Raw genomic sequence first — 55,010 nt, 5'->3', positions numbered from 1 at the left:
ATCGTCGCACCGCCGCTCCCACAGGGGAATGGAGCCAGATTGCCGGGCTGGCTCCATTCTCATCAGCCTTCGAGCTTGCTTTTCAGCAGTTCGTTGACCTGTTGCGGGTTGGCCTTGCCTTTGGAAGCTTTCATGGCCTGACCGACGAAGAAGCCGAACATCTTGCCGCGCTTGGCTTCGTCTGCCGCGCGGTATTGTTCGGCCTGCTCGGCGTTGGCCGCGAGCATTTCGTCCAGCACCGCCGAGATCGCGCCAGTGTCGGTCACTTGCTTGAGGCCGCGCTTGTCGATGATCTCGTCCGCGCTGCCTTCGCCGTTGGCCATCGCTTCGAACACCACCTTGGCGATTTTGCCGGAGATGGTGTTGTCCTTGATGCGCAGCAGCATGCCGCCCAGAAGCTCGGCGCAAACCGGCGACTGTTCGATGTCCAGGCCTTGCTTGTTGAGCAGGCTGCCCAACTCGACCATCACCCAGTTCGCCGCCAGCTTGGCGTCGCCGCTGATGCTTGCGACCTTCTCGAAGTAGTCCGCCTGCTCGCGACTGGTGGCCAGCACGTTGGCGTCGTACGCCGACAGGCCGAACTGCGCCTGGAAGCGCTCGCGCTTCTGCGGCGGCAATTCCGGCAGGGTGGCGCGCACGTCGTCGAGGAAGGTGTTTTCGATCACGACTGGCAGCAGGTCCGGATCAGGGAAGTAACGGTAGTCGTTGGCTTCCTCTTTGCTGCGCATCGGACGGGTTTCGTCCTTGTTCGGATCGTACAGGCGGGTCTGCTGGATCACCTTGCCGCCGTCTTCGATCAGCTCGATCTGACGCTGGATTTCGCTGTTGATCGCTTTTTCGATGAAGCGGAACGAGTTGACGTTCTTGATCTCGCAGCGGGTGCCGAACTCGACCTGGCCTTTCGGACGGATCGATACGTTGCAGTCGCAACGCAGCGAGCCTTCGGCCATGTTGCCGTCGCAAATCCCCAGGTAACGCACCAGCGCGTGGATTGCCTTGACGTAAGCCACGGCTTCCTTGGCGCTGCGCATGTCCGGTTCGGAAACGATTTCCAGCAACGGCGTGCCGGCACGGTTCAGGTCGATGCCGCTGGCGCCGCTGAATTCTTCGTGCAGGCTTTTGCCGGCGTCTTCTTCCAGGTGCGCGCGGGTGATGCCGACACGTTTGACCGTGCCGTCTTCCAGGGCGATGTCCAGGTGGCCCTTGCCGACGATCGGCAATTCCATCTGGCTGATCTGGTAGCCCTTGGGCAGGTCCGGGTAGAAGTAGTTTTTACGGGCGAACACGTTGTGCTGGCCGATCTCGGCGTCAATCGCCAGACCGAACATCACCGCCATGCGCACCGCTTCCTGGTTCAGCACCGGCAGCACGCCGGGCATGCCCAGGTCTATCAGGCTGGCCTGGGTGTTCGGCTCCGAGCCGAACGTGGTGGAACTACCGGAAAAGATTTTCGACCGGGTGGTGAGCTGGGTGTGAATCTCCAGCCCGATCACGACTTCCCATTGCATGTGTGTCTCCTCAGAAGCCGGTTGGGGTGCGGGTGTGCCAGTCAGTGTTGAGCTGATACTGGTGGGCAACGTTCAACAGGCGACCTTCCTGGAAATACGGGGCCAGCAGTTGCACGCCGACCGGCAGACCGTCGACAAAACCGGCCGGCATCGACAGGCCCGGCAGACCGGCGAGGTTGGCGGTGATGGTGTAGACGTCTTCCAGGTACGCAGCGACCGGGTCGCTGTTCTTGGCGCCGAGCTTCCAGGCCGGGTTCGGCGTGGTTGGGCCGAGGATGATGTCGACTTCATTAAAGGCCGCCATGAAGTCGTTCTTGATCAGGCGCCGGATCTTCTGCGCCTTGAGGTAGTAGGCATCGTAGTAACCGGCGGACAGCGCGTAGGCACCGACCATGATCCGGCGCTGTACTTCCACGCCGAAGCCTTCGCCACGGGAGCGCTTGTACAGGTCTTCCAGGTTTTTCGGGTCTTCGCAGCGATAGCCGAAGCGCACGCCGTCGAAACGCGACAGGTTGGAAGAGGCTTCCGCCGGGGCGATCACGTAGTACGCCGGAATCGCGTGCTGCATGTTCGGCAGGCTGATTTCCTTGATCACGGCACCGAGCTTTTCCAGCTCCTTGATGCTGTTGTGGATCAGCTCGGCGATGCGCGGGTCGAGACCGGCGCTGAAATATTCCTTCGGCACACCGATGCGCAGGCCTTGCAGCGAGCCGTTGAGGCTGGCGCTGTAGTCCGGCACGGGCTCATCGATGCTGGTGGAGTCGTTCGGATCGAACCCGGCCATGCCTTGCAACAAAATCGCGCAGTCTTCGGCCGTACGGGCCAATGGGCCGCCCTGATCGAGGCTGGAGGCGTAGGCGATCATGCCCCAGCGCGAAACTCGACCGTATGTCGGTTTCAGGCCGGTGAGGTTGGTCAGGGCCGCCGGCTGACGGATCGAACCGCCGGTGTCGGTGCCGGTGGCTGCCGGCAACAGACGAGCGGCCACCGCCGCCGCCGAACCACCGGACGAACCGCCCGGCACGTGTTCCAGATTCCACGGGTTTTTCACCGCGCCGTAGTAGCTCGACTCGTTGGCCGAACCCATGGCGAATTCGTCCATGTTGGTCTTGCCCAGGGTCACGGCCCCGGCGGCGGCCAGCTTGGCGACGACGGTGGCGTCGTACGGTGCTTTAAAGTTGTCGAGCATCTTCGAGCCGCAACTGGTGCGAATGCCCTGGGTGCAGAACAGGTCTTTGTGGGCGATCGGCGCGCCGAGCAGGGCGCCGCTCTCACCATTGGCCCGGCGGGCGTCAGCGGCTTTCGCCTGCGTCAGCGCCAGGTCTTCGGTGAGGCTGATGAAACTGTTGAGCTGTGGGTCGAGCTGGGCGATGCGCGCCAGCAGGACTTTGGTCAGTTCTTCGGAGGAAAACTTTTTATCGGCGAGTCCGCGGGCGATCTCGGCCAGAGTCAATTGATGCATTGCAGGCTCTTTCCCTTTAGTCGATGACTTTCGGAACCAGGTACAGGCCGTTTTCGACCGCTGGTGCGATGGACTGGTAGGCCTCGCGGTTATTGGTCTCGGTCACGACGTCCGCGCGCAGGCGCTGGCTTGCTTCCAGCGGGTGGGCCAGCGGTTCGATACCGTCGGTATTGACCGCCTGCATTTCGTCGACCAGCCCGAGAATGCTGTTGAGGGCCGAAGTGATGTGTGGAAGATCGGCATCATTGAGGCCCAGACAGGCCAGATGAGCGATTTTTTCCACGTCGGAGCGTTCTAGCGCCATTGGGATTCTCCAGTGGAAAACAAAACGGACTGCGTCCGTGTGTTAGATTGTCGGAACACTACCGCACTTCTACGGTCATAAGGCCGCGATTGTGGGGCTTGGTGCACAGAAAAGCGTCCAATTTAACATATTGGCGCCTTGCCCAAAATCCCTGTCGTTGTTAGAGTTTGCCGCACTTTTTTACCCACGCGTTGCCTAGGGTCCCTTTCCCATGTTCAAGAAACTGCGTGGCATGTTTTCCAGCGATCTTTCCATTGACCTGGGCACTGCCAACACCCTTATTTACGTGCGCGAGCGCGGTATCGTCCTGAATGAGCCCTCCGTTGTGGCCATTCGGACACACGGTAACCAGAAAAGTGTCGTTGCTGTCGGCACCGAAGCCAAGCGCATGCTCGGCCGTACTCCGGGCAACATTGCTGCCATTCGTCCGATGAAGGACGGCGTAATCGCCGACTTCAGCGTGTGCGAAAAAATGCTGCAGTATTTTATCAACAAGGTTCACGAAAACAGCTTTCTGCAGCCTAGCCCGCGTGTGTTGATCTGCGTTCCATGCAAATCCACCCAGGTTGAGCGTCGCGCCATCCGCGAATCGGCCCTTGGCGCCGGTGCCCGTGAAGTGTTCCTGATCGAAGAGCCAATGGCCGCTGCGATCGGTGCCGGCCTGCCGGTTGAAGAAGCCCGCGGTTCGATGGTCGTGGATATCGGTGGCGGTACCACCGAAATCGCGCTGATCTCCCTGAACGGTGTGGTTTACGCCGAATCCGTCCGCGTTGGCGGCGACCGCTTCGACGAAGCGATCATCACCTATGTGCGTCGCAACTACGGCAGCCTGATCGGTGAATCCACCGCCGAGCGCATCAAACAGGAAATCGGCACGGCCTACCCGGGCGGCGAAGTTCGCGAAGTCGACGTTCGTGGCCGTAACCTGGCCGAAGGCGTTCCACGCGCATTCACCCTGAACTCCAACGAAGTGCTGGAAGCTTTGCAAGAGTCCCTGGCAACCATCGTTCAGGCCGTGAAAAGCGCCCTGGAGCAATCGCCTCCGGAACTGGCTTCCGACATCGCCGAGCGCGGTCTGGTACTGACCGGTGGTGGCGCCTTGCTGCGTGACCTGGACAAGTTGCTGGCCCAGGAAACCGGTCTGCCGGTGATCGTTGCCGAAGACCCGCTGACCTGCGTTGCTCGCGGCGGTGGCCGTGCATTGGAAATGATGGATAAACACACCATGGACCTGCTTTCCAGCGAATAAGTCGCCGGATCGCTTCTATGCTGTTGAGCGCGCAGGCGGCACTTTGCAGTGCTGCCTGTTCGCGTTTATCTTCTGTCAGTCTGCATCCAGGCCGGATTGCTGCCGTATGAATAAACAGAACATTTGCCTGGGAGGAGCGGCTTATTAAACCGCTTTTCACCAAGGGCCCTTCACTGGGCGTGCGCCTGTTGGTGCTGGTCGTGCTATCGGTCGCGCTGATGGTGGTCGATGCCCGTTTCAGTCTGCTCAAGCCTGCACGCAGCCAGATGTCGCTGGTGCTGATGGACGCCTACTGGATCACCGACCTGCCCGGACGACTCTGGGACGGCGTTGCCAGTCAGTTTGGCAGCCGGACCGAACTCGTCGCCGAAAACGAAAAACTCAAGACCGAGAACCTGCTGTTGCAGGGGCGCATGCAGAAGCTTGCCGCCCTGACCGAGCAGAACGTGCGGCTGCGCGAGTTGCTCAACTCTTCGGCACTGGTCAACGAGAAGGTCGAAGTGGCCGAGTTGATCGGCATGGACCCCAACCCCTTCACCCATCGCATCATCATCAATAAAGGTGAGCGCGACGGCGTGGTACTCGGTCAGCCGGTACTCGACGCTCGTGGCCTGATGGGCCAGGTGGTCGAGTTGATGCCCTACACCTCTCGCGTCCTGCTGCTGACCGACACCACCCACAGCATTCCGGTGCAGGTGAACCGTAACGGTTTGCGGGCGATCGCCAGTGGCACCGGCAACCCGGAGCGCCTCGAGTTGCGGCATGTGGCCGATACCGCCGACATCAAGGAAGGCGACTTGCTGGTCAGCTCCGGCCTCGGCCAACGTTTTCCGGCCGGGTACCCGGTGGCGACGGTCAAGGAAGTGGTTCACGATTCCGGCCAGCCGTTTGCCATTGTCCGAGCCGTTCCCACCGCCGCCTTGAACCGCAGCCGCTACTTGCTGCTGGTATTCAGCGACAACCGGACTGCCGAAGAGCGCGTCAACGCTGCCGCTCAGGCCCAGGAAAGCCTGGATGCACAGGGCGGTGGGCCGACCATTCCGACGACGGTTCCGAAACTGGTCAGCCCCGCGGTCCCCGCTGCACCGGCTGCCGCACCGGCGATACCTGCCACGGCGGCGCCTGCAGCGACTGCCCCCGTCAAGCCAGCCACCACGCCAGTCAAGCCTGCGGCCACGCATCCTGCGGCGGCTAAACCGCCGGCGGCGCAACCCGCTGCCGCGAAGCCTGCCGCCAAACCGCCAGTCTCCGCGCCGGCCACTCCAGTGGGGAGAGAATAATGGGCGGTGTAAAAGCATCCCGAAACGGCTGGATAGTCTGGCTGACGTTCGCCGTCGGTCTGCTGCTGAGCGTTTCACCTCTGCCGCAATTCATGGAAATCCTGCGCCCGCTGTGGCTGGCCTTGTTGCTGGCATTCTGGGCGCTGAACCTGCCGCAGACCGTCGGGATGGTGACGGCGTTCTGCCTGGGGCTGGCTGAAGACGTGCTCTACGGTACCTTGCTGGGTCAGAATGCCTTGATCCTGACGCTCATTACCTATCTGGTGCTGGCGCTGCAACAACGCTTGCGGATGTTCCCGATGTGGCAGCAGAGTCTGGTGATCCTGGTGATCTTCGGCCTCGCCCAGCTTGTACAGCTCTGGCTCAGTGCCTTGACCGGCAATCGTCAGCCGACGCTGGCGCTGGTGCTGCCGGCACTGGTCAGTGCATTGCTCTGGCCCTGGATCAGTTTCGGTTTGCGCGGATTGCGTCGACGCTACAAAATCAATTAATTCGCTCAGGCATTAGACAGGGAGAGGTCTTGATGAAACGGTTGTACCTCGCCTCTGGCTCGCCACGCCGGCGTGAATTGCTCACGCAGATCGGCGTTCCGTTCTGCGCTGTCAGTGCGGACATCGATGAAACTCCTATAGATCAAGAATCCCCGTCGACCTATGTCGAGCGTCTGGCGCGCGGCAAGGCCGAGGCCGGGCGCGGCAGCGTCGTGTCTGACGAACCGTTCTGCGTGCTCGGTGCCGATACCGCCGTGGTGCTTGATGGAAAAATTCTCGGCAAACCGGTTGATCAAGCGGATGCCTGCGCCATGCTGATGATGTTGTCAGGGTGTGAGCATGAAGTCCTGACCGCGATTGCGGTACTTGATGGCGAGCGTTGCGAATCCCGGGTTGTCACCAGTCGCGTGCGTTTTCGGGATATCAGTCGTGATGAAGCCGTGGCCTACTGGGCCAGCGGTGAACCACAGGACAAGGCGGGCGGTTATGGCATTCAAGGACTGGGTGCGGTGTTTGTCGCCGGGCTCAATGGAAGTTATTCAGCGGTGGTTGGACTGCCGCTTTGCGAAACCGCGGAACTGCTCGGCCATTTCGGCATACCCTGTTGGCAAACCCGGAACGCACACTAAGCAACGTTCTGAACAGATGCGGCCATTATCGTGAACATGCCTGAACGAGACCCTGCCATGAGTGAAGAGATCCTGATCAACATCACGCCGATGGAGTCGCGCGTGGCGGTGGTCGAAAACGGTGTCCTGCAAGAGGTCCACGTCGAGCGTACGCAAAAGCGCGGGATCGTCGGCAACATCTATAAAGGCAAAGTCGTGCGGGTATTGCCGGGGATGCAGGCGGCATTCGTCGATATCGGCCTGGACCGTGCGGCGTTCATTCATGCGTCGGAAATTTCCCTGCGCGAAGGCCCGGCGGTCGAGAGCATCAGCGCACTGGTGCACGAAGGCCAGAGCCTGGTGGTGCAAGTGACCAAGGACCCGATCGGTTCCAAAGGCGCACGCCTGACCACTCAGCTGTCGATCCCTTCGCGCTACCTGGTGTACATGCCGCGCACGGCCCATGTCGGGATTTCCCTGAAGATCGAAGACGAAGCCGAGCGCGAACGCCTCAAGCAAGTGGTCACCGATTGCGTGGCCAAAGAAGGTATCAAGGAGGCCGGCGGTTTCATCCTGCGTACGGCAGCCGAAGGCGCCGGCGCCGATGAAATCCTCATGGACATCCGCTACCTGCGAAGGCTCTGGGATCAGATCAGCGCCCAGATCAAAACCATCAGCGCGCCCAGCGTGATCTACGAAGACCTCGGTCTGGCGCTGCGCACCCTGCGTGACCTGGTGAGCCCGAAAATCGAGAAGATCCGCATCGACTCCCGGGAAACTTTCCAGAAGACCACGCAATTCGTCGCCGAATTGATGCCGGAGATTGCCGACCGTCTGGAGCATTACCCGGGCGAGCGGCCGATTTTCGACCTGTATGGCGTCGAAGACGAAATCCAGAAGGCCCTCGAACGCAAGGTTCCGCTCAAGTCCGGCGGATATCTGGTGGTTGACCCGGCGGAAGCCATGAGCACCATCGACGTCAATACCGGGGCGTTCGTCGGCCATCGCAACCTCGAAGAAACCATCTTCAAGACCAACCTCGAAGCCGCGACGGCCATTGCCCGTCAATTGCGCCTGCGCAACCTCGGCGGAATCATCATCATCGACTTCATCGACATGGAAGATGAAGAGCACCAGCGCCAGGTGCTGCGCACGCTCGAGAAGCAACTGGAGCGCGATCACGCCAAGACCAACATCATCGGTATCACCGAGTTGGGCCTGGTGCAGATGACCCGCAAGCGCACCCGCGAAAGCCTTGAACAGGTCTTGTGCGAGCCGTGCAACGCCTGTCAGGGCCGCGGCAAGCTCAAGACGCCGGAAACCGTGTGCTACGAAATCTTTCGTGAAATCCTGCGTGAGGCTCGCGCCTATCAGGCGGAGGGCTATCGTGTATTGGCAAACCAGAAAGTTGTCGACCGCCTGCTCGACGAAGAGTCAGGCAACGTCGCCGAGCTGGAAGGGTTTATCGGGCGCACTATCCGATTCCAGGTCGAAACCATGTATTCCCAGGAACAATACGACGTGGTGCTGCTCTGAAGCGTTTCGTTGTGATTTTTCGAGAATGGCTGGCCTCAGCTTTTTGCAAGACTTTTGCCATGGGGGCCATCTGACATGGACCGTCTGACACGCATTTTGGCCGCACTGACCCGCTGGGGTCTGGGCCTGTGCGCGTTGGTTTTGGTGCTGATGGCGCTCTACGTCAGCCTTGGCCGGGAGCTGACTCCGCTAGTCGCCGAGTACCGTGCCGAAATCGAAACCAAAGCCAGCGATGCCTTGGGCATGCCGCTGCAAATCGGCGAACTGGAAGGCAACTGGCGTGGATTCGCCCCCATATTGATGGCGCACGACGTGACCGTCGGCGAAGGCGCCAATGCCCTGCACCTGGATCAGGTGCGCGCGGTGCCGGACCTTTGGGCCAGTCTGCTGGCACGTGAGGTGCGCATCGCTCATCTGGAACTCAGCGGCCTGAAGATCAGCGTCAAGGAGGGCGACGACGGTCAATGGGCGCTCGAAGGTTTGCCGGTGCAACAGGATCAACCGATCGATCCGCAACAGTTGCTCGATCGCATGCAGATGATCCAGCAACTGTCGGTACTCGACAGCCAGGTGACCTTGCAGCCGTTTGCACAGTCGCCGCTGACCCTGACCTATGTCGGCCTGAATCTGAAAACCGGTGCGTCACGGCAGCGGCTCGACGCCCGCCTGACCCTGCCCGACGGCCAGCCTGTGGCCATGAGCCTGCGTACCCGCATTCGAGCCAGCCAATGGCAGGACGGTGAAGCCGAGTTCTACCTGAGCCTGCCGCAAAGCGACTGGTCGAAGTGGCTTCCCGAGCGCGTCAGCCAGCAATGGAATTTCTCCGAGATCAAGGCCGGCGGCGAGCTTTGGCTGACCTGGGGCAAAGGCGTCTTGCAAAGCGCTGCAGTGCGCTTGAACGCGCCACAACTCAAGGGCGCCTACGCCGAGCGCAAGCCGATCCAGATCAACAACCTGGCGCTCAATGGTTACTTCCAGCGCAGTGCCGAAGGCATGCAGGTGACCCTGGATTCCCTGGCAATGAACCTCGGCGACGTCCGCTGGGAAACGCATTTGCAGCTCAAGCAAAGCGCCGCCACCGACAAGACCGAAGAACTCTGGCATCTACAGGCCGACCGGGTCGACCTGACCCCGCTCACGCCGCTGCTCAATGCCCTGGCGCCGTTTCCGCAAGGCTTTGCCACCGTTGTCGAGCGGCTCAAGGTGAAGGGCGGACTGCGCAATGTATTGATCGACGTGCGACCCAATGCCACCGACGACAGCAAGTTCAGCTTTGCCGCCAACCTCGACCAGGTGGGTTTCGATGCCTATCACGGTGCGCCGGCGGCGCGAAATGTCAGCGGCAGCATCAGCGGTGACCTGGGGCACGGCGAACTGCGTATGGACAGCAAGGATTTCATGCTGCACCTGGACCCGATTTTCGCCAAGCCATGGCAGTACATTCAGGCCAATGCGCAGCTGACCTGGAAACTCGACAAAGAAGGCTTCACTCTGATTGCGCCGTATCTGAAGGTGCTGGGTGAGGAGGGCAAGATTGCCGGTGACTTCCTGATTCGCCTGCATTTCGATGACACCCAGGAAGACTACATGGACCTGCGGGTTGGCCTGGTGGACGGCGACGGTCGCTACACCGCCAAGTACCTGCCGGCAGTCCTCAGCCCGGCGCTGGATGAATGGCTGCGCACGGCGATTCTCAAGGGTGCGGTGGATCAAGGCTTCTTCCAGTATCAAGGGTCGCTCAGCCACGGTGCCGCAGACGTCGATCGCAGCATCAGCCTGTACTTCAAGGTTCACGATGCCGAGCTGGCCTTCCAGCCGGGCTGGCCCCATGTCAGCAAGGTCAGCGGCGATGTGTTTGTCGAAGACAGCGGCGTGCGGATCCTGGCCAGCAAAGGCCAGTTGCTCGACACCCAGGTCAGCGATATTTACGTCAACATTCCCCATGCGCCTGCCGGGCAGAACGTTCATTTGTTCCTCGATGGCGGATTTGCCGGTGGTTTGGGCGATGGCCTGAAAATCCTTCAGGAAGCGCCGATAGGCACCGGGGCGACTTTTGCCGGCTGGGAAGGCGAGGGTGATCTGACAGGCAAGTTGAAGCTGGATATTCCGCTGGCAAAAGGCGAGGAACCGAAGATCCTCGTCGACTTCAAGACCGCCAAGGCACGCTTGAAACTGGTCGAACCGGTGCTGGAGTTGACCCAGCTCAAAGGTGACTTCCGTTTCGACAGCGCCAAAGGCCTGAGCGGGCATAACATCAGCGCCCGGGCATTCGACAAGCCGGTCACTGCACAGATTTTTGCCGATGGCAGCCCGGGTAAGCTCAATACCCGGGTGACTGCGTCGGGCCAGGTCGAGGTCAAGAAACTGACCGACTGGCTGAAGGTGACCCAGCCTCTGCCGGTGAGTGGCGTGATCCCTTATCACCTGCAACTGACCCTCGATGGCCCCGACAGCCAATTGCAGGTCAACTCCAACCTCAAGGGCGTGGCGGTCGATTTGCCTGCGCCCTTCGGCATGGCCGCCGATGCCGGGCGCGACACGACGTTTCGCATGACGTTGCAGGGCGACGAGCGGCGCTATTGGGTCAACTACGGAGATCTGGCGAGTTTCACGTTTGCGGCCCCGGCCAGCAATTTCGCCGAGGGTCGCGGGGACTTGTTCCTCGGCGGCGGCGAGGCCGTATTGCCGGGTACCAAAGGCCTGCGGGTACGGGGCGTGTTGTCTGAGCTGGACGTAGGCCCGTGGAAGGATCTGGTGGATAAATACGCCGGGCAGGACCCCGGCGGCAGCGCCAAGCAATTGCTCAGCGGTGCGGATTTCAAGGTGGGCAAGCTCAGCGGTATCGGCACCACGCTTGATCAGGCTTCGATCCAGCTGGCGCGCAAACCTTCCGCCTGGGCGCTGCAACTCGACAGCGAGCAGATCAAGGGCAGCGCCAACCTGCCCGATTCGAAGGCCACGCCAATCGCGATCAATCTGCAAACCGTGCGCCTGCCGGCACCGGACCCGACCGTACTGGCCGATGAAAACTCGCCGGATCCGCTGGCGTCGGTCGACCCGACGAAAATCCCCGCGATGGACATCACGATCAATCAGTTATTCCAGGGCCAGGATCTGGTCGGTGCCTGGTCGCTGAAGGTTCGTCCGACGGCCAGCGGCATTGTGTTCAACTCGCTGGATCTGGGACTCAAGGGCATGTTGCTGGTGGGCAGTGGTGGCTGGGAAGGCGTGCCGGGCGCCAGCAACAGCTGGTACAAGGGCCGCATCAGCGGCAAGAACCTGGCCGATGTGCTCAAGGGCTGGGGGTTTGCGCCGAGCGTCACCAGCCGGGACTTTTATATGGATGTCGATGGCCGCTGGCCCGGCTCGCCGGCCTGGGTGGCGACCAAGCGTTTCTCCGGCTCGCTCGATGCGACACTCAATCAGGGCCAGTTCGTCGAAGTCGAAGGCAGTGCCCAGGCCCTGCGGGTGTTTGGTTTGCTCAACTTCAACTCCATCGGCCGGCGGCTGCGCCTGGACTTCTCCGACCTGTTCGGCAAAGGCCTGAGTTATGACCGGGTCAAGGGGCTGCTGGTCGGGACGAATGGTGTGTATGTCACCCGTCAACCGATCCAGCTGACTGGCCCATCGAGCACCATCGAACTCGATGGCACGCTGAACATGGTGGCCGATCAGATCGATGCGAAACTGATGGTGACCTTGCCGGTGACCAATAACCTGCCGATTGCCGCGCTGATCGTCGGTGCGCCGGCGGTCGGCGGGGCACTGTTCCTGATCGACAAGCTGATCGGTGACCGGGTCTCCCGTTTCGCCAGTGTGAAGTACAGCGTCAAAGGGCCGTGGAAAGAACCGAAAATCACCTTCGACAAGGCTTTTTGAAAAACCATACTTCGGGCCTATGGAGTAGCATGGCCATTGCGGCTCGCCCCCCTGTAGGAGCGAGCTTGCTCCGGGCGGCGTTCCGACGATGAGTTTGAATACGACGCGTTTTTTCAGACAGCCTGCGTCATCGTTCACGTCCATCGCGAGCAAGCTCGCTCCTACAAGGTCTGTGTTGATTTCAATAAGGAAAAGGCCATGTCTGTAGCGGTGATTCAAATGGTCAGCCAGAGCGATGTGCTGACCAATCTGGACCAGGCCCGTCGACTGCTCGAACAAGCGGCGGCCGGCGGCGCGAAACTCGCGGTATTGCCGGAAAATTTCGCCGCCATGGGCCGGCGCGACGTTGCCGACATCGGGCGCGCCGAAGCGCTGGGCGAAGGCCCGATCCTGCCCTGGTTGAAACAGACCGCACGCGACCTCAAGTTATGGATAGTGGCCGGCACGTTGCCGTTGCCGCCGGTGGATCAACCGACGGCGAAGGCGCACGCCTGTTCGTTGCTGATCGATGATCATGGCGAAACAGTGGCGCGCTACGACAAGCTGCACCTGTTTGACGTGGACGTGGCGGACAATCGTGGCCGTTACCGTGAGTCCGATGACTATGCTTATGGCAGCGGCGTGGTCGTGGCGGACACACCGGTTGGCCGGGTCGGTCTGACGGTCTGCTATGACCTGCGCTTTCCCGAGCTGTACAGTGAACTGCGCGCTGCCGGCGCGGAACTGATTACCGCGCCCTCGGCCTTCACGGCGGTGACCGGCGCGGCGCATTGGGATGTGCTGATTCGTGCGCGGGCCATCGAGACCCAATGTTATGTGCTCGCGGCTGCCCAGGGCGGCACGCATCCGGGGCCGCGGGAAACCTTCGGGCATGCCGCCATCGTCGACCCGTGGGGGCGTGTGCTGGCACAACAGGATCAAGGCGAGGCCGTGCTGCTGGCCGAACGCGACAGCAGCGAACAGGCGTCCATCCGGGCGCGGATGCCGGTGTCCAGTCACCGGCGCTTTTTCTCGCAGGGCGCCCAGCGGCCTGCATCAGAAACACGAATTTAAGGCGTAAAGCATATGAGCGAGTTGTTGTCCTCAGTCAGTGAACACCTGCTGGCGCCCGGTGGCGTCACGATCGAGAGCCTGCAAGGCGTGCTCGGCGATCTGGCCGGGCCGGGCATCGATGCCGCCGACCTGTATTTCCAGGGGCAGATCTCCGAGTCCTGGGCGCTGGAAGACGGCATCGTCAAGGAAGGCAGCTTCAACCTTGACCAGGGTGTCGGTGTGCGTGCGCAATCGGGTGAGAAAACCGGTTTTGCCTACAGCAATGCCATCACCCTTGAAGCCTTGGGCGCGGCGGCGCGTGCCGCCCGTTCGATTTCCCGGGCCGGGCAGCACGGTACGGTGCAGGCATTCACCAGCCAGGATGTCGCGCAGCTGTATGCGCCGGACAACCCCCTGGAAGTGCTGACCCGTGCCGAAAAGGTCGATTTGCTCAAGCGCGTCGACGCCGCGACCCGGGCACTTGACCCACGTATCCAGCAGGTCACCGTGAGCATGGCCGGTGTCTGGGAGCGGATTCTGGTGGCGTCCACCGACGGTGGCCTGGCGGCGGATGTACGTCCGCTGGTGCGTTTCAACGTCAGCGTGATCGTCGAGCAGAACGGTCGCCGCGAGCGCGGCGGTCATGGCGGCGGCGGTCGGACCGATTACCGTTATTTCCTCGCTGAGGATCGCGCCATGGGTTATGCCCGTGAAGCGTTGCGCCAGGCGCTGGTCAACCTTGAAGCCATTCCGGCTCCTGCCGGTACCTTGCCGGTGGTACTCGGCTCCGGCTGGTCGGGCGTGCTGCTGCACGAAGCCGTCGGTCATGGTCTGGAAGGCGACTTCAACCGCAAGGGCAGTTCGGCTTATAGCGGTCGCATGGGCGAGATGGTGGCCTCCAGGCTATGTACCATCGTCGATGACGGCACCCTGGCCGGTCGTCGCGGTTCGTTGAGCGTCGATGACGAGGGTACGCCGACAGAGTGCACCACGCTGATCGAAAACGGCGTACTCAAGGGCTACATGCAGGACAAGCTCAACGCCCGCTTGATGGGTGTGGCCCGCACCGGCAACGGTCGTCGCGAGTCTTACGCGCACCTGCCGATGCCGCGCATGACCAACACCTACATGCTCGCCGGTGAAAGCGATCCGCAAGAAATCATCGCCTCGGTGAAACGCGGCATTTATTGCGCCAACCTCGGCGGCGGTCAGGTGGACATCACCAGCGGCAAGTTCGTGTTCTCCACCAGCGAGGCGTACCTGATCGAGGACGGCAAGATTACCGCTCCGGTCAAGGGCGCGACCCTGATCGGCAACGGGCCGGAAGCCATGAGCAAGGTGTCGATGGTCGGAAATGATCTGTCGCTGGACAGCGGCGTGGGCACATGTGGCAAGGATGGGCAGTCGGTGCCGGTGGGTGTCGGCCAGCCAACGCTGAAGATTGATGCGATCACCGTGGGTGGCACGGGGTCGTAAGGAGATACACCGCCTTTGCAGGAGCTGTCGAAGGCTGCGATCTTTTGATCTTTAAAAAGCAAAGATCGCAGCCTTCGGCAGCACCTACAAGGGCTGCGATGACTTAACGCAGTCCGCGTTGAGTCTCGTCCAGCTCACGGATGTACTTGAAGATTTTACGGCTGGAAGCAGGAGGCTTGTTTTGCGCAACCTCATGCTGGGCCTGACGGATCAGGGAGCGCAGTTGCTGGCGATCCGCGTCGGGGTATTCGACGACGAATTTTTCCAGCACGGCGTCGTCACCGGCAATCAGACGATCGCGCCAGCGTTCCAGGTTATGGAAGCGTTCGTTGTATTGACGGGTGGAGGCATCGAGTTGATCGAGCAGAACCAGAATCGCGTCAGTGTCCTGATCGCGCATCAGTTTGCCGATGAACTGAAGGTGCCGTTTACGCGCGATGTTCGCGGTGTGCTTGGGTGCATCGGCCAGGGCCCGGCGCAATCCGTCGGTCAATGGCAGTTTGTTGAGCAAGTCAGGCTTGAGCGTTGTAAGGCGCTCGCCGAGGTCAACCAGAGCATGCAGCTCGCGTTTGACCTGGGATTTGCTTTTTTCTCCCGTATCGAGGGAGTCGTCGTAAGAATCAACCATGGTGGCAGTCCGCAAAGAAACGCCGCCATGATAACCAGTCGGGGGCCGCTTGTCCGGCCCGGTCGCTCGATGACCGTTACCGAAAGCAGAATTTGAGTGGAGAACAGCATGAGTGCAGTTGAAAGCGTCGGCCCACAAGCATTGCCGGCACTGCAGGAACAGGTCGAGCAGATCATCGCTGAAGCCAGGCGCCAGGGGGCCAGCGCCTGTGAAGTGGCCGTCTCCCTGGAGCAGGGCCTTTCGACGTCGGTGCGCCAGCGTGAAGTCGAAACGGTCGAATTCAACCGCGACCAGGGTTTTGGCATCACCCTGTACGTAGGCCAGCGCAAGGGCTCGGCCAGCACGTCGGCCAGCGGTCCGGAAGCGATTCGCGAAACGGTGGCCGCTGCTCTGGCTATCGCCAAACACACCTCCGAAGACGAAGCCTCCGGCCTGGCGGATGCCGCGTTGATGGCGCGGGATCTTCAGGATTTCGACCTGTTTCATCAGTGGGACATCACGCCGGAGCAAGCCATCGAGCAGGCCCTGGCCTGTGAAGCCGCAGCGTTTGCCGCCGACAGCCGGATCAAGAACGCCGACGGTACCACCCTCAGCACCCATCAGGGCTGCCGCGTTTATGGCAACAGTCACGGGTTTATCGGTGGTTATGCGTCGACTCGCCACAGCCTCAGCTGCGTGATGATCGCCGAGGCCGACGGGCAGATGCAGCGTGATTACTGGTACGACGTGAACCGTCAGGGCAACTTGCTGGCCGATCCGGTGAGCATCGGCCAGCGCGCCGCGCAACGGGCGGCGAGCCGCCTGGGCGCGCGCCCGGTGCCGACCTGCGAGGTGCCGGTGCTGTTTTCCGCAGAGTTGGCGGGCGGCCTGTTCGGCAGTTTCCTGTCGGCGATTTCCGGCGGCAGCCTGTATCGCAAGTCGTCCTTCCTTGAAGGCACGCTGGGGCAGAAGCTGTTTCCGGAGTGGTTGACCATCGACGAGCGCCCACACTTGATGCGTGCCATGGGCAGCGCGGCGTTCGATGGTGATGGTCTGGCAACCTACGCCAAACCGTTCGTCGAAAAAGGCGAGTTGGTGTCGTACATCCTCGGCACCTACTCCGGCCGCAAGCTCGGCATGCCGAGCACCGCCAATGCCGGCGGCGTGCACAACCTGTTCGTCACCCATGGCGAAGAAGACCAGGCGGCCTTGCTGCGGCGCATGGGGCGCGGTTTGCTGGTGACTGAATTGATGGGGCAGGGCCTGAACATGGTGACCGGTGACTATTCCCGCGGCGCGGCGGGTTTCTGGGTCGAGAACGGCGAAATCCAGTTCGCGGTCCAGGAAGTGACCATCGCCGGCAACATGCGCGACATGTTCAAGCAGATCGTGGCCGTGGGGAATGATCTTGAGTTGCGTAGCAACATTCGTACAGGCTCGGTGCTGATCGAGCGGATGACGGTGGCGGGCAGCTGAGCCTCCCTGTTACACAAAAGGCGCGCCACCCATCGGGTGGCGCGTTTTTTTTGACCACAACACAGATCCCCTGTGGGAGCGGGCTTGCTCGCGAAGGCGGTGTGTCAGTTGAAGTGATGTTGACTGACACTCCCTCTTCGCGAGCAAGCCCGCTCCCACAGGGGTAACCTGTCTTCACGGCTTGTTTTGGTTCTCATTATCATATAATAATAAATCTCATTACCGAATGGGCCCGGATCATGAGTAGTGTCTTGCACGAGCTGCCTTACCTCGAAAGCTGGCGCTGGATGAGTCGCCAGATCCGTTGCGCGATGAATCCCGATGAGCCTCGCCTGATCGACCACTACCTGGCCGAAGGCCGGTATCTGGCGGCCTGCACGGCAACCTCACCCTGGACCGTCGCCGAAACCTCCTTCCGTTTGTTACTCGACACCGCCGCTGATGTCGCGCTGCCGTGGCATTGGCGCACTTACTGTCTTGACCAGGCCTGGCGCCCGCTGCGCGAGCTGGAACGCCTCTCTTTGTGCAAATGCCGCCTCAAGCGCTGGCAGAGCTACACCTGGCAACTCGCGACCTGTGAGTTGCGGCCCTCGATTCCTCTTACTGAACTGGTGCAAGGACTTTCTGATGAACAAGACACGTATTGAGCGCGACAGCATGGGCGAGCTTCAGGTCCCGGAAGACGCCCTCTACGGCGCACAGACTCAACGTGCGGTGGATAACTTCCCGATCAGCGGCAAGCCGATGCCCGTGCAGTTCATTCGCGCGCTGATCCTGGCCAAGGCCGCGGCGGCCCGCGCCAACATCGAGCTCAAGCAGATCGGCGAAGCCCAGGGCAAGGCCATTGTCGATGCGGCCCAAGGCCTGCTTGAAGGCGATTTCATGCAGCACTTTCCGGTGGATGTCTTCCAGACCGGTTCGGGCACCAGTTCCAACATGAACGCCAACGAAGTGATCGCCACGCTGGCCAGCCGCTTGCTCGGCGAGGCGGTGAACCCCAACGATCACGTCAACTGTGGCCAAAGCAGCAACGACATTATTCCGACCACTATCCACGTCAGTGCGGCGCTGGCGTTGCATGAGCAATTGTTGCCGGCGCTGACGCACCTGGTGCAGGTCATCGAGCGCAAGGCCGGACAGGTTCATCACCACGTCAAGACCGGGCGTACGCACCTGATGGACGCGATGCCGGTGCGCATGAGTCAGGTGCTCAACGGTTGGGCGCAACAGCTCAAGGACAACATCGGCCTGCTGCAAGGATTGCAGCCAAGCCTGCAATCCCTGGCACAGGGCGGCACGGCGGTGGGTACGGGCGTCAACGCCCACCCCGAGTTCGCGGCGCGCTTCAGCCAGCAGCTGAGCACATTGACCCGGGTTCAGTTCCAGCCGGGCAAGGACCTGTTCGCGCTCATTGGCTCTCAGGACACCGCCGTCGCGGTCTCCGGGCAACTGAAGGCGACTGCCGTGTCGCTGATGAAAATCGCCAACGACCTGCGCTGGATGAACTCCGGCCCGCTGGCCGGCCTTGGCGAGATCGAACTGGAAGCCTTGCAACCGGGCTCTTCGATCATGCCGGGCAAGGTCAATCCGGTCATTCCGGAGGCCACCGCGATGGTCGCGGCTCAGGTCATCGGCAACGACAGCGTGATCACCATTGCCGGTCAGTCGGGCAACTTCGAACTGAACGTGATGCTGCCGATCATCGCCCAGAACCTGCTGAACAGTATCGAGTTACTGGCCAATTCCAGCCGCCTGCTGGCGGACAAGGCGATTGCCAGCTTCAAGGTCAATGAGGGCCGGATCAAGGAAGCGCTGTCGCGCAACCCGATTCTGGTCACCGCGCTCAACCCGATCATCGGTTACCAGAAAGCTGCCGAGATTGCCAAGAAGGCCTATCAGCAAGGTCGGCCGGTGATTGACGTCGCGTTGGAACACACCGACCTGTCGCGCGGCCAGCTGGAAGAGTTGCTCAACCCGGAAAAACTCACCGCGGGCGGCGTTTAAGCCCCGCTGCCGCTTGGGAGGCGCACCATGGAGCACTGGAAACGCACGATCGAAAGAGCCAATCGCTTTTTCATGCAGGGTGAACTGGTCGATGCCCGCGAGGCGTATCTGCAGGCATTGGCCCTGGCCCAGGTGCTGTTCGAGCGCTGGGCGGATGCCGACGAAGCGGTGGCAGCTTGCGTGATCTCCCATCACAACCTGGCGGACCTGCACTTGCGCCTGAACCAGCCGGAGGAGAGCGCCGAATACCTGTGTGCCATCCACCAACGGCTGTTGCAGGCCATGCAGGACCCGCGACTACCACAAACATTGCGTGAAGCCGCGTTGCGCCAGAGCAGCAAGACCTACGTCGAGCTGCTGAATTTCATCAGTGAGCACGGCGAATATCCACGTACCCATCGACTGTTGCACATCGATGCCGCTTCGCCTGTACCTCATCATCATGGAGTCCATTGAACATGGCTTTTAGCTTGCCTGCCTTGCCCTACGCCTACGACGCCCTGGAACCGTACATCGATGCGCAGACCATGGAGATCCACTACACCAAACATCACCAGACCTACATCAACAACCTCAACGCGGCCGTCGAGGGCACCGAGTATGCCGAGTGGCCCGTGGAGAAGCTGGTGTCTGCCGTTCAGCAACTGCCGGAAAAACTGCGCACGGCGGTGATCAATCAGGGAGGCGGCCACGCCAACCATTCGTTGTTCTGGGACGTCATGACGCCCGGCGGCGGAGGGAAACCCGAAGGCGCGCTGGCCAAGGCTATCGATGAGCAATTGGGCGGACTCGACAGTTTCAAGGAAGCCTTCACCAAGGCTGCGTTGACCCGCTTCGGCAGTGGCTGGGCCTGGCTCAGCGTCACTGCGCAAAAGACCCTGGTAGTGGAAAGCAGCGGTAACCAGGACAGCCCGTTAATGAGCGGCAATACGCCGATTCTGGGCCTCGACGTCTGGGAGCATGCCTATTACCTGCGCTATCAGAACCGCCGTCCTGAATACATCAGCGCGTTCTACAACGTGATCAATTGGCCGCAAGTCGCTGCGCGCTATCAGGCCGCACTGGTTTAAGTCCTCCATAAAAACCATCCAGGGCTGGGCTATGGGCACTGAAACACTGGCGATTGGAAGTGGACGGCTGTTTCGTTACGCGTCTGGATCGCTGTTACTGCTGGCGGGCATGAGCCTATTGGTTGTCCATGGATTGGCATGGCTCGACCTTGAGCCGAGGTTGCTGCGCGCACTGCAGGGCGGTGCAATCTGCGCCCTGGGTACCGCGCTGGGTGCGGTACCGGTGTTGGTGATTCGGCGCATGCCGCAGGTGCTCAGCGACACTTTGCTTGGCTTTGGCGCTGGCGTGATGCTCGCGGCGACGGCATTTTCGCTGATCGTCCCGGGCATCTCTGCCGCCGAAGGGCTTGGACTGTCGCCTTGGGCGGCCAGTGGGCTGATCAGCTTCGGCATTATGCTCGGCGCGTTCGGGTTGTTCCTGGTGGATCGGAAGGTCTCCGGCGTCAGCCCGGACAGGCTGGTCGGCACCCTGGAGCGACCGGTCATTGCTCCGCGCATCTGGCTGTTCGTGTTTGCCATCATCGCCCACAACATCCCGGAAGGCATGGCGGTCGGTGTTTCTGCCGGCGGCGGCATGCCTGAGGCTGACAGCCTGGCCATGGGCATTGCCTTGCAGGACGTGCCGGAAGGGTTGGTCATCGCATTGGTATTGGCCGGGGCAGGGATGTCTCGGGTCAAGGCATTCCTGATCGGTGCCGCATCAGGGTTGGTCGAACCGGTGTTCGCGCTGGTGTGCGCCTGGCTTGTGAGCCTGGCCGAGCTGCTGCTGCCTTTGGGGTTGGCGCTGGCGGCAGGGGCGATGTTGCTGGTGGTAACCCACGAAGTCATTCCCGAGTCGCGCCGCAACGGTCATGACAAGCTTGCCAGCCTCGGGCTGCTGATGGGGTTCTGCTTGATGATGGTGATGGATACGGCGCTGGCCTGAAAAGATCGCAGGCTGCGATCTTTTGATTTTGATCTTTACTCGCCTTCGTCGAAGTAGTTATTGATCAGGGCTACCAGCGCGTCCATCGCTTCCTGTTCCTGCTCGCCTTCCGTGCTCAGATGAATTTTGGTGCCCTTACCGGCAGCGAGCATCATCATGGCCATGATGCTTTTGCCATCGACTGTGGATTCAGGTGTGCGTCCTACCCTGATCGTACAGTCCTTGAACTGGCCGGCGACTCCGACGAATTTTGCAGACGCCCGGGCATGCAGACCCAACTTGTTGATGATTTCGATTTCCAGAGCAGGCATCGCGATGTGAATCCTTTAGCTGAGGTCGCGGTGGCGAACCTGGACGTTCTTCAGGGATTTTTGCAGCGCCTGCCCCAGGCGCTCGGTCAGGTAGACGGAGCGGTGATGTCCGCCAGTGCAGCCAATGGCAATGGTGACGTAGGCGCGGTTGCTGGCGGCAAAACGAGGCAGCCACTTTAGCAGGTATGTGGAAATGTCCTGGAACATCTCTTCGACATCCGGTTGTGCCGCCAGGTAGTCGGCAACCGGTTGATCGAGTCCGGACTGCTCGCGCAATTCCGGTTTCCAGTAAGGGTTGGGCAGGCAACGCACATCGAACACCAGGTCGGCGTCCACCGGCATGCCACGCTTGAACCCGAAGGACTCCACCAGGAACGCAGTACCGGGTTCTGGCTGGTTCAACAGGCGCAGCTTGATGGTGTCGCGCAGTTGATAGAGGTTCAGGCTGGTGGTGTTGATCTTGAGATCGGCGAGGTCGGCAATCGGCCCGAGCAGGACGCTCTCGACGTTGATGGCTTCGGCCAGCGAGCGGTTGGCGTTGGTCAGGGGGTGACGCCGGCGGGTTTCCGAGAAGCGCTTGAGCAGGGTTTCTTCGTCGGCATCCAGGTACAGGACATCGCACTGGATGTGGCGGCTGCGGACTTCTTCGAGCAGTTCGGGGAAGCGTGACAGGTGGCTGGGCAGGTTGCGGGCGTCAATGGAAACGGCCACCAGCGGCTGCATCAGCTCGGTATGAATCAACGCTCGTTCGGCCAGTTCCGGCAGCAGGCCGGCAGGCAGATTGTCGATGCAGTAGTAGCCGTTGTCCTCAAGAACATTGAGGGCGGTGCTTTTACCCGAGCCGGAACGGCCACTGACGATGATCAAGCGCATGATTACTGACCGTTTTGCTCGTCCAGGACAACCTGATACAGGGCTTCGTTGCTTGCGGCATTACGCAGTTTTTCGCGAACGTCCTTGCGGTCAAGCATGCTGGCGATCTGTCGCAGCAGCTCAAGGTGCGCATCGGTAGCGGCTTGCGGGACCAGCAGAACGAACAGCAGGTCAACCGGCGCGCCGTCGATGGCGTCGAAATCGATTGGGGCGTCCAGGTGCATCAATGCACTGATGGGCGATACACACCCCTTGAGACGGCAGTGTGGAATAGCGATGCCGTTGCCAAAACCGGTGGAGCCGAGTTTTTCACGGGCAATCAGCGCCTCGAAGACATCTTGCATCTCCAGATCCGGCACTTCTTTGTGGATAAGGTTGGCAATTTGTTCGAGGGCTTTCTTTTTACTGCCGCCCGGCACGTTCACCAGGGAACGGCCGGGGGTCAGGATACTTTCAAGTCGGATCATGGGTTGGGAGTGTTAACGACCGGTTGCGCCCTGAAGGAGGCTCTGGGTCTTTTCCTTATGCTTTTTGAGTTGTTTATCCAGCTTGTCGGTGAGTGCATCGATCGCAGCGTACATATCGGTATGTTCCGCATTGGCGACCACTTCATTCCCGGGAATATGCAGCGTGGCTTCGATTTTCTGCTTCAGCTTCTCGACGGTCATCGTGACCTGCACGTTAGTGATCTTGTCGAAATGTCGCTCCAATCGTTCGAGTTTTTCGCCGATGTAGGTGCGAAGAGGTTCGGTCACTTCCAGTTGGTGTCCACTGATGTTGACTTGCATACAGCTTCTCCTTCGTTGCCAGTGCATAAAGCGGTAGATCAGATGATCTACCACTGGAACGCTGTGGCGTGGCTCTACATCAACCGCTTGCGTTCGCTCGAAGGCGCGATCCCGAGGGATTCGCGGTACTTGGCGACGGTGCGGCGAGCCACCTGAATGCCTTGTGCCTCCAGTAAACCAGCGATCTTGCTGTCACTCAACGGCTTTTTCTGATTTTCCGCGGCAACCAGCTTTTTGATGATCGCCCGGATCGCCGTGGACGAGCATTCGCCGCCTTCGGAGGTGCTTACGTGACTGGAAAAAAAGTATTTCAGTTCATAAATGCCCCGGGGGGTGTGCATGAACTTCTGGGTCGTTACCCGTGAAATCGTCGACTCATGCATGCCGACCGCTTCGGCGATGTCATGCAGGACCAGCGGCTTCATGGCTTCGTCGCCATATTCAAGGAACCCGCGCTGATGCTCCACGATCTGGGTGGCAACCTTCATCAGGGTTTCATTGCGGCTCTGCAGGCTCTTGATGAACCAGCGGGCCTCCTGCAACTGATTGCGCATGAACGTGTTGTCGGCGCTGGTATCGGCACGGCGCACAAAACCGGCGTACTGGGCGTTGACCCGCAGCCGTGGCACCGACTCCTGATTCAGCTCTACCAGCCAGCGCTCGTTGTCCTTGCGTACGATGACGTCAGGAACGACGTACTCGGCTTCGGTGGACTCGATTTGCGAGCCAGGGCGCGGGTTGAGGCTCTGGACCAGCTCTATGACCTGGCGCAGCTCATCTTCCTTGAGCTTCATGCGACGCATCAGCTGGCTGTAGTCGCGGCTGCCCAGCAGGTCGATGTAATCGGTGACAAGGCGCTTGGCTTCGGCCAGCCAAGGGGTCTTGGCGGGCAACTGGCGCAATTGCAGCAGCAGGCATTCGCCCAGATTGCGTGCGCCGATGCCGGCCGGCTCGAATTGCTGGATGCGGTGCAGGACGGCTTCGATTTCGTCCAGTTCGATGTCCAGTTCCGGATCGAAGGCTTCGAGGATTTCCTCGAGGGTTTCGTCCAGGTAGCCCTGATTGTTGATGCAGTCGATCAGGGTCACGGCGATCAGGCGATCGGTGTCGGACATCGGAGCCAGGTTCAGCTGCCACAGCAAGTGGCTTTGCAGGCTTTCACCGGCCGAGGTGCGGGTGGTGAAGTCCCACTCGTCATCGTCATTGCTGGGCAGGCTGCTGGCGCTGGTCTGGTAAACGTCTTCCCACGCGGTGTCGACGGGGAGTTCATTGGGGATGCGCTCGTTCCAGTCACCCTCATCGAGGTTGTCAACCGTCGGGGCGCTTTCCTGGTAGGAGGGTTCCTGGATATCGGTGTTGGGCTTTTGTTCGGCGTTGTCGGCCAAGGGGTCGGAATTGTCGAAGTCGTCGCCTTCTTCCTGGCGTTCGAGCATCGGATTGGACTCCAGGGCCTCCTGGATTTCCTGTTGCAGGTCCAGGGTCGACAATTGGAGCAGGCGGATGGCCTGTTGCAGCTGAGGTGTCATCGTCAGCTGCTGGCCCATTCTCAAGACTAGCGATGGTTTCATGGCAGGGGCTTAACACCTTATTCGCCGGCGCACATGCGCCATCCACTACAGGGCGCCGGGGCGCCAAACATAAGCAAATTATATGCCTGAAACTGAAGGATTTGCCTAGAGCGCTGTAACAATAAAAAACTATAAATTTGTGTTGCGGTGCTGCCCATGTTGGGGGCTGAACGCGCAGGTTCGCATCGGGCACCGAAGCATCGCGAGACCGGTGCCCGGGCGCCTGCCTGGGCACAGCTCAGCGTTTACAGGCGGAACTCATGGCCCAGGTACACTTCCTTCACCAGGTCGTTGGCCAGGATAGTCTCTGCGTCACCTTCGGCAATCAGTTGGCCGTCATTGACGATATAGGCGGTTTCACAGATATCCAGGGTTTCACGAACGTTGTGGTCCGTGATCAGCACGCCAATGCCTTTGGCCTTGAGGTGGTAAATGATCTGTTTGATGTCGCCGACCGAAATCGGGTCCACGCCGGCGAACGGTTCATCGAGGAGGATGAATTTCGGGTTGGTGGCCAGGGCGCGGGCGATTTCCACGCGGCGGCGCTCACCACCGGACAGACTCATGCCGAGGTTGTCGCGGATGTGGCTGATGTGGAACTCCTGCAGCAGGCTTTCCAGCTCCTTGCGACGACCGGCCTTGTCGAGCTCCTTGCGGGTCTCGAGGATGGCCATGATGTTGTCGGCCACCGACAGTTTGCGGAAGATCGATGCTTCTTGCGGCAAATAGCCGATACCGGCTTTTGCACGGCCGTGCATCGGCTGGTGGCTGACGTCCAGGTCATCGATCAGAACGCGGCCCTGGTCGGCTTGCACCAGGCCCACGATCATGTAGAAGCAGGTGGTCTTGCCGGCGCCGTTCGGGCCAAGCAGGCCGACGATCTGACCGCTGTCGATGGACAGGCTGACATCACGCACGACCTGGCGGCTCTTGTAGCTCTTGGCCAGATGCTGAGCTTTCAGAGTTGCCATTACTGGGCCTTATTCTCGTCGGTTTTCTTCTTCGGCTGGATCACCATGTCGATGCGCGGACGCGACTCGGTCACCTTGCTGCCGGTGGCGCGCCCGGCGCTGGCCAGCTTTTTCTCGGTGTCGTAGACGATTTTCTCGCCTTGGGTGACGTTGTTGTCCTTGTCGACAACCTTGGCCTTGTCGATCAACACGACGCGATTTTGCGTGGCGTGATACTGGATCGTCACGCCCCAACCCTGAACAGGCTTGGTATCGCCAGCCGTTTGCAGTTGCTCGAAGTACGCCAGGTTGCCCACCGAGGTCACTACGTCAATGTCGCCAGTCGGGGTGCGGGTGATGGTAACGGTGTTGCCTGTCACCTTCATCGAACCTTGGGTGATGATCACGTCACCCTTATAGGTGGCAATACCTTGCTTGTCGTCCAGTTGGGCGTCGTCGGCTTGAATGCGGATAGGCTGCTCTTGATCGTTCGGCAGAGCCCAGGCACTCACGCTTCCCAGTGCTGCGCCCAGACTGAGCAAAATCGGGAGGGTTTTAACGAGCCTCATACTGTCCTCTTACGTTCGATAGCAGGTGTATCCTGCTTTCTTTCAAATACGCTTTCATTCCCTTGCCAGTCGATACACCGCCAGCGCCGTCGATTCTAACGTCTTGCTCGGTCTGCGCATATTGCTGCTGCGGGAACACGGTCATGCGGGTGCTGGTGATCAGGGTCTTGCGGTTTTTCTCATCGAAGCGCGTGATGCGCACGTCATCGATCAGCTCGACCTGTGTGCCGTCAGGGTTGACCTCGCCGCGCAGGCTCTGGACGTGCCACGGGTACTCAGTGCCGCGGAACACGTTCAGGTCGGGGTTGGTCAGCAGTGTCACCTCGGTCGCCTTCAGGTGCTCGACCTTGTCGGACACCAGATCATATTGCAGCTTGCCGTCCGGCAGGTACTGCACGCTGTGGGCGTTGATGGCGTAATAGTCGATCGCGCTTTCATCGACCGGCGTTACCGGCTTGTCGAGGAAGCGTTCCGGGCTGATGTTCCAGTAGCCAACCGCGACGAATATCGCCGCGATGCAACTGAATATCAGGGTGTTGCGAAACTTTTTGCTCAGCATATCGGGCTCACAGGTACGCCGCATTGGCCGCATCGAGGCGGTCCTGGGCGCGCAGGATCAATTCGCAGAACTCGCGAGCGGCACCTTCGCCGCCACGGGCGAGGGTGATGCCGTGAGCATGTTCGCGCACGAAACCGGCGGCATTGGCCACCGCCATGCCCAGGCCGACGCGGCGAATCACCGGCAGGTCCGGCAGGTCGTCGCCGAGGTAGGCCACCTGTTCGTAGCTCAAATTCAGTTGGGCCAGCAGTTCGTCGAGTACCACCAGTTTGTCTTCGCGGCCCTGATACAGGTGCGGGATGCCGAGATTTTTGGCTCGCCGCTCGACCACCGGGGTCTTGCGGCCACTGATGATCGCGGTTTGCACCCCGGCGGCCATCAGCATCTTGATGCCCTGGCCGTCGAGCGTGTTGAATGTCTTGAATTCGCTGCCGTCTTCGAGGAAATACAGGCGTCCATCGGTCAGCACACCGTCGACATCGAACACCGCCAGTTTGATCTGTTTGCCGCGTTGCAGCAGGTCCGCACTCATTACATTACTCCTGCACGCAGCAAATCGTGCATGTTCAAGGCGCCGACCGGGCGGTCCTCGCTGTCGACCACGACCAGCGCGTTGATTTTATGGTCTTCCATGATTTTCAGCGCTTCGGCGGCCAGCATTTCGGCGCGGGCGGTCTTGCCATGGGCCGTCATGACCTGGTCGATGATAGCGCTGTGGATGTCGATGCTGCGGTCCAGTGTGCGGCGCAAATCACCATCGGTGAAGATTCCGGCCAGCTTGCCGTCGGCCTCGAGGATGACGGTCATGCCCAGGCCCTTGCGGGTCATTTCCATCAAGGCATCCTTGAGCAGGGTGCCGCGCCGGACCTGCGGCAGTTCCTGGCCGGCGTGCATGACATTTTCCACTTTCAGCAGCAGGCGTCGGCCCAGGGCGCCGCCGGGATGGGAAAAGGCGAAGTCTTCGGCGGTGAAGCCACGGGCTTCCAGCAGCGCGACCGCCAGGGCGTCGCCCATGACCAGGGCGGCGGTGGTCGACGAGGTGGGTGCCAGGTTCAGCGGGCAGGCTTCGTGTTCGACGTGAACATTCAGGTTGACCTCGGCGGCCTTGGCCAGCGGCGAATCAGGGTTGCCGGTCACGCTGATCAACTGTATGCCCAGGCGCTTGATCAGTGGCAGCAGGGTGACGATTTCATTGGTGGAGCCGGAATTCGAGAGCGCCAGAATGATGTCGTCGCGGGTAATCATGCCCATGTCACCATGGCTGGCTTCCGCCGGGTGCACAAAAAATGCCGTGGTGCCGGTGCTGGCCAGGGTTGCGGCGATCTTGTTGCCGACGTGCCCCGACTTGCCCATGCCGACCACGACCACGCGGCCTTTGCTGGCCAGAATCATCTCGCAAGCGCGTACGAAATCTGCGTCGATATGGGGTAGCAGGCCTTGCACGGCTTCTACTTCGAGGCGGATGGTGCGTTGTGCTGATTGAATCAGGTCGCTGGATTGGCTCATGTCAGAAATCGTATAGCCTGATGAAAAGGCGGCGATTATAGCGGTTATGATCGAATCCCTCACGCAAGTTCGTCGCGCATTGTCATTCCTTGCTACCGGAAACCCTCTAGACGGGGCTTTGAACCACTCCTGCAGTTGCACATGACTCGGCTTTGGTCTTGGGCGTGCAGCCTTTGCAGTGATATAGTTCGCCGCCAGTTCGGCCTGCAGGGAGGCATGTGCTTTCGTCTGAAAGCCAGGCGTCCGAGTGAGAGGCTGCATCGCAAGGAGTTTAGATGAGTGCCGATAACGCCTACGCGGTCGAGCTGAAGGGACTGTCCTTCAAGCGCGGAACGCGCAGCATTTTCAATAATGTCGATATCCGTATCCCGCGAGGCAAGGTCACCGGCATCATGGGGCCTTCCGGGTGCGGCAAGACCACGCTTTTGCGTCTGATGGGGGCCCAGTTGCGGCCTACCAGGGGCGAAGTATGGGTCAACGGTCAGAACCTGCCGAAACTGTCGCGCAGCGACCTGTTCGATGCGCGCAAGCATATGGGTGTGCTGTTTCAGAGTGGCGCGCTGTTTACCGACCTCGATGTCTTCGAGAATGTCGCGTTTCCGCTGCGGGTTCACACGCAACTGCCGGAAGAAATGATCCGCGACATCGTCCTGCTTAAATTGCAGGCCGTGGGTTTGCGCGGTGCCATCGAATTGATGCCCGACGAGCTTTCCGGCGGCATGAAGCGCCGGGTCGCGCTGGCCCGGGCGATTGCGCTCGATCCACAGATTCTCATGTACGACGAACCCTTTGTCGGCCAGGACCCCATCGCCATGGGCGTTCTGGTGCGTCTGATTCGCTTGCTCAACGATGCGCTGGGCATCACCAGCATCGTGGTTTCCCACGACCTGGCCGAGACCGCGAGTATTGCCGATTACATTTATGTGGTGGGCGATGGTCAGGTGTTGGGGCAGGGGACCCCGGACGAATTGATGAACTCGGATGAACCGCGCATTCGTCAGTTCATGACCGGCGAACCCGATGGCCCGGTTCCGTACCACTTTCCAGCGACGGATTACCGCGCAGATATTCTGGGGAAGCGCTGATGCGCAGAATTTCATTGATAGAGCGCGTTCGCCGCTTCGGTCAGGCCGGCATCGATGTGCTGGCGGTGTTCGGGCGTTCGGCCTTGTTCCTGTTTCATGCCTTGCTTGGCCGCGGTGGTATCGGTGGCGGCTTCGGGCTGCTGGTCAAGCAGCTGCATTCGGTGGGCGTGATGTCCCTGGTGATCATCGTGGTCTCCGGGGTGTTCATCGGTATGGTGCTGGCGCTGCAGGGCTTCAACATCCTTTCCAGCTACGGTTCGGAGCAGGCTGTCGGGCAGATGGTTGCACTGACGCTGCTGAGAGAGCTGGGGCCGGTGGTGACCGCCTTGCTGTTCGCCGGGCGCGCAGGTTCGGCGTTGACCGCGGAAATCGGCAACATGAAGTCCACCGAGCAGTTGTCCAGCCTGGAAATGATCGGGGTTGACCCGCTCAAGTACATCATCGCACCACGTTTGTGGGCCGGCTTCATTTCCCTGCCGGTGCTGGCGATGATTTTCAGCGTGGTGGGCATCTGGGGCGGCTCGTGGGTCGCTGTCGACTGGCTGGGGGTCTATGAAGGTTCCTACTGGTCGAACATGCAGAACAGCGTGACGTTCACTGAAGATGTGCTCAACGGGATCATCAAAAGTATCGTCTTTGCCTTTGTCGTGACCTGGATCGCCGTATTCCAAGGCTATGACTGCGAACCCACTTCCGAGGGGATCAGTCGTGCCACTACCAAGACCGTTGTCTATGCCTCGTTGGCAGTGCTCGGCCTGGACTTTATTCTGACCGCCTTGATGTTTGGAGATTTCTGATGCAAAACCGCACCCTGGAAATCGGTGTCGGCCTTTTCTTGCTGGCTGGCATCCTGGCTTTGCTCTTGTTGGCGTTGCGGGTCAGTGGCCTGTCCCCGACTCCGAGCACCGACACGTATAAACTTTACGCCTACTTCGACAATATCGCCGGTTTGACTGTCAGAGCAAAGGTGACCATGGCCGGTGTGACCATCGGCAAGGTCACGGCCATCGATCTGGATCGCGACAGCTTTACCGGTCGGGTGACCATGCAGCTGGAGAAACGCATCGATAATCTGCCGGCGGACTCCACTGCGTCTATCCTGACCGCAGGACTGTTGGGCGAGAAGTACATCGGTATCAGCGTGGGCGGGGAAGACACCCTGCTCAAGGATGGTGGAACCATCCATGACACGCAGTCATCGCTGGTGCTCGAGGACCTGATCGGTAAATTCCTGCTCAATACCGTTAGCAAAGAAGCTAAATGAGGAACTGTTAAATGATCTCTACCTTGCGACGTGGCCTGTTGGTAATGCTCGCGGTGTTTCCGTTGGTGTCCCACGCCGTAGCGGCACCTTCGGCGCACGATCTGGTGCAGGACACAACCAACCGTATGCTCGCGGACCTGGCGGCAAACAAAGAGAAGTACAAGAAGGATCCGCAAGACTTTTATGCGGCGCTGAACACCATCGTCGGACCGGTCGTGGATGCCGAGGGTATTTCCAAGAGCATCATGACGGTCAAGTACTCGCGTAAAGCTACGCCTGCGCAGATGAAGACCTTCGAAGAAAACTTCAAGAGGGGCCTGTTCCAGTTCTATGGCAATGCCTTGCTGGAGTACAACAACCAGGGCATCACCGTTGAACCGGCCAAGGACGAATCGGGCGACCGTACCAGCGTTGGCATGACTGTCAAAGGCAGCAGCGGCTCGATCTATCCAGTGTCCTACACGCTGGAAAAGATCAACGGCGAGTGGAAACTGCGTAACGTCATCATCAACGGCATCAACATCGGCAAGCTGTTCCGCGATCAGTTCGCCGATGCAATGCAGCGCAATGGCAACGACCTGGACAAGACCATCAATAGTTGGGCCGGGGAAGTCGCCAAGGCCAAGGAAGCCACCGACAAGAAGCCAGAGCAGTCAGCCCAATGAGTGAGTCGGCAGTCCAGATGGACGAAGCGGGTGAGCTGCGACTCAGTGGCGTGCTGGATTACCGCAGCGGCCCAGGCCTGCGTGAGCAAGGTAAGGCGCTGATCAACGCCAGCAAGGCTGCGGCGCTGGTGGTCGATTGTTCGGCGGTGACCAAGTCCAGCAGTGTCGGTTTGTCATTGTTGTTGTGCTTCATCCGCGATGCTCAGGCGGCCGGCAAGGCGTTGAGCATCCGTGGAATGCCGGAAGACATGCGTGAAATCGCTCAGGTCAGCGAGCTGACCGAGCTGTTGGCGCATCCCTAACCGCATCTATAAAGAAGCCCCCCGTCAGAGTCCTGCTTCGCGGGGTTCGCAGGCGCGGGGCTTTTTTGTATGATGTCCGACCCGCGCGCACAGGGCGCCGATTGAGGTTGAGCATGCAGGCCGTAGAAGTGAAGAGCTTCCTTGAAGGAAAGCTGCCCGGAACGTTGGTAGAAGTCGAGGGCGAAGGCTGCAATTTCCAGCTGAATGTGATTAGCGATGAACTGGCGGCGTTGAGCCCGGTGAAGCGTCAGCAGCAGATCTATGCCCATTTGAACCCATGGATCACCGATGGCAGCATCCATGCGGTCACAATGAAATTTTTCAGCAGCGCGGCCTGGGCCGAGCGCACCTGAGCCCAAGGGCGTCGAGATTCTTATGGATAAATTGATTATTACTGGCGGTGCTCGTCTTGACGGCGAAATCCGCATCTCCGGGGCAAAGAACTCTGCCCTGCCGATCCTTGCTGCCACGCTGCTGTGTGATGGTCCGGTGACCGTTGCCAACCTGCCGCACCTGCACGACATCACCACCATGATCGAACTGTTCGGTCGTATGGGGATCGAGCCGGTGATCGACGAAAAACTCGCCGTCGAAATCGACCCGCGCACCATCAAGACCCTGGTCGCACCGTACGAACTGGTTAAAACCATGCGTGCGTCGATCCTGGTACTGGGCCCGATGGTTGCCCGTTTCGGCGAAGCCGAAGTCGCGCTGCCTGGCGGTTGCGCCATCGGTTCGCGTCCGGTTGACCTGCACATCCGTGGCCTGGAAGCCATGGGCGCGGTCATCGACGTCGAAGGCGGCTACATCAAGGCCAAGGCGCCTGAGGGCGGCTTGCGCGGTGCGCACTTCTTCTTCGATACCGTCAGTGTGACCGGTACCGAAAACATCATGATGGCCGCTGCACTGGCCAAGGGTCGTAGCGTTCTGGCCAACGCCGCGCGCGAACCGGAAGTGGTCGACCTGGCGAACTTCCTGAACGCCATGGGCGCCAAGGTTTCCGGCGCCGGCACCGACACCATCACCATCGATGGCGTCGAGCGTCTGCACACCACCACTTACAAGGTGATGCCCGACCGTATCGAAACCGGCACCTATCTGGTGGCGGCGGCTGTGACCGGTGGTCGCGTGAAGGTCAAGGACACGGATCCGACCATCCTCGAAGCCGTTCTGGAAAAACTCCGGGAGTCCGGTGCAGAAATCACCTGCGGCGAAGACTGGATCGAGCTGAACATGCACGGCAAGCGTCCGAAAGCCGTCAACGTGCGGACCGCTCCGTACCCGGCGTTCCCGACCGACATGCAAGCGCAGTTCATCTCCCTCAACGCCATCGCCGAAGGCACGGGTGCTGTGATCGAGACGATCTTCGAAAATCGCTTCATGCACGTCTACGAACTGCACCGCATGGGCGCCAAGATCCAGGTCGAGGGCAACACCGCGATCGTCACCGGCACCGAGAAACTCAAGGGCGCGCCAGTGATGGCGACTGACCTGCGTGCTTCGGCCAGCCTGGTGATCTCGGCCCTGGTCGCCGAGGGCGACACCCTGATCGACCGCATCTACCACATAGACCGTGGCTACGAGTGCATCGAGGAAAAACTGCAGATGCTGGGCGCCAAGATCCGTCGCGTTCCGGGCTAGTACTGCTGCAAGGGCATAAGGACATGCCCGTTGATTTGTTGAAGTCGAGCCGTTTTCGGCTCGATGTGTGTCCGGCGCCATTTGCGACCGGGCATGAGTACCTTGATAAGGACTGACGTTTCCCATGTTGACCATCGCACTGTCCAAGGGCCGCATCCTTGACGATACCTTGCCGCTTCTGGCTGAAGCGGGCATCGTGCCGACCGAGAATCCGGACAAGAGCCGCAAGCTGATCATCCCCACGACCCAGGACGATGTCCGTCTGCTGATCGTGCGTGCCACCGATGTGCCGACCTATGTCGAACATGGTGCTGCCGACCTCGGCGTCGCCGGTAAAGATGTGCTGATGGAATACGGCGGCCAGGGCCTGTACGAGCCGCTGGACCTGCAAATTGCCCAGTGCAAGCTGATGACCGCCGGTAAAGTCGGTGCAGTCGAGCCCAAGGGCCGTCTGCGCATCGCCACCAAGTTCGTCAATGTTGCCAAGCGCTACTACGCCGAACAGGGTCGTCAGGTCGATATCATCAAGCTCTACGGTTCGATGGAACTGGCGCCGCTGATCGGTCTGGCGGACAAGATCATCGACGTGGTCGACACAGGTAACACGCTACGGGCCAACGGCCTGGAGCCACAGGATTTCATCGCGGCCATCAGCTCCCGCCTGATCGTCAACAAGGCTTCGATGAAAATGCAGCACGCCCGTATCCAGGCGTTGATCGACACCCTGCGCAAGGCAGTGGAGTCTCGACACCGCGGCTGATTCACCTGCGCGACCGCAAGGCGCGCCGTCTATCCGCCTCATAGCCAGAATTCTCAGGTGCCCAAGCGGATCGAATGTTAGCTTCGGGCGCCTGAGTTTTTTGCCATTCCTATGAGGCTCTCGCTATGACCGCACTGACTGCAATTCGCCGACTCAACGCTGCTGACCCGGATTTCGCGCATCATCTGGATCATCTGCTGAGCTGGGAAAGTGTGTCTGACGACTCGGTCAATCAGCGGGTGCTGGACATCATCAAGGCCGTGCGCGAACGCGGTGACGCGGCGCTGGTGGACTTCACCCGTCAGTTCGACGGCCTGGACGTGAAGTCCATGGCCGACCTGATCCTGCCGCGCGAGCGTCTGGAGTTGGCACTGACCCGCATCTCCGTGGCCCAGCGCGAAGCACTGGAAGTCGCCGCAGCCCGCGTGCGCAGCTACCACGAGAAGCAGAAGCAGGACTCCTGGAGTTACACCGAGGCGGACGGCACCGTACTGGGCCAGAAAGTCACGCCGCTGGATCGTGCCGGTCTGTACGTGCCGGGCGGCAAGGCGTCGTACCCGTCGTCAGTGTTGATGAACGCGATTCCGGCCAAGGTGGCGGGTGTTACCGAAGTGGTCATGGTCGTACCGACCCCGCGCGGTGAAATCAACGAGCTTGTGCTGGCTGCAGCCTGCATCGCCGGTGTCGACCGCGTGTTCACCATCGGCGGCGCCCAGGCTGTTGCGGCGCTGGCTTACGGCACCGAAAGCGTGCCGAAGGTCGACAAGGTCGTCGGCCCGGGCAACATCTATGTGGCTACCGCCAAGCGCCACGTGTTTGGCCAGGTCGGCATCGACATGATCGCCGGCCCTTCGGAAATCCTCGTGGTGTGCGACGGCCAGACCGATCCGGACTGGATCGCCATGGACCTGTTCTCCCAGGCCGAGCACGACGAAGACGCCCAGGCCATTCTGGTCAGCCCCGACGCCGGGTTCCTCGACAAGGTCGCCGCCAGCATCGCCAAGTTGATGCCGACCATGGAGCGTGCCGCAATCATCGAAACTTCGATCAATGGCCGTGGTGCACTGATCAAGGTTCGCGACATGGAACAGGCCATCGAAGTGGCCAACCGCATCGCGCCGGAGCACCTCGAGTTGTCCGTTGCCGATCCGCAAGCCTGGCTGCCACAGATCCGCCACGCCGGCGCGATCTTCATGGGCCGTCACACCTCCGAGGCCCTGGGCGACTACTGCGCAGGCCCGAACCACGTGTTGCCGACCTCCGGCACTGCACGGTTCTCTTCGCCGCTGGGTGTGTACGACTTCCAGAAACGCTCGTCGATCATCTTCTGTTCCGAGCAGGGCGCATCGGAACTGGGCAAGACCGCATCCGTGCTGGCCCGTGGCGAGTCGCTGACCGCGCACGCGCGTAGCGCCGAATACCGCATCGTTGACGACAAGCAGGTGAAATGAAGATGAGTAGATTCTGGAGCCCGTTCGTCAAGAACCTGGTGCCATACGTGCCGGGCGAGCAGCCGAAACTGGCAAAGCTGGTGAAGCTCAACACCAACGAAAACCCGTACGGTCCATCGCCCAAGGCCTTGGCCGCGATGCAGACCGAACTGAACGACAACCTGCGCCTGTACCCGGACCCGAACAGCGACCTGCTGAAAAACGCGGTCGCCAGGTACTACGGCGTGCAAGGCAATCAGGTGTTCCTCGGCAACGGTTCCGACGAAGTCCTGGCGCACATCTTCCACGGTTTGCTGCAGCACGATCAGCCGCTGCTGTTCCCGGACATCAGCTACAGCTTCTATCCGGTCTACTGCGGACTGTATGGCATCAACTTCGACGCGGTGCCGCTGGACGAGCAATTCCGGATCAACCCGGCGGACTACGCCAGGCCGAACGGCGGGATCATCTTCCCCAACCCGAACGCACCGACCGGCTGCCTGCTGGCGCTGGAAGCGGTGGAGCAGATTCTCAAGGCCAGCCCGGATTCGGTGGTCGTGGTGGACGAGGCCTACATCGACTTCGGCGGCGAGACGGCAATCACTCTGGTCGATCGTTATCCCAACCTGCTGGTGACCCAGACACTGTCCAAGTCCCGCTCCCTGGCCGGTCTGCGGGTTGGCCTGGCGGTGGGGCATCCGGACCTGATCGAGGCGCTGGAGCGGATCAAGAACAGCTTCAACTCCTATCCGCTGGATCGCATGGCGAATGTCGGCGCCGCTGCCGCGTTCGAGGATCGCGAGTATTTCGACAAGACCTGCCGGTTGGTGATCGAGAATCGCGAGAAGGTCGTTGGGCAATTACAGGCCAAGGGATTTGAAGTGCTGCCGTCAGCAGCGAACTTCATTTTCGCCCGCCACCCCCGGCACGATGCGGCGGGGTTGGCGGCGAAGTTGCGTGAGCAGGGCGTGATCGTCCGGCACTTCAAGCAGGAGCGGATTGCCCAGTTCCTGCGGATCTCCATCGGCACGCCAGAGCAGAACCAGGCGCTGATCGACGGCCTGGGCGACCTCTAAACCGCCGCCAACCCTGTGGGAGCGGGCTTGCTCGCGAAGGCGGTGTGTCAGTTAACTTCTGCGTCGACTGACACACCGCCTTCGCGAGCAAGCCCGCTCCCACATTGGTTTTTGGGGGCCGCTTACTCTTCTTCTTTCTCTTTGACCGGTGCCGGCGGCGGACGCAAACCGATTTCCGCGGTCAGCTTGAGTTCCTTGCCGTTGCGCATCACCTGGATCGTGACCTTGTCGGTCGGCTTGATCCGCGCCACCTGATTCATCGAGCGACGGCCGTCCCCGGCCGGTTCGCCATCGATGGCAAGAATCACGTCACCCAGTTGCAGGCCGGCCTTCTGTGCCGGACCATCGCGGAAAATCCCCGCCACGACAATGCCCGGACGCCCGGACAAGCCGAAGGATTCGGCCAGTTCCTGGGTCAACGGTTGCACTTCGATACCCAGCCAGCCACGAATCACCTGGCCGTGCTCGATGATCGACTTCATCACTTCCATCGCCAGCTTTACCGGGATCGCGAAACCGATGCCCTGGGAGCCGCCGGACTTGGAGAAGATCGCCGTGTTGATGCCGGTCAGGTTGCCAATGGCGTCCACCAGTGCACCGCCCGAGTTGCCGGGGTTGATCGCGGCATCGGTCTGGATGAAGTCTTCGTAGTTGTTCAGACCCAGTTGATTGCGCCCGGTGGCACTGATGATGCCCATGGTCACGGTCTGGCCGACGCCGAACGGGTTGCCGATGGCCAGCGCCACGTCGCCGATGCGGAGGTTGTCTGAGCGCCCGACGGTGATCGACGGCAGGTTTTTCAGGTCGATTTTCAGCACCGCGAGGTCAGTCTCCGGGTCGCTGCCGATCACCCGGGCCAGGGTTTCGCGGCCGTCCTTGAGCGCCACGACGATCTGGTCGGCGCCGCTGGTCACGTGGTTGTTGGTCAGGATGTAGCCTTCCGGGCTCATGATCACGCCGGAACCGAGGCTAGATTCCATGCGTTTCTGCTTGGGCGAGTTATCGCCGAAGAAACGGCGGAACTGCGGATCTTCGAACAACGGATGGTTGGGTTTGTTGATGACTTTGGTGGTGTACAGGTTCACCACCGACGGCGCCGCAGTGGTGACCGCGTCGGCGTAAGACACCGGGCCCTGTTGCATGCTGGTGGTTTGCGGCGCTTGTTGCAGATTGACGTCGAGGCTCGGGAGCCCGACCCACTGCGGGTAACGCTGGATTATCAAAAGAGCGACAAGCACGCCGGCCAACAGCGGCCAGCCGGAAAAACGCAGCGCCTTGAGCATTAAGCTGTTCCTGAGAGAGTTGCAGGCGGTAAGAGACCGCTCATAATGACGCGCATTATACGAGGCCGCACGCGCCTCTGAACGGGATATTTAGGAGTCTTTCATGGCCGTCGCCCTGAGCACCCTGGTCGAAGAAGCCGACCGTTACCTCAACAGCGCCAAAATCGCCGATTACTGCCCCAATGGCTTGCAAGTCGAAGGCCGTCCGCAAGTGATGCGCATTGTCAGTGGCGTCACTGCCAGCCAGGCGTTGCTGGATGCCGCGGTAGAGGCCAATGCCGATCTGGTGCTGGTGCACCACGGCTATTTCTGGAAGGGCGAAAACCCATGTGTCACCGGGATGAAGCAGCGCCGCTTGAAGACCCTGCTCAAGCACGATATCAGCCTCTTGGCCTATCACCTGCCGCTGGATCTGCACCCGGACGTCGGCAATAACGTGCAGCTCGCGCGGCAGCTCGACATCACCGTCGAAGGTCCGCTGGACCCGGATAACCTGAAGATAGTCGGTTTGGTCGGCTCGTTGAATGAACCGATGATGCCCCGGGATTTCGCCCGCCGCGTGCAGGAAGTCATGGGTCGTGAGCCACTGTTGATCGAAGGCAGCGCCATGATCCGCCGCGTCGGCTGGTGCACCGGTGGCGGCCAGGGATACATCGATCAGGCCATTGCGGCCGGCGTCGACTTGTACCTCAGCGGCGAGGCTTCCGAGCAGACCTTCCACAGTGCACGGGAAAACGACATCAGCTTCATCGCCGCCGGTCACCATGCGACCGAGCGCTACGGCGTTCAGGCGCTGGGGGATTATCTGGCGCGGCGCTTTGCGCTGGAGCACATCTTCATCGATTGCCCCAATCCGATCTGAATCCGGGACCCCCTGTAGGAGCGAGCTTGCTCGCGATGGTCGTCAACGATAACGCTGGAAGCCTGACACCCCGCGGTGGTCTCAGGTTCATCGCGAGCAAGCTCGCTCCTACAGGGGGGGGCGATGCGCCCAAACAGCGGGGCATATTCATATGCTCTTTCGATCTAGTTGGCGTCCTGATTAGAAGAGGTCGCTGTGCTAGGATCCCCGCTCGAACACGGCCCGCTGGCCGTTCATAAGAAAGCTTTCGTGAGTAGCCATGGTCGACAAACTGACGCATCTGAAACAGCTGGAGGCGGAAAGCATCCACATCATCCGCGAGGTGGCCGCCGAGTTCGACAACCCGGTGATGCTGTACTCCATCGGTAAAGACTCCGCCGTGATGCTGCATCTGGCACGCAAGGCGTTCTTCCCGGGCAAGCTGCCGTTTCCGGTGATGCACGTCGACACTCGCTGGAAATTCCAGGAGATGTACGCCTTCCGTGACAAGATGGTCGCGGAGCTGGGCCTCGACCTGATCACCCACGTCAACCCGGACGGCGTGGCGCAGAACATCAATCCGTTCACCCACGGCAGCGCCAAGCACACCGACATCATGAAGACCGAGGGCCTGAAGCAGGCACTCGACAAGCATGGTTTCGACGCGGCGTTCGGCGGCGCCCGTCGCGATGAAGAGAAATCCCGCGCCAAGGAGCGCGTGTACTCGTTCCGCGACAGCAAGCACCGCTGGGATCCGAAGAACCAGCGTCCCGAGCTGTGGAACGTCTACAACGGCAAGGTCAACAAGGGCGAGTCGATCCGCGTCTTCCCGCTGTCGAACTGGACCGAACTGGACATCTGGCAGTACATCTACCTTGAAGGCATCCCGATCGTTCCGCTGTACTTCGCCGCCGAGCGTGAAGTCATCGAGAAGAACGGCACGCTGATCATGATCGACGACGAGCGCATCCTCGAGCACCTGAGCGATGAAGACAAAGCGCGTATCGTCAAAAAGAAAGTGCGTTTCCGTACCCTTGGTTGCTACCCGTTGACGGGCGCGGTGGAGTCCGAGGCCGAAAGCCTCACGGACATCATTCAGGAAATGCTCCTGACGCGAACTTCCGAGCGCCAGGGCCGTGTCATCGACCACGATGGCGCAGGCTCGATGGAAGACAAAAAACGGCAAGGGTACTTTTAAGCTTCGAGTTACAAGCGGCAAGCTGCAAGTTAAAGGCGGTATGCGTAACTTCGCAGTTTGGTGCTTGCAGCCGGTTGCTGCGAGCCAGAATCGAGTGACTCGTAATGGACTTCGAGAAGCTGGTCGTTTGGCAGCGAAGCAAGTGTTTGGCAGTGAGTATCTATAAAGAGTTTGCACGAAGTGGGGATTTTGGTTTCAAAGATCAAATTACCCGCTCCGCACTTTCGGTGCCTTCCAATATTGCTGAAGGCATGGAGCGGCGAAGCAACAGAGAAAAAGTTCGATTTCTCTGGATTGCAAAGGCCTCCAATGCGGAGCTACGCACGCAGATCATCATCGCTCGAGACATTGCTTACATCGCAGACCCGCTGGCTGAAAATTGGATTATGGAAACTCGCGAGCTTTCAAAAATGCTGTGCGGGTTGATCGACAAAATTTCTGACTAGCTGTACGCCGACAAGCTTGCCGCTTGAAGCTTACAGCTTGGAGCTTGAATGCAATGAGCCACCAATCTGATTTGATCAGCGAGGACATCCTCGCCTACTTGGGCCAGCACGAACGTAAAGAGCTGCTGCGCTTTTTGACCTGCGGTAACGTCGACGACGGCAAGAGCACCCTGATCGGGCGCCTGCTGCACGACTCCAAGATGATCTACGAAGATCACCTGGAAGCGATCACCCGCGACTCGAAAAAAGTCGGCACCACCGGCGAAGACATCGACCTGGCGTTGCTGGTAGACGGCCTGCAGGCCGAGCGTGAACAAGGCATCACCATCGATGTCGCGTACCGCTATTTCTCCACCGCCAAGCGCAAATTCATCATCGCCGACACCCCCGGCCATGAGCAGTACACCCGCAACATGGCCACCGGTGCGTCCACCTGTGACCTGGCGATCATCCTGGTCGACGCCCGCTACGGCGTGCAGACCCAGACCCGTCGCCACAGCTTCATCGCCTCGTTGCTGGGCATCAAGCACATCGTCGTGGCCATCAACAAGATGGACCTCAAGGACTTCGACCAAGGCGTGTTCGAGTCGATCAAGGCCGACTACCTGCAGTTCGCCGAAGGCCTGAAGATGAAGCCCACCAGCATGCACTTCGTGCCGATGTCGGCATTGAAGGGCGACAACGTGGTGAACAAGTCCGAGCGCTCGCCGTGGTACACCGGCCAGTCGCTGATGGAGATCCTCGAGACCGTGGAAGTGGCGGGCGATCGCAACTTCACCGACCTGCGTTTCCCGGTGCAGTACGTCAACCGTCCGAACCTGAACTTCCGTGGCTTCGCCGGTACGCTGGCCAGCGGCATCGTCAAGAAAGGCGACGAAGTCGTGGTGCTGCCGTCGGGCAAGAGCAGCCGCGTGAAGTCCATCGTCACCTTCGAAGGTGAACTGGAACACGCCGGTCCAGGTCAGGCAGTCACGCTGACCATGGAAGACGAAATCGACATCTCCCGTGGCGACCTGTTGGTTCACGCCGACAACGTGCCGCCGGTGACCGACAGCTTCGAAGCCATGCTGGTGTGGATGGCTGAAGAGCCGATGCTGCCGGGCAAGAAATACGACATCAAGCGCGCCACCAGTTACGTGCCGGGCTCCATCGCCAGCATCGTCAACAAGGTCGACGTGAACACCCTGGAAGAAGGTCCGGCCAGCGCGTTGCAGTTGAACGAAATCGGCAAGGTCAAGATCGCGCTCGACGCGCCGATTGCCCTCGATGGTTACGACAGCAACCGCACCACCGGCGCCTTCATCATCATCGACCGCTTGACCAACGGCACCGTCGGCGCGGGCATGATCGTCGCCCAGCCGTTGGCCCATGGCACCAGCACCCACCACGGCAAGCTGGCCCACGTCGCCACCGAAGAGCGCGCCCAGCGCTTCGGCCAGCAACCGGCCACCGTGTTGTTCAGCGGCTTGTCGGGCGCGGGCAAGAGCACCCTGGCGTATGCGGTTGAACGCAAGCTGTTCGACCTTGGTCGTGCGGTGTACGTACTCGATGGCCAGAACCTGCGTCACGACCTGAACAAAGGTCTGCCACAGGATCGCGCCGGTCGTACCGAAAACTGGCGTCGTGCCGCGCACGTTGCGCGTCAGTTCAACGAAGCCGGTCTGCTGACCCTGGCGGCATTCGTTGCGCCGAGTGCCGAAGGTCGTGAACAGGCCCGGGAACTGATTGGCAAGGAACGTCTGCTGACGGTCTACGTCCAGGCTTCGCCGACCGTCTGCGCCGAGCGTGATCCACAGGGCCTGTACGCGGCGGCCGGGGATAACATCCCGGGTGAGTCCTTCCCGTACGACGTGCCGCTGGATGCCGACCTGGTGATCGACACCCAGTCCGTGTCGCTGGAGGAAGGCGTCAAGCAAGTGCTGGGGCTGCTGCGCGAGCGTGGTGCAATTTAAGCGCTAGCCGGAAATGAAAAACCCGCCGATGAGTGATCATCGGCGGGTTTTTTTGTGCCTTGAAATCGCCATCGCTGGCAAGCCAGCTCCCACAGTTTTGAGGGCGTTCGAAAATTTTGTGAACGACACGGTCCCTGTGGGAGCTGGCTTGCCAGCGAAGAGGCCAGTACAGGCACCTCAAGACTTTGCCGGATACTCCCGATGCATCTGTTCCAGCAACGCATCCTTGTCCTGCCACATCTGATTGATCCAGCCCTGGAACTGCAATCGGTACTCACCATCCTGGTCGTAGTTCTTGCCGATGAACTGCGGTGGAATGTTCAGCTGCTGAAAACGCACCAGCGCGTCTTTCACGCATCCACACAGCAGGTTCCAGAATCAGGAGACCTCTGAAAATCTAACGTCAGAAGGAATAGCCAGAATCCTTGATCGGAAATGGACTACAAAAAAGTCGGAAGTTGTGAAGTTTAATTGTTTTGTAAATGAGAATAGTGTTTGTAGCAGCGTAGAAGTGTTCTCGCACAGCTTGTATCAAGTGAAGCAATTGCAAGGAAGTAGGTGGTGGCTTAAGAAGTAAGCTTGCGCTCGAGGATCAAGGTGTGCGAAATAAATTTTTCCCAGTTCCGGTTGGTTATGTTTCTAGTGTTTTTGAGGTCGTTTTTTGTGCAATCGTTTTGTTGTTGTATGTTGTTTTTTCTATTGATATTTATAGTAAGTTGATAGATGTTCCTCCGGCTCCTGATAAATTAGTTATGAAAGAGGCTTTTGTATATAGAGGGCTTTCGCAAGCTTCAAAGACAACATCTTTTTTGTATCTGAGGGTTGGGGCTGGTGATGCTGCTTATAAATATATCATTGAGGCTTCGAGTCGCGATATTGTGTACGCGAACTTTGATAAGCCGCAAAAGCTGTGGGTGGCGGTAGATTCTGATCGAAGTAAAAAATTTGTTTGGGGAGTATATGATGATAATTATGGCTTGTTGATAAGTCGTCAAGATATATTGCGCTGGGTCACTTTAGTCAATGTTGATAATTATTTTATACTTTCTTTGATGTTTATTTCGTCACTGTATTTCATCTATATTATTTTTTTGACTGGTGTTTGGAATAGAGTTGCAGCGAAAAGGATGGCTTGTGAAAATAAATAAGATTGATGGTGGGGTATTTTTAATTGACGAGTTTTTAACTCGAGGTGAAGAGGAATGTATAAATCTTCAGCTCAAGGGCTCAGTTTGGAGATACAACTGGCCAAGTTATGAGGGACTTCCGTTTGTTAGGCCTTGTTGGCATTTTTTTATTGCAGGTAAAGGTCGGCCGGATCGGAAATCATGTTTAGGTAGGAGCAGCGGCAAGCTCTTAGCTGCAAGAAAAAGCCCGCAGGCAAATGATTGTCTGTGGGCTTTTTTGTGTCTGTTCTGACGCAAGCTTTATGTACGAGTCGACCCCCTGTGGGAGCGGGCTTGCTCGCGAAAGTGGTGGATCAGTCTGCATCTATGTTGAATGTCAGTCCGTATTCGCGAGCAAGCCCGCTCCCACATTGGTTCAGCGGTGGTCAGGGAACTCGCGGTGCATCTGCGCAAGCAGAGCATCCTTGTCCTGCCACATCTGATTGATCCAGCCCTGGAACTGCAATCGGTACTCGCCATCCTGGTCGTAGTTCTTGCCGATGAACTGCGGCGGAATATTCAGCTCTTCAAAGTGCACCACCACATCCGCAATGTTCCCGCACAACAAATCCCAGAAACCAGGACGCCCGGCCGGGTAGTGGATGGTCACGTTGACGATCGACTCGAGCTGTTCACCCATCGCATCCAGCACAAAGGCAATGCCACCGGCCTTGGGCTTGAGCAGGTACTTGAAAGGCGATTTCTGCTGGGCATGCTTGCCCTCGGTGAAGCGCGTGCCTTCGACGAAGTTGAAGATTCCCACCGGGTTGTCGCGGAATTTCGCGCAGGTCTTGCGGGTGGTTTCCAGGTCCTTGCCTTTTTTCTCCGGGTGCTTCTCCAGATAGGCCTTGGAGTAGCGCTTCATGAACGGAAAGCCCAGCGCCCACCAGGCCAGACCAATCACCGGGACCCAGATCAGCTCCTGCTTGAGAAAGAACTTCAACGGTTGGATGCGTCGGTTGAGCACGTATTGCAGTACCAGGATGTCGACCCAGCTCTGGTGGTTGCTGGTGATCAGGTAGGAATGCTGATAGTCGAGGCCTTGCAGGCCGCTGATGTGCCAGCGCGTGCGGCGCACCAGGTTCATCCAGCCTTTGTTGAGGCTGATCCAGGCTTCGTGGGTGTGGCTCATCAGCCAGCCCGCGAGGCGCTGGGTGAGGGCGAACGGCAATGCCTTGATGAGCGCCACGCAGAACAGGAACGAGCAGAGCAGAATCGTGTTCAGTGCCAATAGCAGCGAGGCGATCACGCCCCGCAGCGGAGCAGGTAGGAAGTCCAGCATTTACACATCCATAGGTCGGTTGGCGGCTTGAATCGCGGTCAGGGCGATGGTGTAGACGATGTCGTCGACCTGCGCGCCGCGCGGCAAATCGTTCACCGGTTTGCGCAGGCCTTGCAGCATCGGCCCGAGGCTGACGCAGTCGGCGCTGCGCTGCACGGCTTTGTGGGTGGTGTTGCCGGTGTTGAGATCGGGGAACACATACACCGTGGCACGACCGGCCACCTGGCTGTTCGGCGCCAGCTGCCGGGCGACGCTTTCGTTGGCCGCGGCATCGTACTGCAAGGGGCCGTCGATCAGCAGCGAGTGCTGTTGTTCGTGGGCGAGCAGGGTGGCCTCGCGGACCTTCTCGACTTCCTCGCCGCTGGCCGATTCGCCGCTGGAGTAGCTGATCATCGCCACCCGTGGCGTGATGCCAAATGCGGCGGCCGAGTCGGCGCTTTGCAGGGCGATCTCGGCCAGTTCGCTGGCGCTCGGGTGCGGGTTCATCACGCAGTCGCCGTAGACCAGCACTTCTTCGGGGAACAGCATGAAGAACACCGAAGACACCAGGGTGCAGCCGGGCGCCGTTTTAATCAGCTGCAGGGCCGGGCGGATGGTGTTGGCGGTGGTGTTGATCACGCCCGATACGAGCCCGTCGACTTCATCCAGCGCCAGCATCATGGTGCCGATCACCACGGTGTCTTCCAGTTGTTGCTCGGCCATCGGCGCATTGAGGCTTTTGCTTTTGCGCAGCGCGACCATCGGCTCGACATAGCGTTCGCGGATCAAGTCCGGATCGATGATTTCCAGGCCGGGCGGCAACTCGATGCCCTGGGCGCGGGCGACGGCCTGCACGTCCTCGGGCTTGGCCAGCAGCACGCAACGTGCGATGCCTCGGGCCTGGCAGATCGCCGCGGCCTGCACGGTCAGCGGCTCGCTGCCTTCGGGCAGCACGATGCGCTTGTTGGCCGCCTGGGCGCGCTGGATCAATTGATAGCGGAACACCGCTGGCGACAGGCGCATCTCGCGCGGTGTGCCGCAGCGCTGGTGCAACCAGTTGGCATCGAGATGGCCTGCGATGAAATCGGTGATGATTTCGGCGCGCTCGCGGTCGTCGATGGGGATTTCCTTGTTCAGGCCATTGAGCAGGTTGGCGGTGTCGTAAGAGCCGGTACTCACCGACAGCACCGGCAGCCCGGCCTGCAGGGCGCCGCGGCACAGGTCCATGATGCGCGGGTCGGGCAGGGTGTCGCTGGTCAGCAGCAGGCCGGCGAGCGGCACGCCGTTCAAGGCCGCGAGGCTGACGGCGAGGATGATGTCGTCGCGATCGCCGGGGGTCACCACCAGCACGCCGGGCTTGAGCAACTCCACGGTGTTGCGCATGGTGCGGGCGCAAATGATGATTTTGGTCATGCGCCGGGTTTCATAGTCACCGGCGTTGAGCACTTGCGCGCCCATCAGGTCGGCGACGTCGCGGGTGCGCGGGGCGTTCAGTTCCGGCTGGAACGGAATGCAGCCGAGCAAGCGGAAATCACCACTGCGCAGCAATGGCGAATGCTCCTTCAGGCGCGTGGCGAAGGCCTCCATGCTTTCCTCGGTCTTGACCTTGTTGAGGATCACGCCGAGGACTTTCGGGTCTTTCGGGCCGCCGAACAATTGCGCCTGCAGTTCGACGCGACCGGAGAGCTCGGTCAGCACTTCGTTTTCCGGTGCCGAAACCAGGATCACCTCGGCGTCGAGGCTCTTGGCCAGGTGCAGGTTGACCCGCGCGGCGTAACTGGCGCTGCGGGTCGGCACCATGCCTTCGACGATCAGCACGTCCTTGCCGATGGCCGCCTGCTGATACAGGGTGATGATTTCTTCGAGCAACTCATCGAGCTGGCCGTCGCCGAGCATGCGCTCGACATGCGCCAGGCCCAGTGGCTGAGGCGGTTTCAAGCCGTGGGTGCGCGCCACCAGCTCGGTGGAACGTTCCGGGCCCGTGTCGCCCGGATGCGGCTGGGCAATCGGTTTGAAAAAGCCGACCTTGAGCCCGGCGCGCTCAAGGGTGCGTACCAGCCCGAGGCTGATGGAGGTCAGACCCACACCAAAATCGGTGGGCGCGATAAAAAAAGTTTGCATGCGGATTCTCTGGAAGGTGCATGGCAATGGTCACGACCTATGGCTGGTCGATTACCGAAATTCAGTCGCCAAGGTTATCGCTAACCGTGCCTTGTGCACACCAACCGCAGGCAAAGGGTTGGCCTATTTTTTCCTGGCGCAGCACAGGGTCCATGACCCAGGCCCGGGATTGCCAGGGCGGCTGGTGCCGCAGGTGTTGGGTGTGGCCGCAGGAAAGCTCGGCCACCCAGTGACCGTCCTCGTCTTGATGGAAGCCTGTGACCGTCGAATCCCGTTTGTCCGGGTTGTGTTCGCTTTCGGTCGATTGCTTCGCTAAACTTGGCCTTTCAATCTTCTTATGCAAAAGGTCTCGCCCCATGCTGATCGCCGCCAATAAGGCTGTCTCCATCGACTATACCCTGACCAACGACGCTGGTGAGGTCATCGACAGCTCCGCCGGCGGCGCGCCGCTGGTCTACCTGCAAGGCGCAGGCAACATCATCCCGGGCCTGGAAAAGGCTCTGGAAGGCAAGGCTGTCGGCGACGAGCTGACCGTAGCCGTTGAACCGGAAGACGCTTACGGCGAATACGCTGCCGAACTGGTCAGCACCCTGAGCCGCAGCATGTTCGAAGGCGTCGACGAGCTGGAAGTGGGCATGCAGTTCCACGCGTCCGCTCCGGACGGCCAGATGCAGATCGTGACCATCCGTGATCTGGACGGCGACGACGTGACCGTTGACGGCAACCACCCGTTGGCCGGTCAGCGCCTGAATTTCCAGGTCAAGATTGTTGCCATCCGTGACGCCAGCCAGGAAGAAATCGCTCATGGCCACGTCCATGGCGAAGGCGGCCATCACCACTGATTTCTGCGCTAAGCTCAGATAACTGGAGAGGCGCCCCGAGGGCGCCTTTTTAGTCTGCGGCTGTCCCTGATGACACCGCCAAGTGGCTGTTTCGAGAAGAACACGGGAATCTGGAGTACGCCATGAGTGCTTTTCACGACCTTAAATTGACAGCCCTGGATGGACAGGAGCTACCTCTGGCGCCTTTCAAAGGCCAAGTCGTACTGGTGGTCAACGTCGCCTCCAAATGCGGCCTGACCCCGCAGTACGCGGCGCTGGAAAACCTCTACCAACAATACAAGGCCAAAGGCTTCAGCGTGTTGGGCCTGCCGTGCAACCAGTTTGCCGGGCAGGAACCGGGGACCGAGCAGGAGATCAAGGATTTCTGCAGCCTCAACTATGGCGTGACCTTTCCGTTGTCCAGCAAGCTGGAAGTCAACGGGCATGACCGTCATCAGTTGTACCGCTTGCTGGCGGGCGAGGGCGCGGAATTCCCCGGCGATATCACCTGGAACTTCGAGAAGTTCCTGCTCGGCAAGGATGGCCGCGTACTGGCGAGATTCTCGCCACGCACGGCGCCGGATGATCCGACCATCGTTCACGCGATTGAAAAAGCGCTTCGCTGAAATTCTCCTCTCCCTCTGTAGGAGCGAGCTCGCTCGCGATGGTTACAGGAACACCGCGGGGCATCAGACCGCCAGCGTTATCGTTGACCACCATCGCGAGCAAGCTCGCTCCTACATCACCTAAATCAATAGTGCTGTTCAGTACGCGCGAACCTCCATATTATCGCCGTCATAAAGTCATTCCCTGTGGAGCGTCCCATGCCCGTCAAAGCCCTGTTCAAACCGTTCCACCTCGGCACCCTCGAACTGCCGACCCGCGTCGTCATGGCGCCGATGACCCGCTCGTTTTCTCCGGGCGGCGTGCCGAACTCCAAAGTGATCGAATACTATCGTCGCCGCGCCGCTGCGGGCGTTGGCCTCATCATCACCGAAGGCACCACCGTCGGTCACAAGGCTTCCAACGGCTACCCTAACGTTCCGCATTTCTATGGTGAAGCGGCGCTGGCCGGCTGGAAAAAAGTCGTCGACGCCGTGCACGCTGAAGGCGGCAAGATCGTTCCGCAGTTGTGGCATGTGGGCAGCGTACGTCGTATCGGCACCGAGCCGGACGCCAGCGTACCGGGCTATGGCCCGTCGGAAAAAATCAAGGACGGCCAGGTCGTTGTGCACGGCATGACCCAGCAGGATATCCAGGACGTGATCGCCGCGTTCGCCCAGGCTGCCAGGGATGCCCAGAGCATCGGCATGGACGGCGTGGAAATCCACGGCGCCCACGGTTACCTGGTCGACCAGTTCTTCTGGGAAGGCAGCAACCAGCGTACCGACGAATACGGCGGCAGCCTGGCCAACCGTTCACGCTTCGCCATTGAATTGATTCAAGCCGTGCGTGCCGCGGTCGGTGAAGCCTTCCCGATCATCTTCCGCTTCTCCCAGTGGAAGCAACAGGACTACACCGCGCGTCTGGTGCAAACCCCGGAGGCGCTGGGCGAGTTCCTCAAGCCGTTGGCCGATGCCGGCGTGGATATTTTTCACTGCTCGACCCGCCGCTTCTGGGAGCCGGAGTTCGACGGTTCCGAGCTGAACCTTGCTGGCTGGACCCGCCAACTCACCGGCAAGCCGACCATCACCGTGGGCAGCGTCGGCCTGGATGGCGAATTCCTGCAGTTCATGGTCAACACCGACAAGGTGGCACAACCGGCCAGCCTGGAAAAACTGCTGGAGCGCCTGAACAACGATGAGTTCGACCTGGTGGCGGTCGGTCGTGCGTTGCTGGTGGACCCGGACTGGGCACAGAAAGTGCGCGAGGGTCGTGAGGACGACATCCTGCCGTTCAGCCGTGAGGCGTTGATGACGCTGGTTTAAGCGGCGACCGGGAAGGCCTCATCGCGAGCAAGCTCGCTCCCACATTGGTTCTGTGTCGCACACAAATCCCCTGTGGGAGCGAGCTTGCTCGCGATGGCTGACTAAAGAGCACTACAAAATCAGGGAACAATCGGTGCATTCGGCAGCACCATCTCCCGGGCACAGGCCCCGCGCAATTGTCCCTCGAACTGTTCGATGATCGTCGCCCAGCCTTGGCGACTGGCATGCTGGCGTGCATTGAGCCGTACATTGCGCAAGGCCTCCCTGTCCTCCAGCAGCCATGCCGCTGCATCGCAGAACGCTTCTTCATCCCCCGGCATCGCCAGCACACCGTTGTAGCCATGACGAATATGCTGGGCCGCCGCTGCCTGATCATAGGCCACCACGCCGAGCCCCGATGCCAGAGCTTCAAGCACCACATTGCCGAAGGTTTCAGTCAGGCTCGGAAACAGAAACACGTCCCCCGACGCGTAGTGACATGCCAAGGCTTCACCCCGCTGGGTGCCGCAGAAAATCGCCTCGGGCATTTCGTTTTGCAGTTCCTGGCGTTGCGGGCCGTCGCCGACCACGATCAGTTTCAGAGTGCGCCGGGGATAACTCGCCTTGAGGGTATTGAAGGTGCGTTTGAGCAAGCCAAGATTCTTTTCCGGGGCCAGGCGTCCGACGTGAATGACGGCGATGTCTTCCTCGGTCAGTCCCCATTGCTCACGCAGGGCACTTAATCGTTTGGCCGGGTGAAACAACTCACTGTCGACCCCTCGGGAGAGCAACGCCAGTCGTTCGAAATGCCGTCGTTCCAGCTCCATGCGCTGACTGACGCTCGGCACCAGGGTCATGGTCGAGCGGTTGTGGAACCAGCGCAGGTAGTGAGTCAGCAGGCGCGTGAGCAAACCAAGGCCGTACTGGTTGGAGTACTGCTGGAAATTGGTGTGGAAACCGCTGACCACGGAAATCCCCAGACGCCGTGCTGCACGCAAGGCCGACAGGCCCAGCGGGCCCTCGGTGGCAATGTAGAGCACGTCCGGGCGGTGACGCGTCCAGCGCCGCAGCAGCTTGTGCATCGATGACTGACCCCATTGCAGACCGGGATAGCCCGGTAGCGGCCAGCCGCGGCACAGCAGCAATTCATCGTCGCTGCCCAACTGCTGGTCGCAGCCCTGGCGTGGTCGCACCAGTTCCACCTGATGCCCGCGCGCGCGCAAACCGTCGCACAAACGACCCAGGGTATTGGCCACGCCGTTGATTTCCGGAGGGAAGGTTTCGGTGATCAGGGTGATATGCAGAGCTGTCGTCATGACCCCAGTGTCGGCTGGGGCCATGTCGTCAGTGTGACGTCGGGATGATGGATTTGTGACCGGGGTGCCGGTGGTGGTGACTCAGCGCTGGGTCACCAGGTTTTCCGCGCCGCGCTCACGCACCCAGAACAACGTCGCCCCGGCCACTGCCGCCGGCATCATCAGGATGTTGACCACCGGAATCAGCAACACCAGATAAACAATCCCGCCAAAACTCATGCTCTGCCAGCGCTTCTCGCGCAACCAGCCGAGCATCTCGTTCCAGCCCAGCTTGTGGTTGTCCGCCGGGTAGTCGATGTACTGGATCGCCATCATCCACACCCCGAACAATAGCCATAGTGGCGCGGCGATGATGTTCACCACCGGGATGAACGAGAGGATGAACAGCCCGATCGCCCGCGGCAGGAAGTAGCCCAGTTTGCGCATTTCCCGGGCCAGGGTGCGCGGGATCATCGCAATCAGTTCGCCCCAGCTGAAGGCCGGAAAATCATCGGTGCCGCGCACCACCACTTCGACTTTCTCCGCGAGGAAGCCGTTGAATGGCGCGGCAATGACGTTGGCGAGCATGGTGAAGGTGAAGAACACCATCAGCACGACGAGCACCACGAACAGCGGCCAGAGGATGTAGTTGAGAAAACTCAGCCAGTCGGGCAGGGACGGCATCAGCGTATCGACCCACAGGCTGAATTGATGGCCGGCCAGGTAGATCAATCCGACGAACAGCACCAGGTTGATCGCCAGCGGCAACAACACAAACAAACGCAGGCTGGGGCTCAGCACCAGCTTGAGGCCTTCACGCAGGTATTGCGGGCCGGACAGAACAGGGGCGGGCATAAGGTGCTCCGGGCAGAGGGAAAACGCGCCGACCTTACCGGCTTTGCTTCACAGGCGAAAGCGCGGTGGCGGTATCGACATCCACTGTAACAAAGACGTCGATATCGTCGGGCAGATTGCATAGAGACCACCTATGAGCTGGATTGTTAATCCGTATTTCCTTAATCTTCGCCCCCTCGATACGCTGCACCCAATCTTTTTACAGGACGGTCGTGTTCAAGCCTTCCCCAAGTGCTTTCAACCGTTCTTTTTTATTCCAGCCGGCAATCCGGCGTTCCGCGCCAGGTGTTCCGGGCCGGTCAACAGGAGCAGGTCATGTCTGAAGTCCGTCATTCGCGAGTGATTATTCTCGGTTCCGGCCCTGCCGGTTACAGCGCTGCGGTCTATGCCGCCCGTGCCAACCTCAAGCCACTGCTGATCACCGGCATGCAGGCCGGCGGTCAACTGACCACCACCACCGAAGTCGACAACTGGCCGGGCGACGTCCACGGCCTGACCGGCCCGGCGCTGATGGAGCGGATGCGCGAGCACGCCGAACGCTTTGAAACCGAGATCGTTTTCGATCACATCAATGCCGTGGACTTCGCTGCCAAGCCATACACCCTGACTGGCGACAGCGCGACCTACACCTGCGACGCCCTGATCATCGCCACCGGCGCCAGTGCTCGTTACCTGGGCCTGCCGTCCGAAGAAGCGTTCATGGGCAAAGGCGTCTCCGCCTGCGCAACCTGCGACGGTTTCTTCTATCGCAACAAGCCGGTGGCTGTGGTCGGCGGCGGCAACACCGCTGTCGAAGAAGCCCTGTACCTGGCCAACATCGCCAGCAAAGTCACCCTGATCCACCGTCGCGAAACCTTCCGCGCCGAGAAGATCCTGATCGACAAGCTGAACGCCCGTGTTGCCGAAGGCAAGATCGAGCTGAAGCTGAATGCGACCCTGGACGAAGTACTGGGCGACAACATGGGCGTGACCGGTGCCCGCCTGAAGAATAACGACGGCAGCTTCGACGAAGTGAAAGTCGACGGCGTGTTCATCGCCATCGGCCACACCCCGAACACTTCGCTGTTCGAAGGCCAGCTGACGTTGAAAGACGGTTACCTGGTTGTGCAGGGCGGCCGTGACGGCAACGCCACCGCCACCAGCCTCGAAGGCATCTTCGCCGCCGGTGACGTGGCCGACCACGTGTACCGTCAGGCCATCACCTCGGCTGGCGCCGGTTGCATGGCGGCACTGGATGCCGAGCGTTACCTCGACAATCTGCAGAACGCTTGATTCTGTTTTGGTAAAAAAACCGGCCTCGGCCGGTTTTTTTATGCCCACGATTTAATGCTTGATAACACTCCGGTGTGGGAGCGGGCTTGCTCGCGAAGGCGGTGTGTCATTCAACATTGATGCTGGCTGATCCACCGCTTTCGCGAGCAAGCCCGCTCCCACAGGGATAGTGTTCAGGTCAGTTTTGCAAGACAGGCTTCAAGAATATCCAGCCCTTCTTCCAGCACCGCAGCCTCGATGGTCAACGGCGCCAGCAAGCGAATGATGTGCCGCGACTTGCCACTGGGCATCAGCAGCAGGCCCGCATCCCGCGCCAAAGTCAGCAGTTGGGTCAATTGTGCCGGGGCGGGCGAGCCATCGGCGTTGATCAGCTCGATACCACGCATCGCACCTACACCGGTAAGTCGGCCCAGGTACGGCGTCAGGCTGTTCGCGCGCCAGGTTTCATGGCGGCCGACAATCGCTTCCTCCTGTTGTGTGCCCCAGGCGTGCAGGTTGGCATCGGTCATTTCATCCAGCGTCGCCAGCGCGGCGGCGCAGGCGATGGGATTGCCCGAGTAAGTGCCACCGAGTCCACCCTTGGGCAGGTTATCCAGCAGCGATTTGCGCCCGACCACCGCCCCGAGTGGCACGCCGCCGGCGATGCTTTTGCCGAGCAGGACCAAGTCCGGTTCGATGCTCAACCGTGAGAACGCGAAGCGCTGGCCGGTGCGGCCGAAACCGGACTGGATCTCATCGGCGATCAGCACAATGCCCTTGTCGTCGCAGAACTTGCGCAACACTTGGGCGAACTCGACATCCATGGCCAGGAACCCCGCTTCGCCCTGCACCGGTTCGACGATAAAGCAGGCGACGTCTTCGACATCAATCTCGACGCTGAACAGGCGCTCCATGGCTTTGAGGGCTTCGGCGCAGGTCACGCCGTTGTCCGGGCCGGGAAAGGGCAGGTGATACACCGGCCCCGGCAGCACGCCGATTTTCTGTTTGTAGGGCGCCACTTTGCCATTGAGGTTGAGCGTGGCCAGTGTGCGGCCGTGGAATGCGCCGTCGAAGGCGATCACCGCGCTGCGGCCGGTGGCGCCACGGACGATCTTCAGGGCGTTTTCCGCCGCCTCCGCGCCGCTGTTGGTGAGCATGCCGCTGACCGGATAACCCACCGGCATGAACGCACTGAGGCGATCCATCAGTTCGAGGTAAGGCACATGGGGCGCCGCGTTGAACGCATAGTGGGTCAGTCGTGTGGCTTGTTCGCGAATGGCCTCGACGATACGCGGATGGCAATGGCCGAGGTTCAGCACGCCAATCCCACCGACAAAATCGATGTAGCGTTTGCCATCGGTGTCCCAGACCTCGGCGTTTTTGCCGTGGCTGAGCGTGACAGGGTGAACGATGTTGATCGACTGGCTGATGGTTTCGCTGCGCATGAATGACCGGCTCGGAAGAAGGAAGACTTCTTTTTATCTAAGCCGTGAGCGGTGCTACGGGGCAAACGAAATAAAGTTGCCGGGTCAATCTTAAAAGTCGGGTTGTGCTTGTGATCAATTCCGCGCCATGAACGCAAAACCTGTAGGAGCGAGCTTGCTCGCGATGGTGGTGAACGATGACGCTGGGAGCCTGACACCCCGTGGCGTTCTTCAGTCCATCGCGAGCGGGCTCGCTCCTACAAATCAAATCAGCGGCGAGTCAGCGGCTGTTGGGTGAACTTCACACCCGCCAGGCCATGGGCAATCAGCGCCCGGATGTTGCCGTGGTCGCTGCCTTCTGGCGTTGCCAGCACCGAGCGGTAATGCTCGCCGAAAGCCAGCAGGGCTTCTTGATCGCTCAAGCCTTCGAGCAGCGCCAGCCCCAGGGTCTTGCACGAGCCTTCGTTCTGCCCGGCCGCGTTTTCCACACCACCGTTGTTGAAGGCCTGAGGCTGGTAGTCGTAACCGCCAGCAATGAACGCCAGGGTGTCGGCGAAGGCGTGTTCGCCGCTGTTGAGGCTGGCGCGCAAGGTGTTCAAATCACTCATTGGGTTTTCCTTTGGCGAACGCCGCCTGTTGTTCGGCGCTGGCTTCTTGCTGATATTGGGCTTTCCATTCGGCGTACGGCATGCCGTAAACCACTTCGCGGGCTTCGTCGAGGCTGACCTCGATCTGGCGCTCGTCCGCCGCCGCCTTGTACCACTTGGACAGGCAGTTGCGGCAGAAGCCCGAGAGGTTCATCAGGTCGATGTTCTGCACATCCTTGCGGCTGTCCAGGTGGGCCACCAGCCGACGAAAGGCGGCGGCTTCGAGTTCAAGGCGTTGTTGATCGGTCATGGGGGGCTCTGCGAGACAGCTTTGAGCGACAAGCTTCA

56 protein-coding genes and 1 pseudogene are annotated in these 55,010 nt (G+C 60.2%); 33 read left to right on the top strand and 24 right to left on the bottom strand.

Annotated features, from left to right (window positions below):
* Window positions 1-62: 62 nt before the first annotated feature.
* From gatB to gatC, 3 genes are read right to left on the bottom strand one after another with little or no spacing between them, the layout of a single operon-like run.
* On the bottom strand, window positions 63-1,508 hold the full coding sequence (gatB, locus tag BSF40_RS16795) for an Asp-tRNA(Asn)/Glu-tRNA(Gln) amidotransferase subunit GatB (protein WP_095965907.1): 1,446 nt from the start codon (window positions 1,506-1,508) through the stop codon (window positions 63-65).
* Window positions 1,509-1,518: 10 nt separating this feature from the next.
* Window positions 1,519-2,970, bottom strand: coding sequence for an Asp-tRNA(Asn)/Glu-tRNA(Gln) amidotransferase subunit GatA (gene gatA / locus BSF40_RS16790; RefSeq protein ID WP_095965906.1), 1,452 nt, complete (start codon window positions 2,968-2,970; stop codon window positions 1,519-1,521).
* A 16-nt stretch (window positions 2,971-2,986) separates the two neighbouring features.
* Complete coding sequence (gatC, locus tag BSF40_RS16785; protein ID WP_007976465.1) at window positions 2,987-3,274, bottom strand: Asp-tRNA(Asn)/Glu-tRNA(Gln) amidotransferase subunit GatC; 288 nt, start codon at window positions 3,272-3,274, stop codon at window positions 2,987-2,989.
* 211 nt (window positions 3,275-3,485) lie between these two features.
* Here gatC and mreB point away from each other — a divergent pair, with 211 nt between their 5' ends.
* From mreB to tldD, 8 genes are all read left to right on the top strand, one after another.
* A complete protein-coding gene (gene mreB / locus BSF40_RS16780) occupies window positions 3,486-4,523 on the top strand; it encodes a rod shape-determining protein MreB (protein WP_002555108.1) in 1,038 nt (345 codons plus the stop codon).
* Between the two features lie 143 nt (window positions 4,524-4,666).
* Window positions 4,667-5,803 (top strand): rod shape-determining protein MreC, encoded by a 1,137-nt coding sequence (gene mreC, locus BSF40_RS16775; RefSeq protein ID WP_095965905.1) that lies wholly within the window; start codon window positions 4,667-4,669, stop codon window positions 5,801-5,803.
* Complete coding sequence (gene mreD, locus BSF40_RS16770) at window positions 5,803-6,294, top strand: rod shape-determining protein MreD (protein WP_007970244.1); 492 nt, start codon at window positions 5,803-5,805, stop codon at window positions 6,292-6,294. The genes mreC and mreD overlap by 1 nt, the downstream gene beginning before the upstream one ends.
* Before the next feature lie 32 nt (window positions 6,295-6,326).
* Complete coding sequence (locus BSF40_RS16765; RefSeq protein ID WP_095965904.1) at window positions 6,327-6,923, top strand: nucleoside triphosphate pyrophosphatase; 597 nt, start codon at window positions 6,327-6,329, stop codon at window positions 6,921-6,923.
* A gap of 57 nt (window positions 6,924-6,980) precedes the next feature.
* Complete coding sequence (gene rng, locus BSF40_RS16760) at window positions 6,981-8,438, top strand: ribonuclease G (RefSeq protein ID WP_007970246.1); 1,458 nt, start codon at window positions 6,981-6,983, stop codon at window positions 8,436-8,438.
* Between the two features lie 75 nt (window positions 8,439-8,513).
* The gene (locus BSF40_RS16755; protein WP_095965903.1) at window positions 8,514-12,317 is read left to right on the top strand and encodes a YhdP family protein; all 3,804 of its coding nucleotides are present in this window, start codon (window positions 8,514-8,516) and stop codon (window positions 12,315-12,317) included.
* Window positions 12,318-12,515: 198 nt separating this feature from the next.
* Window positions 12,516-13,370: a carbon-nitrogen hydrolase family protein gene (locus tag BSF40_RS16750; protein WP_095965902.1), complete on the top strand. Its 855-nt coding sequence runs from the start codon at window positions 12,516-12,518 to the stop codon at window positions 13,368-13,370.
* 12 nt (window positions 13,371-13,382) lie between these two features.
* A complete protein-coding gene (gene tldD / locus BSF40_RS16745) occupies window positions 13,383-14,825 on the top strand; it encodes a metalloprotease TldD (protein WP_095965901.1) in 1,443 nt (480 codons plus the stop codon).
* Window positions 14,826-14,928: 103 nt separating this feature from the next.
* Here tldD and yjgA read toward each other — a convergent pair whose 3' ends face one another.
* Window positions 14,929-15,453, bottom strand: coding sequence for a ribosome biogenesis factor YjgA (gene yjgA, locus BSF40_RS16740; RefSeq protein WP_007970253.1), 525 nt, complete (start codon window positions 15,451-15,453; stop codon window positions 14,929-14,931).
* A gap of 108 nt (window positions 15,454-15,561) precedes the next feature.
* On the opposite strand from yjgA, the gene pmbA reads away from it, so the two are divergent.
* The 6 genes from pmbA to BSF40_RS16705 all read left to right on the top strand — a co-directional run bounded on the left by pmbA (window position 15,562) and on the right by BSF40_RS16705 (window position 20,907).
* A complete protein-coding gene (pmbA, locus tag BSF40_RS16735; protein WP_095965900.1) occupies window positions 15,562-16,908 on the top strand; it encodes a metalloprotease PmbA in 1,347 nt (448 codons plus the stop codon).
* Between the two features lie 239 nt (window positions 16,909-17,147).
* Entirely contained in the window at window positions 17,148-17,555 is a 408-nt protein-coding gene (locus tag BSF40_RS16725; RefSeq protein WP_095965898.1) for a FagA protein, read from the top strand.
* Window positions 17,536-18,912: an aspartate ammonia-lyase gene (locus tag BSF40_RS16720; protein ID WP_095965897.1), complete on the top strand. Its 1,377-nt coding sequence runs from the start codon at window positions 17,536-17,538 to the stop codon at window positions 18,910-18,912. Before BSF40_RS16725 ends, BSF40_RS16720 begins: the two co-directional genes overlap by 20 nt.
* A gap of 27 nt (window positions 18,913-18,939) precedes the next feature.
* Window positions 18,940-19,368, top strand: coding sequence for a hypothetical protein (locus tag BSF40_RS16715; protein WP_095965896.1), 429 nt, complete (start codon window positions 18,940-18,942; stop codon window positions 19,366-19,368).
* Between the two features lie 2 nt (window positions 19,369-19,370).
* Window positions 19,371-19,982, top strand: coding sequence for a superoxide dismutase (locus tag BSF40_RS16710; RefSeq protein ID WP_095965895.1), 612 nt, complete (start codon window positions 19,371-19,373; stop codon window positions 19,980-19,982).
* Between the two features lie 31 nt (window positions 19,983-20,013).
* Window positions 20,014-20,907 (top strand): ZIP family metal transporter, encoded by an 894-nt coding sequence (locus tag BSF40_RS16705; protein WP_095965894.1) that lies wholly within the window; start codon window positions 20,014-20,016, stop codon window positions 20,905-20,907.
* A 35-nt stretch (window positions 20,908-20,942) separates the two neighbouring features.
* On the opposite strand, the gene BSF40_RS16700 is transcribed toward BSF40_RS16705, so the two are convergent.
* The 10 genes from BSF40_RS16700 to BSF40_RS16655 form a co-directional block, all read right to left on the bottom strand.
* Window positions 20,943-21,218: an HPr family phosphocarrier protein gene (locus BSF40_RS16700; RefSeq protein WP_008018720.1), complete on the bottom strand. Its 276-nt coding sequence runs from the start codon at window positions 21,216-21,218 to the stop codon at window positions 20,943-20,945.
* A 15-nt stretch (window positions 21,219-21,233) separates the two neighbouring features.
* Complete coding sequence (gene rapZ / locus BSF40_RS16695; RefSeq protein WP_095965893.1) at window positions 21,234-22,091, bottom strand: RNase adapter RapZ; 858 nt, start codon at window positions 22,089-22,091, stop codon at window positions 21,234-21,236.
* Between the two features lie 2 nt (window positions 22,092-22,093).
* On the bottom strand, window positions 22,094-22,558 hold the full coding sequence (gene ptsN / locus BSF40_RS16690) for a PTS IIA-like nitrogen regulatory protein PtsN (protein WP_007970260.1): 465 nt from the start codon (window positions 22,556-22,558) through the stop codon (window positions 22,094-22,096).
* 12 nt (window positions 22,559-22,570) lie between these two features.
* Window positions 22,571-22,879: a ribosome hibernation-promoting factor, HPF/YfiA family gene (gene hpf, locus BSF40_RS16685; protein WP_007941242.1), complete on the bottom strand. Its 309-nt coding sequence runs from the start codon at window positions 22,877-22,879 to the stop codon at window positions 22,571-22,573.
* 74 nt (window positions 22,880-22,953) lie between these two features.
* Entirely contained in the window at window positions 22,954-24,447 is a 1,494-nt protein-coding gene (locus tag BSF40_RS16680; protein ID WP_015093497.1) for an RNA polymerase factor sigma-54, read from the bottom strand.
* 245 nt (window positions 24,448-24,692) lie between these two features.
* On the bottom strand, window positions 24,693-25,418 hold the full coding sequence (lptB, locus tag BSF40_RS16675) for an LPS export ABC transporter ATP-binding protein (protein ID WP_007970262.1): 726 nt from the start codon (window positions 25,416-25,418) through the stop codon (window positions 24,693-24,695).
* Window positions 25,418-25,966 (bottom strand): lipopolysaccharide transport periplasmic protein LptA, encoded by a 549-nt coding sequence (lptA, locus tag BSF40_RS16670; RefSeq protein ID WP_095965892.1) that lies wholly within the window; start codon window positions 25,964-25,966, stop codon window positions 25,418-25,420. The genes lptB and lptA overlap by 1 nt, the downstream gene beginning before the upstream one ends.
* Complete coding sequence (gene lptC / locus BSF40_RS16665; protein WP_095965891.1) at window positions 25,953-26,525, bottom strand: LPS export ABC transporter periplasmic protein LptC; 573 nt, start codon at window positions 26,523-26,525, stop codon at window positions 25,953-25,955. The genes lptA and lptC overlap by 14 nt, the downstream gene beginning before the upstream one ends.
* A 7-nt stretch (window positions 26,526-26,532) precedes the next feature.
* Complete coding sequence (locus BSF40_RS16660; RefSeq protein WP_008046159.1) at window positions 26,533-27,057, bottom strand: HAD family hydrolase; 525 nt, start codon at window positions 27,055-27,057, stop codon at window positions 26,533-26,535.
* Complete coding sequence (locus BSF40_RS16655) at window positions 27,057-28,031, bottom strand: KpsF/GutQ family sugar-phosphate isomerase (RefSeq protein ID WP_095965890.1); 975 nt, start codon at window positions 28,029-28,031, stop codon at window positions 27,057-27,059. Before BSF40_RS16655 ends, BSF40_RS16660 begins: the two co-directional genes overlap by 1 nt.
* Window positions 28,032-28,306: 275 nt before the next feature.
* Between BSF40_RS16655 and BSF40_RS16650 the strand changes: the two genes are divergently transcribed.
* From BSF40_RS16650 to hisC, 10 genes are all read left to right on the top strand, one after another.
* Window positions 28,307-29,116, top strand: coding sequence for an ATP-binding cassette domain-containing protein (locus BSF40_RS16650; RefSeq protein ID WP_095965889.1), 810 nt, complete (start codon window positions 28,307-28,309; stop codon window positions 29,114-29,116).
* On the top strand, window positions 29,116-29,913 hold the full coding sequence (gene mlaE / locus BSF40_RS16645) for a lipid asymmetry maintenance ABC transporter permease subunit MlaE (protein WP_095965888.1): 798 nt from the start codon (window positions 29,116-29,118) through the stop codon (window positions 29,911-29,913). Before BSF40_RS16650 ends, mlaE begins: the two co-directional genes overlap by 1 nt.
* The gene (mlaD, locus tag BSF40_RS16640; protein WP_007970271.1) at window positions 29,913-30,380 is read left to right on the top strand and encodes an outer membrane lipid asymmetry maintenance protein MlaD; all 468 of its coding nucleotides are present in this window, start codon (window positions 29,913-29,915) and stop codon (window positions 30,378-30,380) included. Before mlaE ends, mlaD begins: the two co-directional genes overlap by 1 nt.
* Before the next feature lie 11 nt (window positions 30,381-30,391).
* Complete coding sequence (locus tag BSF40_RS16635) at window positions 30,392-31,045, top strand: phospholipid-binding protein MlaC (RefSeq protein WP_095965887.1); 654 nt, start codon at window positions 30,392-30,394, stop codon at window positions 31,043-31,045.
* Window positions 31,042-31,347, top strand: a complete 306-nt coding sequence (locus tag BSF40_RS16630; protein WP_095965886.1) for a lipid asymmetry maintenance protein MlaB — start codon at window positions 31,042-31,044, stop codon at window positions 31,345-31,347. Before BSF40_RS16635 ends, BSF40_RS16630 begins: the two co-directional genes overlap by 4 nt.
* 113 nt (window positions 31,348-31,460) lie before the next feature.
* Window positions 31,461-31,700, top strand: a complete 240-nt coding sequence (locus tag BSF40_RS16625) for a BolA family protein (protein WP_007912386.1) — start codon at window positions 31,461-31,463, stop codon at window positions 31,698-31,700.
* A gap of 22 nt (window positions 31,701-31,722) precedes the next feature.
* Entirely contained in the window at window positions 31,723-32,988 is a 1,266-nt protein-coding gene (murA, locus tag BSF40_RS16620) for a UDP-N-acetylglucosamine 1-carboxyvinyltransferase (protein WP_007970276.1), read from the top strand.
* Window positions 32,989-33,112: 124 nt separating this feature from the next.
* Window positions 33,113-33,748, top strand: a complete 636-nt coding sequence (gene hisG / locus BSF40_RS16615) for an ATP phosphoribosyltransferase (protein WP_007970278.1) — start codon at window positions 33,113-33,115, stop codon at window positions 33,746-33,748.
* A 125-nt stretch (window positions 33,749-33,873) separates the two neighbouring features.
* The gene (gene hisD / locus BSF40_RS16610) at window positions 33,874-35,199 is read left to right on the top strand and encodes a histidinol dehydrogenase (RefSeq protein ID WP_007970280.1); all 1,326 of its coding nucleotides are present in this window, start codon (window positions 33,874-33,876) and stop codon (window positions 35,197-35,199) included.
* Window positions 35,200-35,201: 2 nt separating this feature from the next.
* The gene (gene hisC / locus BSF40_RS16605) at window positions 35,202-36,254 is read left to right on the top strand and encodes a histidinol-phosphate transaminase (protein ID WP_095965885.1); all 1,053 of its coding nucleotides are present in this window, start codon (window positions 35,202-35,204) and stop codon (window positions 36,252-36,254) included.
* A 122-nt stretch (window positions 36,255-36,376) separates the two neighbouring features.
* Here hisC and algW read toward each other — a convergent pair whose 3' ends face one another.
* Window positions 36,377-37,537 carry a Do family serine endopeptidase AlgW gene (gene algW / locus BSF40_RS16600; protein ID WP_095965884.1) on the bottom strand — a complete coding sequence of 387 codons (1,161 nt, stop codon included), beginning with the start codon at window positions 37,535-37,537 and terminating at the stop codon, window positions 36,377-36,379.
* 103 nt (window positions 37,538-37,640) lie between these two features.
* On the opposite strand from algW, the gene BSF40_RS16595 reads away from it, so the two are divergent.
* From BSF40_RS16595 to cysN, 4 genes are all read left to right on the top strand, one after another.
* The gene (locus BSF40_RS16595) at window positions 37,641-38,399 is read left to right on the top strand and encodes a Nif3-like dinuclear metal center hexameric protein (RefSeq protein WP_095965883.1); all 759 of its coding nucleotides are present in this window, start codon (window positions 37,641-37,643) and stop codon (window positions 38,397-38,399) included.
* 259 nt (window positions 38,400-38,658) lie between these two features.
* Window positions 38,659-39,576, top strand: a complete 918-nt coding sequence (gene cysD, locus BSF40_RS16585; RefSeq protein WP_007970286.1) for a sulfate adenylyltransferase subunit CysD — start codon at window positions 38,659-38,661, stop codon at window positions 39,574-39,576.
* 104 nt (window positions 39,577-39,680) lie between these two features.
* Window positions 39,681-40,022 (top strand): four helix bundle protein, encoded by a 342-nt coding sequence (locus BSF40_RS16580; protein WP_095965881.1) that lies wholly within the window; start codon window positions 39,681-39,683, stop codon window positions 40,020-40,022.
* 53 nt (window positions 40,023-40,075) lie between these two features.
* The gene (gene cysN / locus BSF40_RS16575) at window positions 40,076-41,974 is read left to right on the top strand and encodes a sulfate adenylyltransferase subunit CysN (RefSeq protein WP_095965880.1); all 1,899 of its coding nucleotides are present in this window, start codon (window positions 40,076-40,078) and stop codon (window positions 41,972-41,974) included.
* Between the two features lie 177 nt (window positions 41,975-42,151).
* Here cysN and BSF40_RS16570 read toward each other — a convergent pair.
* Window positions 42,152-42,352: pseudogene (locus BSF40_RS16570) on the bottom strand (acyltransferase); the annotation flags it as partial.
* A gap of 221 nt (window positions 42,353-42,573) precedes the next feature.
* Here BSF40_RS16570 and BSF40_RS31985 point away from each other — a divergent pair.
* Window positions 42,574-43,122 carry a hypothetical protein gene (locus BSF40_RS31985; protein ID WP_141249751.1) on the top strand — a complete coding sequence of 183 codons (549 nt, stop codon included), beginning with the start codon at window positions 42,574-42,576 and terminating at the stop codon, window positions 43,120-43,122.
* Between the two features lie 394 nt (window positions 43,123-43,516).
* On the opposite strand, the gene BSF40_RS16560 is transcribed toward BSF40_RS31985, so the two are convergent.
* The 3 genes from BSF40_RS16560 to BSF40_RS16550 all read right to left on the bottom strand — a co-directional run bounded on the left by BSF40_RS16560 (window position 43,517) and on the right by BSF40_RS16550 (window position 46,910).
* Window positions 43,517-44,422: an acyltransferase gene (locus BSF40_RS16560; protein WP_095965878.1), complete on the bottom strand. Its 906-nt coding sequence runs from the start codon at window positions 44,420-44,422 to the stop codon at window positions 43,517-43,519.
* Window positions 44,423-46,522 carry a phosphate acetyltransferase gene (pta, locus tag BSF40_RS16555; RefSeq protein ID WP_007970292.1) on the bottom strand — a complete coding sequence of 700 codons (2,100 nt, stop codon included), beginning with the start codon at window positions 46,520-46,522 and terminating at the stop codon, window positions 44,423-44,425.
* A 61-nt stretch (window positions 46,523-46,583) separates the two neighbouring features.
* Window positions 46,584-46,910 (bottom strand): DUF3565 domain-containing protein, encoded by a 327-nt coding sequence (locus tag BSF40_RS16550; protein WP_095965991.1) that lies wholly within the window; start codon window positions 46,908-46,910, stop codon window positions 46,584-46,586.
* Between BSF40_RS16550 and BSF40_RS16545 the strand changes: the two genes are divergently transcribed.
* The 3 genes from BSF40_RS16545 to BSF40_RS16535 all read left to right on the top strand — a co-directional run bounded on the left by BSF40_RS16545 (window position 46,879) and on the right by BSF40_RS16535 (window position 49,271).
* Window positions 46,879-47,364: a peptidylprolyl isomerase gene (locus tag BSF40_RS16545; protein ID WP_007942189.1), complete on the top strand. Its 486-nt coding sequence runs from the start codon at window positions 46,879-46,881 to the stop codon at window positions 47,362-47,364. The genes BSF40_RS16550 and BSF40_RS16545 overlap by 32 nt on opposite strands.
* A 122-nt stretch (window positions 47,365-47,486) precedes the next feature.
* Window positions 47,487-47,969, top strand: coding sequence for a glutathione peroxidase (locus tag BSF40_RS16540; protein ID WP_095965877.1), 483 nt, complete (start codon window positions 47,487-47,489; stop codon window positions 47,967-47,969).
* Between the two features lie 198 nt (window positions 47,970-48,167).
* Window positions 48,168-49,271 (top strand): NADH:flavin oxidoreductase, encoded by a 1,104-nt coding sequence (locus tag BSF40_RS16535; RefSeq protein ID WP_095965876.1) that lies wholly within the window; start codon window positions 48,168-48,170, stop codon window positions 49,269-49,271.
* 119 nt (window positions 49,272-49,390) lie between these two features.
* Here BSF40_RS16535 and BSF40_RS16530 read toward each other — a convergent pair whose 3' ends face one another.
* Together BSF40_RS16530 and cysZ are read right to left on the bottom strand one after the other, a co-directional pair.
* Window positions 49,391-50,590: a glycosyltransferase family 1 protein gene (locus BSF40_RS16530; RefSeq protein WP_095965875.1), complete on the bottom strand. Its 1,200-nt coding sequence runs from the start codon at window positions 50,588-50,590 to the stop codon at window positions 49,391-49,393.
* Between the two features lie 57 nt (window positions 50,591-50,647).
* Entirely contained in the window at window positions 50,648-51,400 is a 753-nt protein-coding gene (gene cysZ / locus BSF40_RS16525) for a sulfate transporter CysZ (RefSeq protein WP_095965874.1), read from the bottom strand.
* Between the two features lie 315 nt (window positions 51,401-51,715).
* Here cysZ and trxB point away from each other — a divergent pair, with 315 nt between their 5' ends.
* On the top strand, window positions 51,716-52,672 hold the full coding sequence (gene trxB / locus BSF40_RS16515) for a thioredoxin-disulfide reductase (protein ID WP_095965873.1): 957 nt from the start codon (window positions 51,716-51,718) through the stop codon (window positions 52,670-52,672).
* Window positions 52,673-52,845: 173 nt separating this feature from the next.
* Here trxB and BSF40_RS16505 read toward each other — a convergent pair whose 3' ends face one another.
* The 3 genes from BSF40_RS16505 to BSF40_RS16495 form a co-directional block, all read right to left on the bottom strand.
* On the bottom strand, window positions 52,846-54,096 hold the full coding sequence (locus tag BSF40_RS16505; protein ID WP_095965872.1) for an aspartate aminotransferase family protein: 1,251 nt from the start codon (window positions 54,094-54,096) through the stop codon (window positions 52,846-52,848).
* Between the two features lie 248 nt (window positions 54,097-54,344).
* Window positions 54,345-54,683 (bottom strand): HopJ type III effector protein, encoded by a 339-nt coding sequence (locus BSF40_RS16500; RefSeq protein WP_095965871.1) that lies wholly within the window; start codon window positions 54,681-54,683, stop codon window positions 54,345-54,347.
* A complete protein-coding gene (locus tag BSF40_RS16495; RefSeq protein ID WP_008023232.1) occupies window positions 54,676-54,972 on the bottom strand; it encodes a DUF1244 domain-containing protein in 297 nt (98 codons plus the stop codon). Before BSF40_RS16495 ends, BSF40_RS16500 begins: the two co-directional genes overlap by 8 nt.
* Window positions 54,973-55,010 lie beyond the last annotated feature (38 nt).

The sequence above is a fragment of the Pseudomonas sp. ACN5 genome (genome assembly GCF_002303975.1).
Lineage (GTDB): Bacteria > Pseudomonadota > Gammaproteobacteria > Pseudomonadales > Pseudomonadaceae > Aquipseudomonas > Aquipseudomonas laurylsulfatiphila.
This window is presented reverse-complemented; position numbering and strand designations above follow the sequence as displayed.

Excerpts from the sequence above, each read along its gene's own strand:
- gatB (WP_095965907.1), bottom strand. The coding sequence starts at position 1,508 with ATGCAATGGGAAGTCGTGATCGGGCTGGAGATTCACACCCAGCTCACC.
- gatA (WP_095965906.1), bottom strand. The coding sequence starts at position 2,970 with ATGCATCAATTGACTCTGGCCGAGATCGCCCGCGGACTCGCCGATAAA.
- gatC (WP_007976465.1), bottom strand. The coding sequence starts at position 3,274 with ATGGCGCTAGAACGCTCCGACGTGGAAAAAATCGCTCATCTGGCCTGT.
- mreB (WP_002555108.1), top strand. The coding sequence starts at position 3,486 with ATGTTCAAGAAACTGCGTGGCATGTTTTCCAGCGATCTTTCCATTGAC.
- mreD (WP_007970244.1), top strand. The coding sequence starts at position 5,803 with ATGGGCGGTGTAAAAGCATCCCGAAACGGCTGGATAGTCTGGCTGACG.
- BSF40_RS16765 (WP_095965904.1), top strand. The coding sequence starts at position 6,327 with ATGAAACGGTTGTACCTCGCCTCTGGCTCGCCACGCCGGCGTGAATTG.
- rng (WP_007970246.1), top strand. The coding sequence starts at position 6,981 with ATGAGTGAAGAGATCCTGATCAACATCACGCCGATGGAGTCGCGCGTG.
- BSF40_RS16755 (WP_095965903.1), top strand. The coding sequence starts at position 8,514 with ATGGACCGTCTGACACGCATTTTGGCCGCACTGACCCGCTGGGGTCTG.
- BSF40_RS16750 (WP_095965902.1), top strand. The coding sequence starts at position 12,516 with ATGTCTGTAGCGGTGATTCAAATGGTCAGCCAGAGCGATGTGCTGACC.
- tldD (WP_095965901.1), top strand. The coding sequence starts at position 13,383 with ATGAGCGAGTTGTTGTCCTCAGTCAGTGAACACCTGCTGGCGCCCGGT.
- yjgA (WP_007970253.1), bottom strand. The coding sequence starts at position 15,453 with ATGGTTGATTCTTACGACGACTCCCTCGATACGGGAGAAAAAAGCAAA.
- pmbA (WP_095965900.1), top strand. The coding sequence starts at position 15,562 with ATGAGTGCAGTTGAAAGCGTCGGCCCACAAGCATTGCCGGCACTGCAG.
- BSF40_RS16725 (WP_095965898.1), top strand. The coding sequence starts at position 17,148 with ATGAGTAGTGTCTTGCACGAGCTGCCTTACCTCGAAAGCTGGCGCTGG.
- BSF40_RS16720 (WP_095965897.1), top strand. The coding sequence starts at position 17,536 with ATGAACAAGACACGTATTGAGCGCGACAGCATGGGCGAGCTTCAGGTC.
- BSF40_RS16715 (WP_095965896.1), top strand. The coding sequence starts at position 18,940 with ATGGAGCACTGGAAACGCACGATCGAAAGAGCCAATCGCTTTTTCATG.
- BSF40_RS16710 (WP_095965895.1), top strand. The coding sequence starts at position 19,371 with ATGGCTTTTAGCTTGCCTGCCTTGCCCTACGCCTACGACGCCCTGGAA.
- BSF40_RS16705 (WP_095965894.1), top strand. The coding sequence starts at position 20,014 with ATGGGCACTGAAACACTGGCGATTGGAAGTGGACGGCTGTTTCGTTAC.
- BSF40_RS16700 (WP_008018720.1), bottom strand. The coding sequence starts at position 21,218 with ATGCCTGCTCTGGAAATCGAAATCATCAACAAGTTGGGTCTGCATGCC.
- rapZ (WP_095965893.1), bottom strand. The coding sequence starts at position 22,091 with ATGCGCTTGATCATCGTCAGTGGCCGTTCCGGCTCGGGTAAAAGCACC.
- ptsN (WP_007970260.1), bottom strand. The coding sequence starts at position 22,558 with ATGATCCGACTTGAAAGTATCCTGACCCCCGGCCGTTCCCTGGTGAAC.
- hpf (WP_007941242.1), bottom strand. The coding sequence starts at position 22,879 with ATGCAAGTCAACATCAGTGGACACCAACTGGAAGTGACCGAACCTCTT.
- BSF40_RS16680 (WP_015093497.1), bottom strand. The coding sequence starts at position 24,447 with ATGAAACCATCGCTAGTCTTGAGAATGGGCCAGCAGCTGACGATGACA.
- lptB (WP_007970262.1), bottom strand. The coding sequence starts at position 25,418 with ATGGCAACTCTGAAAGCTCAGCATCTGGCCAAGAGCTACAAGAGCCGC.
- lptA (WP_095965892.1), bottom strand. The coding sequence starts at position 25,966 with ATGAGGCTCGTTAAAACCCTCCCGATTTTGCTCAGTCTGGGCGCAGCA.
- lptC (WP_095965891.1), bottom strand. The coding sequence starts at position 26,525 with ATGCTGAGCAAAAAGTTTCGCAACACCCTGATATTCAGTTGCATCGCG.
- BSF40_RS16660 (WP_008046159.1), bottom strand. The coding sequence starts at position 27,057 with ATGAGTGCGGACCTGCTGCAACGCGGCAAACAGATCAAACTGGCGGTG.
- BSF40_RS16655 (WP_095965890.1), bottom strand. The coding sequence starts at position 28,031 with ATGAGCCAATCCAGCGACCTGATTCAATCAGCACAACGCACCATCCGC.
- BSF40_RS16650 (WP_095965889.1), top strand. The coding sequence starts at position 28,307 with ATGAGTGCCGATAACGCCTACGCGGTCGAGCTGAAGGGACTGTCCTTC.
- mlaE (WP_095965888.1), top strand. The coding sequence starts at position 29,116 with ATGCGCAGAATTTCATTGATAGAGCGCGTTCGCCGCTTCGGTCAGGCC.
- mlaD (WP_007970271.1), top strand. The coding sequence starts at position 29,913 with ATGCAAAACCGCACCCTGGAAATCGGTGTCGGCCTTTTCTTGCTGGCT.
- BSF40_RS16635 (WP_095965887.1), top strand. The coding sequence starts at position 30,392 with ATGATCTCTACCTTGCGACGTGGCCTGTTGGTAATGCTCGCGGTGTTT.
- BSF40_RS16630 (WP_095965886.1), top strand. The coding sequence starts at position 31,042 with ATGAGTGAGTCGGCAGTCCAGATGGACGAAGCGGGTGAGCTGCGACTC.
- BSF40_RS16625 (WP_007912386.1), top strand. The coding sequence starts at position 31,461 with ATGCAGGCCGTAGAAGTGAAGAGCTTCCTTGAAGGAAAGCTGCCCGGA.
- murA (WP_007970276.1), top strand. The coding sequence starts at position 31,723 with ATGGATAAATTGATTATTACTGGCGGTGCTCGTCTTGACGGCGAAATC.
- hisG (WP_007970278.1), top strand. The coding sequence starts at position 33,113 with ATGTTGACCATCGCACTGTCCAAGGGCCGCATCCTTGACGATACCTTG.
- hisD (WP_007970280.1), top strand. The coding sequence starts at position 33,874 with ATGACCGCACTGACTGCAATTCGCCGACTCAACGCTGCTGACCCGGAT.
- hisC (WP_095965885.1), top strand. The coding sequence starts at position 35,202 with ATGAGTAGATTCTGGAGCCCGTTCGTCAAGAACCTGGTGCCATACGTG.
- algW (WP_095965884.1), bottom strand. The coding sequence starts at position 37,537 with ATGCTCAAGGCGCTGCGTTTTTCCGGCTGGCCGCTGTTGGCCGGCGTG.
- BSF40_RS16595 (WP_095965883.1), top strand. The coding sequence starts at position 37,641 with ATGGCCGTCGCCCTGAGCACCCTGGTCGAAGAAGCCGACCGTTACCTC.
- cysD (WP_007970286.1), top strand. The coding sequence starts at position 38,659 with ATGGTCGACAAACTGACGCATCTGAAACAGCTGGAGGCGGAAAGCATC.
- BSF40_RS16580 (WP_095965881.1), top strand. The coding sequence starts at position 39,681 with ATGGACTTCGAGAAGCTGGTCGTTTGGCAGCGAAGCAAGTGTTTGGCA.
- cysN (WP_095965880.1), top strand. The coding sequence starts at position 40,076 with ATGAGCCACCAATCTGATTTGATCAGCGAGGACATCCTCGCCTACTTG.
- BSF40_RS16560 (WP_095965878.1), bottom strand. The coding sequence starts at position 44,422 with ATGCTGGACTTCCTACCTGCTCCGCTGCGGGGCGTGATCGCCTCGCTG.
- pta (WP_007970292.1), bottom strand. The coding sequence starts at position 46,522 with ATGCAAACTTTTTTTATCGCGCCCACCGATTTTGGTGTGGGTCTGACC.
- BSF40_RS16545 (WP_007942189.1), top strand. The coding sequence starts at position 46,879 with ATGCTGATCGCCGCCAATAAGGCTGTCTCCATCGACTATACCCTGACC.
- BSF40_RS16550 (WP_095965991.1), bottom strand. The coding sequence starts at position 46,910 with ATGGAGACAGCCTTATTGGCGGCGATCAGCATGGGGCGAGACCTTTTG.
- BSF40_RS16540 (WP_095965877.1), top strand. The coding sequence starts at position 47,487 with ATGAGTGCTTTTCACGACCTTAAATTGACAGCCCTGGATGGACAGGAG.
- BSF40_RS16535 (WP_095965876.1), top strand. The coding sequence starts at position 48,168 with ATGCCCGTCAAAGCCCTGTTCAAACCGTTCCACCTCGGCACCCTCGAA.
- BSF40_RS16530 (WP_095965875.1), bottom strand. The coding sequence starts at position 50,590 with ATGGCCCCAGCCGACACTGGGGTCATGACGACAGCTCTGCATATCACC.
- cysZ (WP_095965874.1), bottom strand. The coding sequence starts at position 51,400 with ATGCCCGCCCCTGTTCTGTCCGGCCCGCAATACCTGCGTGAAGGCCTC.
- trxB (WP_095965873.1), top strand. The coding sequence starts at position 51,716 with ATGTCTGAAGTCCGTCATTCGCGAGTGATTATTCTCGGTTCCGGCCCT.
- BSF40_RS16505 (WP_095965872.1), bottom strand. The coding sequence starts at position 54,096 with ATGCGCAGCGAAACCATCAGCCAGTCGATCAACATCGTTCACCCTGTC.
- BSF40_RS16500 (WP_095965871.1), bottom strand. The coding sequence starts at position 54,683 with ATGAGTGATTTGAACACCTTGCGCGCCAGCCTCAACAGCGGCGAACAC.
- BSF40_RS16495 (WP_008023232.1), bottom strand. The coding sequence starts at position 54,972 with ATGACCGATCAACAACGCCTTGAACTCGAAGCCGCCGCCTTTCGTCGG.